The organism is Streptosporangium sp. NPDC001681 (assembly GCF_040298085.1).
Classification (GTDB): domain Bacteria; phylum Actinomycetota; class Actinomycetes; order Streptosporangiales; family Streptosporangiaceae; genus Streptosporangium.
Genome location: NZ_JBEOZN010000038.1, coordinates 1 through 57,374, shown reverse-complemented (window position 1 = coordinate 57,374; position 57,374 = coordinate 1). Strand labels below are relative to the sequence as shown.

General features: G+C 69.5%; 53 protein-coding genes (1 of these 53 running past the window's edge). 46 read left to right on the top strand and 7 right to left on the bottom strand.

Features of this window, described 5'->3' with window-relative positions; all coding sequences use genetic code 11:
- From ABT130_RS19190 to ABT130_RS19120, 15 genes are all read left to right on the top strand, one after another.
- Positions 1–872: the 3' portion of a phosphatidylinositol mannoside acyltransferase gene (locus ABT130_RS19190; protein WP_350956974.1), read on the top strand. It extends 43 nt beyond the left edge of the window; 872 of the gene's 915 nt are visible here — the last part of the coding sequence; its start codon lies beyond the left edge, outside the window; it ends in the stop codon at positions 870–872.
- The gene (locus ABT130_RS19185) at positions 869–2,038 is read left to right on the top strand and encodes a glycosyltransferase family 4 protein (RefSeq protein WP_350927262.1); all 1,170 of its coding nucleotides are present in this window, start codon (positions 869–871) and stop codon (positions 2,036–2,038) included. The genes ABT130_RS19190 and ABT130_RS19185 overlap by 4 nt, the downstream gene beginning before the upstream one ends.
- Positions 2,035–2,574 (top strand): LemA family protein, encoded by a 540-nt coding sequence (locus ABT130_RS19180; protein ID WP_350927264.1) that lies wholly within the window; start codon positions 2,035–2,037, stop codon positions 2,572–2,574. The genes ABT130_RS19185 and ABT130_RS19180 overlap by 4 nt, the downstream gene beginning before the upstream one ends.
- 97 nt (positions 2,575–2,671) lie before the next feature.
- Positions 2,672–3,682 (top strand): DUF3048 domain-containing protein, encoded by a 1,011-nt coding sequence (locus tag ABT130_RS19175; RefSeq protein ID WP_350956972.1) that lies wholly within the window; start codon positions 2,672–2,674, stop codon positions 3,680–3,682.
- A 148-nt stretch (positions 3,683–3,830) separates the two neighbouring features.
- The gene (gene pdxS, locus ABT130_RS19170; RefSeq protein ID WP_030919964.1) at positions 3,831–4,745 is read left to right on the top strand and encodes a pyridoxal 5'-phosphate synthase lyase subunit PdxS; all 915 of its coding nucleotides are present in this window, start codon (positions 3,831–3,833) and stop codon (positions 4,743–4,745) included.
- Between the two features lie 170 nt (positions 4,746–4,915).
- Positions 4,916–5,506, top strand: a complete 591-nt coding sequence (gene pdxT / locus ABT130_RS19165) for a pyridoxal 5'-phosphate synthase glutaminase subunit PdxT (protein WP_350927268.1) — start codon at positions 4,916–4,918, stop codon at positions 5,504–5,506.
- Positions 5,507–5,509: 3 nt separating this feature from the next.
- Positions 5,510–6,262, top strand: a complete 753-nt coding sequence (locus tag ABT130_RS19160; RefSeq protein WP_326638806.1) for a YebC/PmpR family DNA-binding transcriptional regulator — start codon at positions 5,510–5,512, stop codon at positions 6,260–6,262.
- A 189-nt stretch (positions 6,263–6,451) separates the two neighbouring features.
- A complete protein-coding gene (gene ruvC, locus ABT130_RS19155; RefSeq protein ID WP_350927351.1) occupies positions 6,452–7,039 on the top strand; it encodes a crossover junction endodeoxyribonuclease RuvC in 588 nt (195 codons plus the stop codon).
- Positions 7,036–7,656, top strand: coding sequence for a Holliday junction branch migration protein RuvA (ruvA, locus tag ABT130_RS19150; protein ID WP_350927270.1), 621 nt, complete (start codon positions 7,036–7,038; stop codon positions 7,654–7,656). Before ruvC ends, ruvA begins: the two co-directional genes overlap by 4 nt.
- 73 nt (positions 7,657–7,729) lie before the next feature.
- Positions 7,730–8,788 (top strand): Holliday junction branch migration DNA helicase RuvB, encoded by a 1,059-nt coding sequence (ruvB, locus tag ABT130_RS19145; protein WP_350956970.1) that lies wholly within the window; start codon positions 7,730–7,732, stop codon positions 8,786–8,788.
- A gap of 226 nt (positions 8,789–9,014) precedes the next feature.
- Positions 9,015–9,377, top strand: a complete 363-nt coding sequence (gene yajC, locus ABT130_RS19140; RefSeq protein ID WP_350956968.1) for a preprotein translocase subunit YajC — start codon at positions 9,015–9,017, stop codon at positions 9,375–9,377.
- 79 nt (positions 9,378–9,456) lie between these two features.
- Entirely contained in the window at positions 9,457–11,205 is a 1,749-nt protein-coding gene (secD, locus tag ABT130_RS19135) for a protein translocase subunit SecD (RefSeq protein WP_350956966.1), read from the top strand.
- Positions 11,205–12,278 (top strand): protein translocase subunit SecF, encoded by a 1,074-nt coding sequence (secF, locus tag ABT130_RS19130; RefSeq protein WP_350956964.1) that lies wholly within the window; start codon positions 11,205–11,207, stop codon positions 12,276–12,278. Before secD ends, secF begins: the two co-directional genes overlap by 1 nt.
- A 79-nt stretch (positions 12,279–12,357) precedes the next feature.
- Complete coding sequence (locus ABT130_RS19125; protein WP_350927280.1) at positions 12,358–12,876, top strand: adenine phosphoribosyltransferase; 519 nt, start codon at positions 12,358–12,360, stop codon at positions 12,874–12,876.
- A 237-nt stretch (positions 12,877–13,113) separates the two neighbouring features.
- Positions 13,114–15,309: a RelA/SpoT family protein gene (locus ABT130_RS19120; RefSeq protein ID WP_350927282.1), complete on the top strand. Its 2,196-nt coding sequence runs from the start codon at positions 13,114–13,116 to the stop codon at positions 15,307–15,309.
- A 143-nt stretch (positions 15,310–15,452) separates the two neighbouring features.
- On the opposite strand, the gene ABT130_RS19115 is transcribed toward ABT130_RS19120, so the two are convergent.
- A complete protein-coding gene (locus ABT130_RS19115; RefSeq protein WP_350927284.1) occupies positions 15,453–16,682 on the bottom strand; it encodes a DUF349 domain-containing protein in 1,230 nt (409 codons plus the stop codon).
- A gap of 59 nt (positions 16,683–16,741) precedes the next feature.
- Entirely contained in the window at positions 16,742–17,608 is an 867-nt protein-coding gene (locus ABT130_RS19110; RefSeq protein ID WP_350956962.1) for a peptidylprolyl isomerase, read from the bottom strand.
- A gap of 147 nt (positions 17,609–17,755) precedes the next feature.
- Here ABT130_RS19110 and ABT130_RS19105 point away from each other — a divergent pair, with 147 nt between their 5' ends.
- The 3 genes from ABT130_RS19105 to aspS are packed head-to-tail and all read left to right on the top strand — an operon-like array spanning position 17,756 to position 21,486.
- Entirely contained in the window at positions 17,756–18,484 is a 729-nt protein-coding gene (locus ABT130_RS19105) for an MBL fold metallo-hydrolase (protein ID WP_350927288.1), read from the top strand.
- A 3-nt stretch (positions 18,485–18,487) separates the two neighbouring features.
- Entirely contained in the window at positions 18,488–19,753 is a 1,266-nt protein-coding gene (gene hisS, locus ABT130_RS19100; protein WP_350956960.1) for a histidine--tRNA ligase, read from the top strand.
- Positions 19,750–21,486: an aspartate--tRNA ligase gene (aspS, locus tag ABT130_RS19095; RefSeq protein WP_350927292.1), complete on the top strand. Its 1,737-nt coding sequence runs from the start codon at positions 19,750–19,752 to the stop codon at positions 21,484–21,486. Before hisS ends, aspS begins: the two co-directional genes overlap by 4 nt.
- Before the next feature lie 306 nt (positions 21,487–21,792).
- On the opposite strand, the gene ABT130_RS19090 is transcribed toward aspS, so the two are convergent.
- On the bottom strand, positions 21,793–22,683 hold the full coding sequence (locus tag ABT130_RS19090; protein WP_350956958.1) for a peptidylprolyl isomerase: 891 nt from the start codon (positions 22,681–22,683) through the stop codon (positions 21,793–21,795).
- Positions 22,684–22,884: 201 nt separating this feature from the next.
- Between ABT130_RS19090 and ABT130_RS19085 the strand changes: the two genes are divergently transcribed.
- Positions 22,885–23,346 (top strand): DUF2231 domain-containing protein, encoded by a 462-nt coding sequence (locus ABT130_RS19085; RefSeq protein ID WP_350927296.1) that lies wholly within the window; start codon positions 22,885–22,887, stop codon positions 23,344–23,346.
- A gap of 31 nt (positions 23,347–23,377) precedes the next feature.
- Entirely contained in the window at positions 23,378–24,691 is a 1,314-nt protein-coding gene (locus ABT130_RS19080) for a replication-associated recombination protein A (protein WP_350927298.1), read from the top strand.
- Positions 24,692–24,984: 293 nt separating this feature from the next.
- Here ABT130_RS19080 and ABT130_RS19070 read toward each other — a convergent pair whose 3' ends face one another.
- Positions 24,985–26,061 (bottom strand): RNA-guided endonuclease InsQ/TnpB family protein, encoded by a 1,077-nt coding sequence (locus ABT130_RS19070; RefSeq protein WP_350956956.1) that lies wholly within the window; start codon positions 26,059–26,061, stop codon positions 24,985–24,987.
- A 178-nt stretch (positions 26,062–26,239) separates the two neighbouring features.
- On the opposite strand from ABT130_RS19070, the gene ABT130_RS19065 reads away from it, so the two are divergent.
- The 16 genes from ABT130_RS19065 (at position 26,240) to ABT130_RS18990 (ending at position 42,050) form a co-directional block, all read left to right on the top strand.
- A complete protein-coding gene (locus ABT130_RS19065) occupies positions 26,240–27,211 on the top strand; it encodes a hypothetical protein (RefSeq protein WP_350956954.1) in 972 nt (323 codons plus the stop codon).
- A 131-nt stretch (positions 27,212–27,342) separates the two neighbouring features.
- Positions 27,343–27,789 carry a DUF948 domain-containing protein gene (locus ABT130_RS19060; RefSeq protein WP_350927306.1) on the top strand — a complete coding sequence of 149 codons (447 nt, stop codon included), beginning with the start codon at positions 27,343–27,345 and terminating at the stop codon, positions 27,787–27,789.
- Positions 27,786–28,040, top strand: coding sequence for a hypothetical protein (locus ABT130_RS19055; protein WP_350927308.1), 255 nt, complete (start codon positions 27,786–27,788; stop codon positions 28,038–28,040). The genes ABT130_RS19060 and ABT130_RS19055 overlap by 4 nt, the downstream gene beginning before the upstream one ends.
- 1 nt (position 28,041) lies before the next feature.
- Positions 28,042–30,714, top strand: a complete 2,673-nt coding sequence (gene alaS, locus ABT130_RS19050; RefSeq protein WP_350956952.1) for an alanine--tRNA ligase — start codon at positions 28,042–28,044, stop codon at positions 30,712–30,714.
- A 52-nt stretch (positions 30,715–30,766) separates the two neighbouring features.
- A complete protein-coding gene (gene ruvX / locus ABT130_RS19045) occupies positions 30,767–31,240 on the top strand; it encodes a Holliday junction resolvase RuvX (protein WP_350927353.1) in 474 nt (157 codons plus the stop codon).
- A complete protein-coding gene (gene mltG, locus ABT130_RS19040; RefSeq protein WP_350956951.1) occupies positions 31,237–32,070 on the top strand; it encodes an endolytic transglycosylase MltG in 834 nt (277 codons plus the stop codon). Before ruvX ends, mltG (ABT130_RS19040) begins: the two co-directional genes overlap by 4 nt.
- Positions 32,071–32,233: 163 nt before the next feature.
- Positions 32,234–33,409, top strand: a complete 1,176-nt coding sequence (gene mltG, locus ABT130_RS19035) for an endolytic transglycosylase MltG (protein WP_350927314.1) — start codon at positions 32,234–32,236, stop codon at positions 33,407–33,409.
- Positions 33,403–34,230: a shikimate dehydrogenase gene (locus ABT130_RS19030; RefSeq protein WP_350927316.1), complete on the top strand. Its 828-nt coding sequence runs from the start codon at positions 33,403–33,405 to the stop codon at positions 34,228–34,230. The genes mltG (ABT130_RS19035) and ABT130_RS19030 overlap by 7 nt, the downstream gene beginning before the upstream one ends.
- A gap of 347 nt (positions 34,231–34,577) precedes the next feature.
- Entirely contained in the window at positions 34,578–35,195 is a 618-nt protein-coding gene (gene infC / locus ABT130_RS19025; protein WP_451935649.1) for a translation initiation factor IF-3, read from the top strand.
- 130 nt (positions 35,196–35,325) lie between these two features.
- The gene (rpmI, locus tag ABT130_RS19020) at positions 35,326–35,520 is read left to right on the top strand and encodes a 50S ribosomal protein L35 (protein WP_030920046.1); all 195 of its coding nucleotides are present in this window, start codon (positions 35,326–35,328) and stop codon (positions 35,518–35,520) included.
- Between the two features lie 24 nt (positions 35,521–35,544).
- On the top strand, positions 35,545–35,928 hold the full coding sequence (gene rplT, locus ABT130_RS19015) for a 50S ribosomal protein L20 (RefSeq protein ID WP_012892552.1): 384 nt from the start codon (positions 35,545–35,547) through the stop codon (positions 35,926–35,928).
- 72 nt (positions 35,929–36,000) lie between these two features.
- The gene (locus tag ABT130_RS19010) at positions 36,001–36,816 is read left to right on the top strand and encodes a TrmH family RNA methyltransferase (protein WP_350927321.1); all 816 of its coding nucleotides are present in this window, start codon (positions 36,001–36,003) and stop codon (positions 36,814–36,816) included.
- A 77-nt stretch (positions 36,817–36,893) separates the two neighbouring features.
- Positions 36,894–37,976, top strand: coding sequence for a sensor histidine kinase (locus ABT130_RS19005; protein ID WP_350927323.1), 1,083 nt, complete (start codon positions 36,894–36,896; stop codon positions 37,974–37,976).
- 121 nt (positions 37,977–38,097) lie between these two features.
- Positions 38,098–39,147 (top strand): phenylalanine--tRNA ligase subunit alpha, encoded by a 1,050-nt coding sequence (gene pheS, locus ABT130_RS19000; RefSeq protein WP_350956993.1) that lies wholly within the window; start codon positions 38,098–38,100, stop codon positions 39,145–39,147.
- A complete protein-coding gene (pheT, locus tag ABT130_RS18995; protein WP_350956949.1) occupies positions 39,147–41,675 on the top strand; it encodes a phenylalanine--tRNA ligase subunit beta in 2,529 nt (842 codons plus the stop codon). The genes pheS and pheT overlap by 1 nt, the downstream gene beginning before the upstream one ends.
- A 129-nt stretch (positions 41,676–41,804) precedes the next feature.
- Positions 41,805–42,050, top strand: coding sequence for a hypothetical protein (locus ABT130_RS18990; RefSeq protein ID WP_350956947.1), 246 nt, complete (start codon positions 41,805–41,807; stop codon positions 42,048–42,050).
- 50 nt (positions 42,051–42,100) lie between these two features.
- Here the strand turns inward: ABT130_RS18990 and ABT130_RS18985 are convergent, their stop codons facing one another.
- The 3 genes from ABT130_RS18985 to ABT130_RS18975 all read right to left on the bottom strand — a co-directional run bounded on the left by ABT130_RS18985 (position 42,101) and on the right by ABT130_RS18975 (position 45,811).
- Positions 42,101–42,679, bottom strand: a complete 579-nt coding sequence (locus ABT130_RS18985) for a Uma2 family endonuclease (protein ID WP_350956991.1) — start codon at positions 42,677–42,679, stop codon at positions 42,101–42,103.
- A gap of 78 nt (positions 42,680–42,757) precedes the next feature.
- A complete protein-coding gene (locus ABT130_RS18980; protein ID WP_350956945.1) occupies positions 42,758–44,068 on the bottom strand; it encodes an MFS transporter in 1,311 nt (436 codons plus the stop codon).
- A gap of 81 nt (positions 44,069–44,149) precedes the next feature.
- Positions 44,150–45,811, bottom strand: a complete 1,662-nt coding sequence (locus ABT130_RS18975; protein ID WP_350956943.1) for a class I adenylate-forming enzyme family protein — start codon at positions 45,809–45,811, stop codon at positions 44,150–44,152.
- A gap of 271 nt (positions 45,812–46,082) precedes the next feature.
- Between ABT130_RS18975 and argC the strand changes: the two genes are divergently transcribed.
- The 10 genes from argC (at position 46,083) to tyrS (ending at position 56,641) form a co-directional block, all read left to right on the top strand.
- On the top strand, positions 46,083–47,105 hold the full coding sequence (gene argC, locus ABT130_RS18970; protein WP_350956941.1) for an N-acetyl-gamma-glutamyl-phosphate reductase: 1,023 nt from the start codon (positions 46,083–46,085) through the stop codon (positions 47,103–47,105).
- Entirely contained in the window at positions 47,102–48,256 is a 1,155-nt protein-coding gene (gene argJ, locus ABT130_RS18965) for a bifunctional glutamate N-acetyltransferase/amino-acid acetyltransferase ArgJ (protein ID WP_350927335.1), read from the top strand. Before argC ends, argJ begins: the two co-directional genes overlap by 4 nt.
- Entirely contained in the window at positions 48,253–49,182 is a 930-nt protein-coding gene (gene argB, locus ABT130_RS18960) for an acetylglutamate kinase (RefSeq protein ID WP_350927339.1), read from the top strand. The genes argJ and argB overlap by 4 nt, the downstream gene beginning before the upstream one ends.
- Before the next feature lie 56 nt (positions 49,183–49,238).
- A complete protein-coding gene (locus ABT130_RS18955) occupies positions 49,239–50,390 on the top strand; it encodes an acetylornithine transaminase (protein WP_350956989.1) in 1,152 nt (383 codons plus the stop codon).
- Entirely contained in the window at positions 50,380–51,360 is a 981-nt protein-coding gene (gene argF, locus ABT130_RS18950; protein WP_350956939.1) for an ornithine carbamoyltransferase, read from the top strand. The genes ABT130_RS18955 and argF overlap by 11 nt, the downstream gene beginning before the upstream one ends.
- Positions 51,361–51,368: 8 nt before the next feature.
- Positions 51,369–51,896, top strand: coding sequence for an arginine repressor (locus ABT130_RS18945; RefSeq protein ID WP_350927361.1), 528 nt, complete (start codon positions 51,369–51,371; stop codon positions 51,894–51,896).
- A gap of 36 nt (positions 51,897–51,932) precedes the next feature.
- The gene (locus tag ABT130_RS18940) at positions 51,933–53,132 is read left to right on the top strand and encodes an argininosuccinate synthase (RefSeq protein ID WP_350956937.1); all 1,200 of its coding nucleotides are present in this window, start codon (positions 51,933–51,935) and stop codon (positions 53,130–53,132) included.
- A 41-nt stretch (positions 53,133–53,173) separates the two neighbouring features.
- Positions 53,174–54,592 (top strand): argininosuccinate lyase, encoded by a 1,419-nt coding sequence (gene argH / locus ABT130_RS18935; RefSeq protein WP_350927345.1) that lies wholly within the window; start codon positions 53,174–53,176, stop codon positions 54,590–54,592.
- Positions 54,592–55,242 carry a DNA-3-methyladenine glycosylase gene (locus ABT130_RS18930; protein ID WP_350956935.1) on the top strand — a complete coding sequence of 217 codons (651 nt, stop codon included), beginning with the start codon at positions 54,592–54,594 and terminating at the stop codon, positions 55,240–55,242. The genes argH and ABT130_RS18930 overlap by 1 nt, the downstream gene beginning before the upstream one ends.
- Before the next feature lie 130 nt (positions 55,243–55,372).
- The gene (gene tyrS / locus ABT130_RS18925; RefSeq protein ID WP_350956933.1) at positions 55,373–56,641 is read left to right on the top strand and encodes a tyrosine--tRNA ligase; all 1,269 of its coding nucleotides are present in this window, start codon (positions 55,373–55,375) and stop codon (positions 56,639–56,641) included.
- The last annotated feature ends 733 nt before the right edge of the window (positions 56,642–57,374 follow it).

Below are 57,374 nucleotides of genomic sequence, written 5' to 3'. Positions count from 1 at the left end.
CGTTCGGCGCCGGATGGACGATCGTGCCCCGCCTGCCCGAGCGGCTCACCGCCTGGGCCTTTCGCGCCGCCGCCGACCGGCTGTGGAGGCACCGGGGAAAGTCGGTGCTCAGGCTGGAGGCCAACCTCGCCAGGGTCAAGGGCACCTCGCCGGGCGACCCGGCGATCCGGGAGCTCAGCCGCGACGGCATGCGCTCCTACTTCCGCTACTTCCACGAGGTTTTCCGGCTGCCCTCGATCCCCGTCGCCGAACTCGTCTCCCGGATGCAGGTGATCGGGGCGGAGCCCGTCTACGACAACCTCACCGCGGGGCGCGGCGTGGTCCTCGCCCTGCCGCACATGGGCAACTGGGACCAGGCGGGCGCCTGGTTCGCCGGGACGGGACATCCCTTCACCACGGTCGCCGAGCGGCTCAAACCCGAGTCGCTGTTCCATCGCTACACCGCCTTCCGCGAGGGGCTGGGCATGGAGGTGCTGCCGCTCACCGGTGGTGACGGTCACACCTTCGGTACCCTGGCGCAGCGCCTGCGCGCCGGGCTCCCGGTCGCCCTGCCCGCCGAACGCGACCTGACCGCGAACGGTGTCGAGGTGCAGTTCTTCGGCTCGGCCACGCGGATGCCCGCCGGCCCCGGCCTGCTGGCCGTGCACACCGGGGCCGCCCTCATCCCGACGATCCCCTACTTCCAGGGGACCGGCTGGGGCCTGCAGTTCCACGAGGAGATCGCGGTCCCGGCCGAGGGCACCAGGAAGGAGAAGGTGGCCGTCGTCACGCAGAGCCTCGCGGGCGTCTTCGAGAAGGGCATCGCCGAGCACCCCGAGGACTGGCACATGCTCCAGCGCCTCTGGCTCGAGGACCTGGAGCCCAGGGGATGAGGATCGGCATCGTCTGCCCCTACACCTGGGACGTGCCGGGCGGAGTCCAGGTGCACATCCGCGATCTCGCGGAGGCGCTCATGGAGGAGGGCCACCACGTCTCGGTGATCGCCCCCGCCGCGGACAACGCCCCGCTGCCCCCGTACGTGACCTCGGCGGGCCGCGCGATTCCGGTGCCCTTCAACGGGTCGGTGGCCAGGCTGTCGTTCGGGTTCCTGTCGGCGAACCGGGTGCGCCGCTGGGTGCGCGAGGGCGCCTTCGACGTGCTGCACGTGCACGAACCGGCCATCCCCTCGCTGGGACTGCTCGCCTGCTGGGTGGCCAGGGGGCCGATCGTGGCCACCTTCCACGCCTCGTACGGTAACTCCCGGTCCTTCTCGGTCACGGCCTCGGTGCTGATGAGCGCGCTGGAGAAGATCACCGGCCGGATCGCCGTGTCCGACGCGGCCAGGAAGACCCTGGTCGAGTTCATGGGCGGCGACGCCGTGCTCATCCCCAACGGGGTGACGGTCGGCCGCTACGCCGAGGGCGAGCCGCTGCCCGGCTGGGACGAGGGCGAGGTGATCGGCTTTCTCGGCAGGATGGACGAGCCGCGCAAGGGCCTGCCGGTGCTGCTGGAGGCGTTCGTCCTGCTGGCCGCCGAGCGGCCGGCGCTGCGCCTGCTCCTGGCCGGGCCGGGTGACGCCGCCGAGGTGCTGGAGCGCGTCCCGGCCGCCCTCCACGACCGGATCGGCCTGCTCGGCATGGTCAGCGAGGAGGACAAGGTGCGTGCCTACCACACGGTCGACGTCTTCTGCGCGCCCAACCTGGGGGGTGAGAGCTTCGGCATCGTGCTGACCGAGGCGATGTCGGCCGGCGCGGCGATCCTGGCGAGCGACATCCCGGCCTTCCGCAAGGTGCTCGACGACGGCCAGGCGGGAGCGCTGTTCGAGACGGGCGACGCCACCTCGCTCGCCCGCCGGGCCGCCGAGCTGCTCGACGACCCCGTGCGCCGGGCCAAGCTGTCGCAGGAGGCCCGCGCCGCCGTGCGGAAGTACGACTGGTCGACGGTCGCCCGTGACGTCCTGCGGGTCTACGAGACGGTGGCGAGTACGGCCGGGGTCGAGGAGGACGCCGAGGGCACGGTGGCGAGCAGGGCCTGGGCCGAGGGGAACGACACGCTGTGACGACCACGCTGATCCTGGTGGTGGGCGCGATCGTGGTGCTCTGCGCCGTCTACATCTCCTGGCGGGCGGGCAGGCTCGACCGGCTGCACATCCGGCTGGAGCTGGCCCGTGAGTCCCTGGACGCCGCCCTGGTGCGGCGGACCGCCGTCAGCCTGGAGCTGGCCGCCTCCCGGCTGCTGGACCCGGCGACGAGCCTGGTGCTGGCCGCGGCCGCCCACGAGGCCCGTACGGCGGGTCCCGAGGAGCGTGAGCACGCCGAGAGCGACCTGTCGCGCACCCTGCGAGCCGTCGTCGACCAGGAGCGCTTCCGTGACCGGCTGGCCGACACTCCGGCAGGTTCCGACCTGCTGGAGGAGTTGGGGGCCGCGGTGGCCAAGGTCCTCTACTCCCGCCGGTTCTACAACAACGCGGTGGGCGTGACCCGCGCGGCGCAACGCCGCTGGCTGGCCCGCACGCTGCGGCTGGCCGGGTACACCGAGTATCCGGGCTTCTTCGAGATCGACGATGCGCCGCCGAAGGCCCTGGCCGCCGAATAAGCCGCACATAAACTGGAGTAACTGACAAGTCGGACACCGGTAGGCTCTTGGCGGTTCGTGGCCGAGTGGCTAAGTGGCTGACTTGAGGAGATGAATCGTGCGGGTTTCTCGGATGATCGCCGTCACGCTGGCGGGAGTCGCGGTTCTCGCGCCGGTCGCGGCCTGTTCCTCCGACAAGCCCGCGTCGGCGGGCAATCCGGTGGCCGGTGAGCCGAGCGCGGAGCCGACCCCCACGCCCGAGCCGACGCACCCCTTCACCGGCCTGCCGGGCGCGGCCCGCAGGCCGGTGCTCGCGGCGAAGATCGAGAACACCTCGGCGGGCAAGCCGCAGCTCGGCCTCAAAAGCGCGGACATCGTCTACATCGAGCAGGTCGAGGCGGGCCTGACCCGGCTGATGGCGATCTTCTCCTCGAAGATCCCGGCCAAGATCGGCCCGGTCCGCAGCGCCCGCATCTCCGACCTGCACATCGTCCCGCAGTTCGGCAGGCCCGCCTTCGCCTACTCGGGCGCGCAGACCAAGATGCTCCCCTTCATCGCCGAGGCGCCGCTGTTCGACGTCTCCGACAGCCGGGCGCCGGGCGCCTACTTCCGCCAGGAAGGACGCTTCGCCCCCTACAACCTGTTCGCCAACACCAGGCAGCTGCTGAGCGAGGCGCCCAAGGCGAGCAGGGCCAAGGACATCGGATTCACCTTCGGCGACGCCCCCGAGGGCGGCGTGCCGCGGAAGGCGTACAGCGTGAAGTACCCGGCGGCCCGTTTCACCTTCGCCTGGTCGCCGGCGGCGGGCAAGTGGCTGATCTGGCAGGACGGCAAGAAGGACATGGCGGCCGAGGGCGGCCAGCTCGGCGCGCCCACGATCGTCGTGCAGTACACCAAGACGGAGCGCTCGGAGTTTCACGACAAGAACCAGAGCTACACGCCGCTGGTGCACAGCACGGGCAAGGGCAGGGCGATCGTGCTCCGCGACGGGCAGGCGTTCAAGGCCCGCTGGTCACGGGAGACGGAGAAGGACGGCACCGTCTTCACCACGGAGGCGGGGGAGCCGATGAACTTCGCCCCCGGTCAGGTCTGGATCGCACTGGCCTCCGCCAAACCCGTCATTCCCTGACGCGCAAGTCCTACATCATGTTCAAGAGGATCTTCTAAGAACGACAAGACGGCGTGTAGGGGGCATCCTGCCCAGCGCCTACGATGGAAGCGTAGTGGCCGTCCAGCGCGGGCGGCCCGTGATCCGCAGCCGTCGTGAGGTAGAGACCGTGTCCAGCAGCACGCCCGAAGTCAGCGATACCACCGTCACCGGAACCGCCCGGGTCAAGCGCGGCATGGCAGAGATGCTCAAGGGCGGCGTCATCATGGACGTCGTCAACGCCGAGCAGGCCAAGATCGCCGAAGACGCCGGTGCCGTGGCCGTCATGGCCCTCGAACGGGTACCCGCCGACATCCGCGCCCAGGGCGGCGTCTCCAGGATGAGCGACCCCGACATGATCGACGGCATCATCGCCGCCGTCTCGATCCCGGTCATGGCCAAGGCCCGCATCGGCCACTTCGTCGAGGCTCGGGTGCTCCAGTCGCTTGGCGTCGACTACATCGACGAGTCCGAGGTGCTCACCCCGGCCGACTACGCCAACCACATCGACAAGTGGCAGTTCACGGTGCCCTTCGTCTGTGGCGCGACCAACCTGGGCGAGGCGCTGCGCCGCATCACCGAGGGCGCGGCGATGATCCGTTCCAAGGGCGAGGCGGGCACCGGCGACGTCTCCAACGCCACCACCCACATGCGCAAGATCAGGGGCGAGATCAAGCGCCTGACCTCGCTGCCCGCTGACGAGCTCTATGTCGCGGCCAAGGAGCTCCAGGCGCCGTACGAGCTGGTCGCCGAGGTCGCCAAGACCGGCAAGCTGCCGGTGGTGCTGTTCACCGCCGGTGGCATCGCCACCCCGGCCGACGCCGCGATGATGATGCAGCTCGGCGCCGAGGGTGTGTTCGTCGGCTCGGGCATCTTCAAGTCCGGCAACCCCGCCGAGCGCGCCGCCGCGATCGTCAAGGCCACCACCTTCCACGACGACCCCGACGTCATCGCGAAGGTCTCCCGCGGCCTGGGCGAGGCCATGGTCGGCATCAACGTCGACGACATCCCGGCCCCGCACCGGCTGGCCGAGCGCGGCTGGTAGCGGAACTCAGGGAAACCGGCGGAGAGGCGGCCTCCTTGAGGGAGGCCGCCTCTTCGGCGCTAGAAGGGCCCTCCAGGAAGGTCCAGGGCTGGTTATGAACCAGTTTGGGGTGATCCGTGGGGTGGCCATACCCTGAAAGGGACGTTTCTTTTCCAGGGGAAGGACCATCGGTGACCATCGTCCCGACGATCGGCGTGTTCGCGCTCCAAGGCGACGTGCGCGAGCACGTGCGCTCGCTGGAGGCGGTGGGTGCCAGAGCGGTCGCCGTACGGCGCCCCCACGAACTGGAGGCGGTCGACGGCCTCGTCATCCCGGGCGGCGAGTCCACCACGATGTGGAAGCTCGCCGAGACCTTTGAGCTGCTCGAACCGCTCCGGATGCGGATCAAGGCAGGGATGCCCGCCTATGGCTCCTGCGCCGGCATGATCATGCTGGCGGACCGGATCGAGGGCGGCGTCGAGGGCCAGCAGACGATCGGCGGCATCGACATGGTCGTTCGGCGCAACGCCTTCGGCCGCCAGGTCGACTCCTTCGAGGCCGACATCGACTTCGCCGGCCGCGGTGCCATGCGGGCGGTCTTCATCCGCGCACCCTGGGTGGAATCCGTGGGTTCGGGGGTCGAAGTGCTGGCGTTGGCCGAACCTGGAGATAGGATCGTCGCGGTCCGTCAAGGACCGCTGCTCGCCACATCCTTCCACCCGGAGATTACCGGGGATGTTGGTGTGCATTCATATTTCGCTGAGATGGTGAGGGAGCTCTAGGGGATGTCCGGCCACTCCAAATGGGCGACGACGAAGCACAAGAAGGCGGCGCTTGATTCCAAGCGCGGCAAGCTGTTCGCCAAGCTCATCAAGAACATCGAGGTCGCGGCACGGACGGGCGGCCCCGATCCGGACGGCAACCCGACGCTGTACGACGCCATCACCAAGGCGCGCAAGAGCTCGGTTCCGATCGACAACATCGAGCGCGCCCGCAAGCGCGGCGGCGGCCTGGAGGCCGGCGGCGCCGACTGGCAGACCATCATGTACGAGGGCTACGCCCCCGGCGGCGTCGCGGTGCTGATCGAGTGCCTCACCGACAACCGCAACCGGGCGGCTTCCGAGGTCCGTGTCGCGCTGACCCGCAACGGTGGCTCGCTGGCCGACCCGGGCTCGGTGTCCTACATGTTCAACCGCAAGGGCGTCGTGCTCGTCCCCAAGGGCGAGCTGGGTGAGGACGACGTGCTGACCGCGGTCCTCGACGCGGGCGCCGAGGAGGTCAACGACCTGGGCGACCAGTTCGAGGTCGTCTCCGAGGCCACCGACCTCGTCCCGGTCCGCAAGGCCCTGCAGGAGGCCGGGATCGACTACGACTCGGCCGAGTCCGGCTTCATGCCGACGATGAACGTCCCGCTCGACGAGGACGGCGCCCGCAAGGTCTTCAGGCTGATCGACGCCCTTGAGGACAGTGACGACGTGCAGAACGTCTGGGCCAACTTCGACGTCTCCGACGAGGTCATGGAGAAGCTCGACGCGTGATCTCGCGCTTCGGCGTCCCCGCCGCGGAACCCCGGGCGGTGACCGCCTTCACCGTGCCCCGCGTGCTCGACCGCCGTTGACACTTCCCGCGAGCCCCGCGAGGGCCGTGCGCGACGTGCTCTCAGGCGGTAGAGTCTGGCACCGAACAGGTGTTCGGCGAGCGGAGGCGTGCCGGTGCGGTTGCCCGAACTGCGGGTCATGGGGGTCGATCCCGGGCTTACCCGATGCGGGCTCGGCGCCGTCGAGGGGAGGCCGGGCGCGCCGCTGAGCCTGGTCAAGGTCGGAGTGGTCCGCACCCCCGCCGACGACGAGATCGGCGCCCGGCTGGTGGCGATCGAGACCGGCATAGAGCAGTGGCTCGACGAGCTCGAACCCGACGCGGTGGCCGTGGAGCGGGTCTTCGCCCAGCACAACCTCAGGACCGTGATGGGCACCGCGCAGGCCTCCGCCGTGGCGATCCTGTGCGCCTCCCGCAGGGGGCTGCCGGTCGCCCTGCACACGCCGTCCGAGGTCAAGGCGGCGATCACCGGCAGCGGCACGGCCGACAAGCAGCAGGTCGGCACGATGGTGACCCGGCTGCTGCGACTGGACGCCATGCCCAAGCCCGCCGACGCCGCCGACGCGCTCGCCCTCGCGATCTGCCACGTGTGGCGGGGCGGAGCCCAGAGCAGGCTGGCCGAGGCCGCCGCGAAGGCCGCGAGCGGCCCCGGCACGAGCGCGGCGGCCTACTTCCGCGGCCGGGGCAGGGCCGGATACCCGAGAGGAACCACGAAGTGATCGCCTCGGTACGAGGACAGGTGACCGCGATCGCCCCCGACGGGGCGGTCGTCGAGGTGGGCGGGGTGGGAGTGCTCGTGCACTGCACGCCGGGCACGCTGGCGACGCTCAGAACGGGTGAGGAAGCCCGGCTGGCCACCTCGCTGGTGGTCCGCGAGGAGTCTCTGACGCTGTTCGGCTTCGCCACCGACGACGAGCGCGGGATCTTCGAGATGCTGCAGACGGCCAGCGGGGTCGGCCCCAAGGTCGCACTGGCGATGCTGGCCGTGCACACCCCCAACGCGCTCAGGATGGCCGTGGCCACCGCCGACGTCAAGGCGCTGACCAGGGTCCCCGGGGTGGGTCCGAAGGGCGCCCAGCGGATCATCGTCGACCTCAAGGGCAAGCTCGGCACGCCTGAGGAGGCGGTCAACGCCGCGCTCAACGGCCGCGCCGCCGTGCCCGCCTGGCGCGATCAGGTCCACTCCGGCCTGGTCGGCCTGGGCTACTCGGTACGGGACGCGGACGAGGCGGTCGCCGCCGTCGCGCCCCGGGCCGACGCCGAACTGGCCGAGGGCCGCACCCCGCAGGTGGCGGCGCTGCTCAAGGCGGCACTCGGCGCGCTGAGCACGCGATGAGAGGTGCGACGGGGAGGAGGCGGCGGGGAGAGCGCAGGCGCCTCCGCCGTACGGTGAGCAGAGGTGGGGCGGCGTGAGTTTCGAACGGGATCTGGTGTCGCCGGACGCCGAGGGCGACGAGAGGAACATCGAGGCGGCGCTGCGGCCCAAGCGGCTGGAGGAGTTCATCGGGCAGGCACGGGTGCGCGAGCAGCTGTCCCTGGTGCTGCAGAGCGCGCTGCGGCGCAACCGGCCGCCGGACCACGTGCTGATGAGCGGCGGTCCCGGGCTGGGCAAGACGACCCTCTCCATGATCATCGCGACCGAGCTCTCCGTGCCGCTCCGGATCACCTCGGGGCCCGCGCTCGAGCGGGCCGGTGACCTCGCGGCGATCCTGTCGACCCTCTCGGAGGGCGAGGTGCTGTTCATCGACGAGATCCACCGCATGGCCAGGCCCGCCGAGGAGATGCTCTACCTCGCGATGGAGGACTTCCGCGTCGACATCGTGGTGGGCAAGGGGCCGGGGGCGACCGCGATCCCGCTGGAGATCGCCCCGTTCACCCTGGTCGGGGCCACCACCAGGGCCGGCATGCTCCCCGCGCCGCTGCGTGACCGCTTCGGCTTCGTCGCGCACATGGACTTCTACGGGGTCGCCGAGCTGGAGCAGGTGCTGCACCGCTCCTCGCGCCTGCTGGGCGTGACGCTGCCCGGCGACGCCGCCACCGAGATCGCCGGCCGCTCGCGGGGCACGCCCCGCATCGCCAACCGCCTGCTGCGCAGGGTCCGCGACTTCGCCGAGGTGCGCGCGGAAGGCGTCATCACCAGGGACGTCGCCTCCGCCGCGCTCAACCTCTACGAGGTCGACGCCGAAGGGCTCGACAGGCTCGACCGGGCGGTGCTCGGAGCGCTGCTGCGCAAGTTCGGCGGCGGCCCGGTGGGGCTGTCGACGCTGGCGGTCGCGGTGGGGGAGGAGCCGGAGACGGTCGAGGTGGTCGCCGAGCCGTTCCTGGTGCGGCAGGGTCTGCTGGCCCGCACCCCCCGTGGCCGGGTCGCGACCGCCGCGGCCTGGACCCATCTGGGGCTGGTGCCCCCGCCGGACGCCTTCGGCGCCTCGTTCCTCGTCGATCTTGGGGATGATGCTGAGCAAATCTAGCGTTGTGCATCGGTAGGGGAGACGTACAAGCTTGATCACAGATGGATGACAACTGTATCGAAATGGGAACTTCCCTGCGTGCCGGATCGTGACTTCGTTGCCGCGCTTCTAACAACTCGCCTAAACTCCGAGCCTTGGCTGGCTGTGTAGGCTGACGTGCTGAGCGGCGTGGTCGTATATGACGTCCGGTTTCACGCCGGTCATTCTCAAGAGAGGGAGCGGCCCTGTGGGCGGCAACTATTCAAGCCTGATCATGATCGCTCTCATGGTCGTGGTCTTCTACTTCCTGCTGATCCGACCGCAGCGCAAGCGGCAGCAGGAGCAGGTCAAGATGCAGAACAGCCTTACGCCGGGCACCGGTGTCATGACCACGACGGGTCTTTTCGGGACCGTGGTGGCCATCGACGCCGACGACGTGATCCTGGAGATCGCCCCCGGTGTGGAGACTCGCTGGGTGAAGGCGGCGATTGGCCGCGTCCTGGTTCCCGTCGACGATGCGGAGGAGGATGTCAAGGCCGTCGACCACGACGTCGCGGAGACCGCCGAGCAGCAGAGCGAAGAGCGCGACTCGGCGAGCAAGAAACTGTGAGTAGGTTCACCACCAATCCCCTATAACCGAAAGTCGACCAGTGGCCCGACCGACCAGCGGCCAGAGCAGACCGGGGCGCATGCTCCTGGTGCTTCTGGCGATCATTCTCGCCATGGGAGGGGTGATGCTCCTCAACAAGGCGTACACCCCGGAATATGGCCTCGACCTCGCCGGCGGCACGACAGTGACGCTGCAGCCCATCACCCCGAACGGAAGCGCTCCCTCCCAGGAGAGTCTCGATCTGGCGGTGAACATCATCCGCGAGCGGGTGAACGGCAGCGGCATCTCCGACGCCGAGGTCGCCAAGTCCGGTGACAACATCGTCATCTCCGTCCCCGGAGTTGGCCAGGAGGAAGTCGTCAAGCTGGTCGGCACCACTGCGGAACTGCGGTTCCGCCAGGTGCTGGCGATCGGGGCCGGATCGCCTCCGCCCCCCGGGGAGCTGGCCACCCAGCCGCCGACGCCGTCCCCCTCGCCCACCACCTCCGGGGGCAAGGGAACCAGGGCGCCCAAGCCCACCGAGTCCGCGGTGCCGAAGCCGGCCGCGACAGCCGCCCCCGACACGAGCACCTCGCCCGCCGGGCGAGCCCTGTCGTCGGGGCTGCTCAAACCAAGCCCAGGAGCAAGCTCCGAGTCCTCTACGGAGCCTGCTCAACCCGGCGACCAGTCTTCCAAGCCGGGTGACGGCACCGCCGCGCCGACGGCCCCGCCGGCGGCGGCCGAGGACCCCATGGCGGGCGTCGACCCCACCGGGATCGACCCGGCGGCCCTCAAGGAGTTCCAGACGCTCGACTGCGCCAAGCAGACGAACCGAGGGGCACAGGACGCGCCGGACAAGCAGTACGTGGGCTGCAGCACCGACGGCAGCACCAAGTTCATCCTCGACAAGGCGGCCGTGACCGGCACCTCGATCGACAGCGCGTCCTCAGGCGTCGACCAGACCACCGGCGAGTGGCTCGTCCAGCTCTCCTTCAAGGGCCAGGGCCCCGACCAGTGGTCGAAGGTCACCACCACCGCCTTCAACTCGCAGGCCCCCCGCAACCAGATCGCCATGGTCCTCGACGGCATGGTCATCTCCGCGCCGGTCATCCAGGAGCCGATCACCGGCGGCCGTGCGCAGATCTCCGGCAACTTCACCCAGGTGAGCGCCGACGAGCTGGCCAACCAGCTCAAGTACGGCGCGCTCCCGCTGAAGTTCGAGAAGAGCTCCATCGACGAGGTCTCCTCCACCCTGGGCGCCGACCAGCTGCGCGGCGGCCTCATCGCGGGCGCGATCGGCCTGCTGCTGGTCGTGATCTACTCGATGCTCTACTACCGGGGCCTGGGCGTCGTCTCGGTGCTGAGCCTCCTGGTGGCGACGGTTCTGACCTACCAGTCGGTGGTGCTGCTCGGCGCGTTCGCCGGCTTCCGCCTCTCGCTGCCGCACATCATCGGCCTGATCGTCTCGATCGGTATCACCGCCGACTCGTTCATCGTCTACTTCGAGCGCATCCGTGACGAGATGAAGGAAGGCCGCCGCTCGCTGCGCACGGCGATCGAGGTCGCCTGGGTCCGGGCCCGGCGGACGATCCTCATCGCGGACGCCGTCATGTTCATCGCCGCCGTGGTGCTGTACTTCCTGGCGGTCGGCGGTGTGGCCGGGTTCGCCTTCGCGATGGGCCTGACCACGCTCATCGACATCGCGGTGGTGTTCATGTTCACCAAGCCGTTCGTCGCGATGCTGGCGAGGCTGAAGTTCTTCGCCAAGGGTCACAAGCTCTCCGGCCTCGACGCCGAACGCATGAGCGAGACCGCCACCGCTCCCAAGACCGCTCCGCAGGAGGCCTGATGTCCGGCATCGCGCGCCGGCTGTACCGGGGCGAGGTCAACGTCGACTTCGTCGGCCGCAGGAAGCTCTGGTACAGCCTCTCCGTAATCCTGCTGGCGATCTCCATCGCCGGTCTGGTCTTCAACGGCCTCAACCTGGGCGTGGAGTTCAAGGGCGGGTCCGTCTTCTCCTTCAAGGCCCCGGCGTCCGTCAACATCGAGCAGGTGCGCGGCACGTTCACCGAAGCCGGTGTGCACCAGGTCATCGCGCAGACGACCCAGAACGGCTGGCGGGTCACCACGGAGAGCCTCCCGGCCGAGCAGGTCACCGCGGTCCAGAAGGCGGTGGCGGGCGAGTTCAAGCTGCCGCAGAACGAGGTCAACCTGCAGGTGATCGGTGCCTCCTGGGGCGGCCAGGTGGCCAACAAGGCCATCATCGGACTGATCGTCTTCATGCTGGCGATCATCCTGTACCTGACGATGGCCTTCGAGTGGAAGATGGCGCTGTCGGCCGTCGTGGCACTGTTGCACGACCTGGTGATCACCGCCGGTGTCTACGCCTGGTCCGGCTTCGAGGTCACCCCGGCGACCCTGCTGGGCTTCCTGACGATCCTCGGATACTCGCTGTACGACGCCGTCGTCGTCTTCGACATGATCAAGGAGGTCACCGCCAAGCTCGGCACGACCTCCAAGATGACCTACACCGAGGCCGCCAACAACGCGCTGAACCACACGCTGATCCGGTCGCTGAACACCACCCTGGTGGCGATCCTGCCGGTCGCGGCGATCCTCTTCATCGGCACCACGCTGTTCGGCGCCGGTACCCTGAAGGACCTGTCGCTGGCCCTGTTCGTCGGCATGATCGTCGGAACCTACTCCTCGCTGTGCGTCGCGACGCCACTGCTGGTCACGCTGAAGGAGCGCGAGCCGCGCTACCAGGCGATCGCCCGCAGGCTCGCCGCCCACGGGGGTGGCTCCGGGGGCAGGACGACGCGCCAGCCGGTCACCGCCGGAGCGTCCAACGGGGCCGCCAACGGGGCCACCACCGTGGCCAACGGGGCCGCGGCCGGTGGCGACAAACGCAAGAAGAAGTAAGCTCCGAGCAGTTCGCGCCTCCGCTCCCTGCCCAGGGGGCGGAGGCGTTTTCCTTCCCCCTTTCCAAGGAGTGCCGACCATGACCGAGCTGAGCAGGCTGATCCTCGACCGCATCCGGGACGTGCCCGACTACCCGCAGCCCGGGGTGATGTTCAAGGACATCACCCCGCTGCTCGCCGACCCGGTGGCGTTCGGCGCGGTGACCAAGGCGCTCGCCGGGCTGTACGAGGTGGACAAGATCGTTGGAATCGAGGCGCGGGGGTTCATCCTGGCCGCCCCGGTCGCCTGCGAGGCGGGCGCGGGCTTCGTCCCGGTACGGAAGAAAGGCAAACTGCCCTCTGAGACGCTTGAGGCGTCCTACGATCTGGAGTACGGCTCCGCCATCATCGAGGTTCACCGGGACGCCTTCATCCCCGGAGAGCGCGTCCTCATCGTCGACGACGTGCTCGCCACGGGGGGGACGGCGCGCGCGGCGGTGGAGCTGGTCCGCGAGGCGGGTGCCGAGGTCGTCGGCCTCGCCGTGCTCATGGAGCTGGCCTTCCTCAAGGGTCGCGAGCGCCTGACCGACGTCGAGTTGCACTCCCTCGTCGTCGTTTGATCGACCCCGCGGACAAAAGCACACAACCCCGTCTGGATACACTGAGGGATCTGGACTCGAACGTGAGGAGTCTGAGTGCCCCGTGATGTGGTCGTCCCCGACACGACCGCCAACGGTGGCGGTCCCGAGATGGCCGTCCCAGCAGGCGACGCCGGTTCCGTCATGTCCGGAGCCGTCGAGGAGAAGCCGGCGGTAAGGCGAAGGCTCGCACGTTTTGGGGGGCAATGGGGTGGCGGCATGAATCCGGTTCTGGAGCCGCTGTTCCGCACGGTCCGCGCTACCCATCCGAAGGCGGATCTGCGGCTCATCGAGCGCGCCTACGACGTGGCGGCCTATCACCACCGCGACCAGAAGCGCAAAAGCGGTGACCCGTACATCACCCACCCGCTGGCGGTGGCGACGATCCTGGCCGAGCTCGGCACCGACGACGAGACGCTGTGCGCCGCGCTGCTGCACGACACCGTCGAGGACACCGCCTACGGCCTGGACGAGCTGCGCTCGGACTTCGGCGACAACATCGCACTGCTGGTCGACGGCGTCACCAAGCTCGACAAGGTCAAGTTCGGCGCCGCGGCCGAGGCCGAGACCGTACGCAAGATGGTCGTGGCGATGTCCCGGGACATCCGGGTGCTGGTGATCAAGCTCGCCGACCGGCTGCACAACATGCGTACCATGCGCTACCTGCCCGAGCACAAGCGGCACCAGAAGTCCCGCGAGACGCTGGAGATCTTCGCGCCGCTCGCCCACCGGCTGGGCATGAACACCATCAAGTGGGAGCTGGAGGACCTCGCGTTCGCCATGCTCTACCCCAAGCGCTACGACGAGATCGCCCGGATGGTCTCGGAACGGGCCCCGCGCAGGGACCTGTTCCTGCAGGAGGTCATCGAGAAGGTCTCCGGCGACCTGCGTGACGCCAAGATCCGCGCGGCCGTCAAGGGCCGCCCCAAGCACTACTACTCCGTCTACCAGAAGATGATCGCCAGGGACGTCGCCTTCGACGACATCTACGACCTGGTCGGCATCCGGGTGCTGGTCGACACGGTCCGCGACTGCTACGCGGCACTCGGAACGATTCACGCGCGATGGAACCCGGTGCCCGGCCGGTTCAAGGACTACATCGCGATGCCCAAGTTCAACATGTACCAGTCGCTGCACACCACGGTCATCGGCCCGGAGGGCAAGCCGGTGGAGCTGCAGATCCGCACCCACGGGATGCACCACAGGGCCGAGTACGGCGTGGCGGCGCACTGGAAGTACAAGGAGGACATGACCACCTCCGGTCCTCCGGGGGCGAAGCTGAAGCCCGCCAGCGACATGGCGTGGCTGCGCCAGCTCCTCGACTGGCAGAAGGAGACCGCCGACCCGGGGGAGTTCCTGGAGTCGCTCAGGTTCGACCTGTCGGTCTCGGAGGTCTACGTCTTCACGCCCCGGGGTCAGGTCATCGCGCTGCCCGAGAACGCGACGCCCGTCGACTTCGCCTACGCCGTGCACACCGAGGTGGGGCACCGTTGTATCGGAGCCAGGGTCAACGGCCGCCTGGTGCCCCTGGAGTCGCGACTGGGCAACGGCGACACGGTGGAGATCTTCACCTCCAAGTCGCCCGACGCGGGCCCCTCGCGTGACTGGCTGAAGTTCGTCAAGTCGGGACGGGCCCGTAACAAGATCCGGCAGTGGTTCTCCAAGGAGCGCCGCGAGACCGCGATCGAGGCGGGCAAGGAGGCGATCGGCCGCGCCATGCGCAAGCAGGGCCTGCCGCTGCAGCGCCTGATGTCCGGAGAGTCCCTTCTGGCCCTCGCCAGGGATCTGCGCTACCCGGACGTCTCCGCGCTCTACGCGGCCGTGGGAGAGGGCCACATCGCCGCGCAGGCGGTCGTGCAGAAGCTCGTGACGTCCATCGGAGGAGTGGACGGCGCGGAAGAGGACATCGCCGAGGCCTCAGTGCCGACCAAGCTGCGCGGCCGTCCCCGGGGCAGTGGCGGTGCCGGAGTGGTCGTCGCGGGTGACTCCGACGTCTGGGTCCGTCTGTCGCGATGCTGCACTCCCGTGCCCGGCGATGAGATCGTCGGTTTCGTCACCCGCGGGCATGGTGTGTCGGTGCACCGCACCAACTGTCCCAACATGGATCAGCTCAAGTCCGAGCCCGACCGCCTGGTCGAGGTCGCCTGGTCCGCCGCGGACGACTCGGTGTTCCTGGTCGCGCTGCAGGTCGAGGCGCTCGATCGGCCGCGCCTGCTCTCCGACGTGACCCGCACGCTCTCCGACCAGCACGTCAACATCCTGTCGGCGTCGGTGACGACGTCCAGGGACAGGGTGGCGATCAGCAAGTTCACCTTCGAGATGGGCGACCCCAAGCATCTGGGGCACGTCCTGAAGGCCGTCCGCAACATCCAGGGCGTCTACGACGTCTACCGGGTCAGCGGCGCCGGTTCCTGAGCGTCGGGCGCCCTCGGAATCTCCGAGCAGGGGAGGCCGACGCCCCATCGCGAACGCCAGGGCCGCGGAGGACGCTCCCCGGTCGGGGAGCCCTCCGCGGCCCTGTCGGTCCTTCAGATCGCGTCAGCCGCTGGCGAAAGGGGTCAGGAGAACTCGGCGAGCGTGCGCTCGGCCTCCTCCAGCCAGGAACGGCGGGCGGCCAGGGCCTCCTCGGTGTCCTTGACGTCCTTGTCCCTGCCCGCGTCCCTGGCCTTGGCCAGGCGGCCCTCCAACTGCGCGATCGACTTGCGCAGCTGGTCGACCGTGTTCTGGGCGCGGGCGCGTGCCTCGGGGTTGGAGCGCTTCCACTCCGCCTCCTCGGCCTTGCGGACCGCGTCGTCGATCTTGCGCAGGCCACCCTCCAGCCGGTCGCGCTGCTCGCGCGGGACCGGGCCCGCGGCCTCCCAGCGCTCCAGGACGCCGCGCAGGGCGCTCCTGGCCGCACGGGCGTCGGTGACCGGGAGGATCTTCTCGGCCTCGGTCAGGAGTTGCTCCTTGACCTCGGCGTTGGCCGCCAGTGAGGCGTCGCGCTCGGCGAAGACGGCCGAACGCGCCTGGAAGAACTGGTCCTGGGCGCCCTTGAAACGGCCCCAGAGCTCGTCCTCGACCTCCCGGGAGGCCCGGCCTGCGGACTTCCACTCCTGCATCAGCTCGCGGTAGGCCGACGCGGTGGAACCCCAGTCGGTGGACGAGGCCAGCGCCTCGGCCTCGGCCACGATGCGCTCCTTGGCGGAGCGCACGCCCTCGCGCTGCTCGTCCAGCCCCGCGAAATAGGCCTTGCGCCGCTTGGCGAAGGCCGTGCGGGCCGCCGACAGGCGCTTCCACAACGCCGCCTCGGTCACCCGGTCGATGCGCTCGGCGGCCTTCCACTCCTCGATCAGCTGGCGCAGCCGCTCGCCACCGGTCTTCCAGTGGGTGGTGTCGTCGGCGATGCGCTCGGCCTCGGCGACGATCCGCTCCTTGACGCCCTTGGCCTCGGCCCTGGCCACGTCGCGAGCGGCCTTGACCTCCTCCCGGCGCTGGGCGACCAGCTCCGTGAGGGTGTTGAGGCGGTTCAGCAGCGCGTCGAGGTCGCCGACCGCGTGCGCGTCGGTGATCGCCTCACGGAGCTTGACGATGGTCGCCTCCGCCTGGGCGGGCGGCAGATCGGTGCCGCGGACCCGCTGTTCGAGCAGGGTGACCTGCCCGGCCAGCTCGTCGAACTTGCGATGGAAGTAGGCGAGTGCCTCTTCCGGTTCGCCGGCCTGCCAGGACCCGACGGCCCGTTCTCCCTCAGCCGTACGTACGTAGACGGTGCCGTCGTCGTCTACCCGGCCCCACGGGTCGGTGCTCACCGTGTCCTCCCGCACTTTCATCAGCCTTTCGGGACTTACCGCCCCTTGTATGTATTACGTCAGCTCTTGCTGGACATTGTCACGTCTTTGATTTCGAGGGTTTCCTTCGGTGCCCCGGTGCCGTCAGGTCCCGGAGTGATGACGCCCGCCTTGTTCACCTTGTCGAGGATCTCCAGGCCCTTGGTGACCGTACCGAAGGGTGTGTAGTCCGGTGTCAGTGGGGCGTCGCCGTACACGAGGAAGAACTGGCTGCCGTTGGTGTCGGGGCCGCTGTTGGCCATGGCCACGACGCCGCGTGTGTACTTGGCGCCCTCCAGGTTCTCGTTGACGAAGCGGTAGCCCGGGCCACCCTGACCGTCGGTGGGGTTCTTGCCGTCGGCCTTGGCCAGCGGGTCGCCGCACTGCAGCATCGGGAACTGGTCGGAGCCCAGCCGGTGACACTTGGAGCCGTCAAAGTACTTCTTCTGCGCCAGGAAGGCGAAGGAGTTGACGGTGCACGGCGTCTTGTCGGCCGACACCTTGATGACGATGTCGCCCTGGTTGGTCTTCAGGGTCATCATCGTGGGAGTCTTGTCGACCTTCGCCGGAGGCAGGCCCACGTCCTTGGTCGTGCCGCCTTCCGAGGCGACGTAGCCGCAGGTGCCGCTGGCCGCGTCGAAGGCCGTCGGCTGCGCGCCGGCGTCCGCGGAGGCCGTCTCCGAAGGGTTCCCCGAGGGTGCCGGATCGGCGGTCGCCGTCGTGTCGGAACCCCCGAACACGTTGGTCGCGACGATCACACCCGCCACGGCCAGCACACCGACCACACTGGTGCCGATGAGTGCGATGCGCTTGGCCCTGGCGACCTTGGCCTCACGTTCGATGCGCCGCTTCGTCTGCCGCTCGTAGTGCTCGCGCGCCAACTGCTTCTGGCGCTCCCTGCCGCTCACCGCTTCGCCCTCCCGAGTGCCGAGTCGTACTTAATGAGGTGGGCGAATCGTATCGGCCAATGGGTAATGGTTCGCAGCCCGCCGACCCGCACCGGTACCCTTCGGTTACATTCCCATCCGCATTCTTGACGAGATCAGCTGAGGCAGATGCTCATCGCCGGCTTTCCCGCAGGGTCCTTCCAGACCAACTGTTACGTCGTCGCTCCCGCCGCGGGCGAGGAGTGCGTGGTCGTCGATCCCGGCCAGAACGCCGTCGGCGACCTCGATGACCTGCTGCGCGAGCACAGGCTCAAACCGGTCGCGGTGCTGGTCACCCACGGGCACCTCGACCACATGTGGTCGGTCGCCCCGGTCTGCGGCGCGCGTGACGTCCCCGCGTGGATCCATCCCGAAGACCGCGCGCTGCTGTCCGATCCCGGCAAGGGGATGTCGCTGTCCGCGAAACAGCAACTGTTCGGGGGACTGACCTTCACCGAGCCGGACGACGTGCGCGAGCTCGCGGACGGCGAGGTGCTGCGGCTGGCGGGCCTGGAGCTCACCGTCGACCACGCCCCCGGCCATACCAGGGGGTCGGTGACCTTCAGGTTGCCCAGCACCGAGGAGATCCCCGACGTGCTGTTCTCGGGCGATCTGCTCTTCGCCGGCTCCATCGGCCGCACAGATCTTCCAGGCGGCGACTACCCGACCATCCTGCGCAGCCTGGCGGCCAAGTGCCTGCCGCTGCCGGCGGACACGGTGGTGCTGCCCGGCCACGGACCACAGACCACGATCGGCCAAGAGCGTGCCACCAATCCGTATCTCGCGGAGGCGGAGCAGGCCGCGGGCGCAGGCCCCGCAGGTCTCGGGCACGACCGCGGCCCCGGCAGGGGACTTTAGACAATGACTTTGCAGGCGCCCAAGGGCACCTTCGACTGGCTCCCACCGCGTTCGGAGCGGGCGCTCGCCGTACGCGAGGCGCTGACCGCCCCCGCCCGCCGGGCGGGTTACGGCTACATCGAGACGCCGGTCTTCGAGGACACCGCGCTGTTCGTGCGCGGCGTCGGTGAGTCGACGGACATCGTCTCCAAGGAGATGTACACCTTCGAGGACAAGGGCGGGCGCTCCATCACGCTGCGCCCGGAGGGCACCGCCTCGGTGGTGCGCGCGGTCCTCCAGCACGGCCTGCACAACGGGCAGCTTCCGGTGAAGCTCTGGTACTCGGGCAGCCAGTTCCGCTACGAGCGGGCGCAGAAGGGCCGCTACCGCCACTTCTGGCAGGTCGGCGCCGAGGCGCTGGGCTCCGAGGACCCGGCGCTCGACGCCGAGCTGATCCTGCTGGCCGTCGACGGCTACGCCGCGCTGGGGCTCACCGGGGTCCGGCTGCTGATCAACACGCTGGGTGACAGGGAGTGCCGCCCCGTCTACCGGGCCGCGCTCCAGGACTTCCTGCGCGGCCTCGACCTCGACGAGCCCACCCGGCAGCGGATCGAGATCAACCCGCTGCGCGTGCTCGACGACAAGCGCCCCGAGGTGCAGGAGCGGCTGGCCGGCGCGCCGCTGATCGTCGACCACCTGTGCGGGGCGTGCAAGGCCTATCACGAGGAGGTCCGCTCGCTGCTGACCGCCTCCGGCGTGGCCTACACCGACGACCCCCGGCTGGTCCGCGGCCTCGACTACTACACGCGGACCACGTTCGAGTTCGTCCACGACGGGCTCGGCTCCCAGTCCGCGGTCGGCGGCGGGGGCCGCTACGACGGGCTGAGCGAGATGCTCGGCGGTCCCGCCCTGCCCAGCGTCGGCTGGGCGCTCGGCGTCGACCGCACGGTCCTGGCCATGGAGGCCGAGGGCCTGTTCGCGGGCGACGGCGAACAGGCGCGCGTACAGGTGTACGGTGTGCCGCTGGGTGAGGAGGCGCGCCGCCGGATGTTCCTTCTTGTCACCGAGTTGCGCCGGGCGGGCCTGGCCGCCGACATGTCGTTCGGCGGCAAGGGTGTCAAGGGCGCCATGAAGGGCGCCGACCGCTCGGGGGCGAGCCACGCGGTGATCCTCGGCGAGCGTGATATCGCCGCGGGGACCGCGCAGGTCAAGGACCTGGTCAGCGGAGAGCAGACCGCCGTACCACTCGCTGAGATCGTCACGACGTTGAAGGAGAGACTGGACAAATGATCCGCACGCACGAAGCGGGATCACTGCGCGAGGAGCACGCCGGGCAGCAGGTGACGCTCGCCGGATGGGTGGGGCGACGCCGCGACCACGGCGGCGTGGTCTTCATCGACCTGCGTGACGCCTCCGGCTCCGCCCAGGTGGTCTTCCGCGAGGAGGACGACGCCCACGGCCTGCGCGCCGAATACTGCGTCAAGGTCGTCGGGCAGGTGCGGGTCCGCCCCGAGGGCAACGAGAACCCCGACCTGCCGACCGGTGCGATCGAGGTCGTCGCCTCCGAGGTCGAGGTGCTCAGCGAGTCCGCCCCGCTGCCGTTCCCCATTGAAGGCGCGGCCGGCATCTCGGAGGAGGCCAGGCTCAAGTACCGCTACCTCGACATCCGCCGCCATCAGGTCGCGCACGCCATGCGCACCCGTTCCAAGGCCACCTACCTCGCCCACGAGGTGATGAACGAGCACGGGTTCGTCTACGTCGAGACTCCGACGCTGACCCGTTCGACCCCCGAGGGCGCCCGCGACTTCCTCGTCCCGGTCCGGCTCCAGCCGGGCAGCTGGTACGCCCTGCCCCAGTCGCCCCAGCTGTTCAAGCAGCTTCTCCAGGTCGCCGGGCTTGAGCGCTACTACCAGCTCGCCAAGTGCTACCGCGACGAGGACCTGCGCGCCGACCGGCAGCCGGAGTTCACCCAGATCGACGTCGAGATGTCCTTCGTGGACCAGGACGACGTCATCGCCCTGGGCGAGGTGCTGATCGGGCGCATCTGGAAGGAGACGGTCGGCTACGACCTGCCGGTGCCGCTGCCCCGGATGACCTACCGCGACGCCATGGCCCGCTACGGCTCCGACAAGCCCGACCTGCGCTTCGGCCAGGAACTCGTCGAGATGACGGAGTTCTTCGCCGACACCACCTTCCGCGTGTTCCAGGCGCCGTACGTGGGCGCGGTGGTCATGCCGGGCGGTGCCTCGCAGACCCGCAAGGAGCTGGACGGCTGGCAGGAGTGGGCCAGGTCGCGCGGCGCCAAGGGCCTGGCCTACGTGCTCGTCGGGGAGGACGGCACGCTCGGCGGGCCCGTCGCCAAGAACCTGTCGGAGACCGAGGCGGCCGGCCTGGCCGCCAAGGTGGGGGCCGAGCCCGGTGACGCGATCTTCTTCGCGGCCGGTGCGGCCTCCGCCTCCCGCGACCTGCTCGGCGCGGCCCGGCTGGAGATCGGCCGTCGCTGCGACCTGATCGACGAGTCGGTGTGGAACTTCCTGTGGATCGTCGACGCCCCCATGTTCGAGGAGGACGGCGAGGGCGGCTGGACCGCGGTGCACCACCCCTTCACCGGTCCCAAGCCCGAGTGGGCGGACAACTTCCAGGACCACCCCGGCGAGGCCCTGGCCTACGCCTACGACATGGTCTGCAACGGTATGGAGATCGGTGGCGGCTCGATCCGGATCCACCGTGCCGAGATGCAGCAGCGCGTCTTCGACGTGCTCGGCATCTCCAAGGAGGAGGCGGAGAACAAGTTCGGCTTCCTGCTGGAGGCGTTCAAGTACGGCCCGCCGCCGCACGGCGGCATCGCCTACGGCTGGGACCGGATCTGCATGCTCCTGGCGAGAGGTGACTCCATCCGCGACGTCATCGCCTTCCCGAAGACGGCCTCGGGCTTCGACCCGCTGACCGGCGCGCCCACCCCGATCACGGCGGAGCAGCGCAAGGAGGCCGGCGTCGACAGCAGGCCCAAGGCCGACGCCTGATCCGAGGTCCGCACCAGGAGTGACCGAGGGCCCCCGGACGACGTTCCGGGGGCCCTCGGCGCGCCTGGGGCACGTGGCCCCGGTGGTGCTCTCCGCGGGCCTGTCGGGCATCCTGCGCGGCCGGGCGGAGGGGACCGGGCCTTCCCCGACGGAGCGGGCCCCACGTCCCTTACCCGGCCGCTCCGGCGTCCCGGCTCCCGGGCGGGCGGCCTCGCCCCGAGTCGTACGGGGGTGATACCGCAAGACGCCCCGGCGGTCGGATGACCACCGGGGCGTCTCGCGGGCGGCGGGCCGCCGCGGATCCGGCTAGGAGAGCCGTACGGTCTTGATGATCACCGGGATCTTGGGAGCGTTGGAGCCGCCGTCGCCGGTGATGTCGTCGGGGTTGGTGATCCAGCCGCCCTTGTAGATCTTTTCGAGGATCTCCATGCCCTGGGAGACGACGCCGAAGGGGGTGTAGGCCTTCTCCACCTGGTCGGTCTCGTCGGCCAGCGAGATCCAGAACTGGCTGCCGTTCTGGTTGACGGCGTCGACCGCCTGGGCCACCGCGACCGTGCCCTTGGTGTACGGGATCCCGCCGAGGTTCTCGCTGTCGTAGACGTAGCCCGAGCTGCCCTGACCGTCGGTGGGGTTCTTGCCGTCGGCCTTGGCCTGCGGGTCACCGCACTGCAGCAGGCCCAGGCCGGAGTTCTCCGGGGTGGCCAGGCGGTGGCACTTGGTGTTGTCGAAGAAGTGCTTCCTGGCCAGGAAGGCGAAGGAGTTGACCGTGCAGGGAGCCTGCGCGGTCGCCAGGTCGATCACGACGTCACCGTGGTTGGTGGTGATCGTCATGGTCTTCAACTTCAGGTTGGGCTTGGCCGGCGGCCTGCCCACGTTCTTCATCGGGCTGCCGCTGGTGTCCTTGCGGTAGGAACAGGTCACGGGGGCCGGGGGGGCCGTGCTGCTCGGCTCGGGCGTCGCGACGGCGTCCTCGGACGGTGTGCTGCTCGCATCGGGCGTCGCGGCGGCCTGGACATTCTTGCCGTCACCGCCGAGGAGCCTCACCCCGGCGAACAGGCCTCCCGCGACGACGACCACCGCGATGACCGCTCCGATGACGGCGTTCCGCTTCGACGTGCTCTTCTGCTGCTCAGCACGTTTCGCCTGCCGCTCCTTGTGCTCCCGAGCCAACTGGCTCTGGCGGTCCTCGGCGCTCACCGCTATGTCCTCCAGGATTACTGTTACATGACTACGGACTGGCGGAAAGCGTACCGGCCCTAAGGTGTGCTGCACGTAAGTGGCGGAATTCACCGGATGGGGACAGAGGGGAAAGACCGGGATCTCTTCACACTCTCCATAACCCGTTCATGGTGGGATCCGTACTTGCTGATGACGAGCCACGCACCACCGGAGCGCTCCATGTTCGACGAGATCCTCGGTCTGCCCCTCCACCCCCTGGTCGTCCACGCCGCCGTGGTCCTGACCCCGCTCCTGGCGGTGCTCGCCGCCGTGTACGCGCTGCTGCCCCGTACCCGGCCCGTGCTCACCTGGGCGGTGGTCGGGCTCGCCCCGATCGTGCCGGTGAGCGTCTTCGTGGCACGGGAGAGCGGGGAGTCGCTGGAGGAGGGCCGTTTCGCCTCCGCGGGCGGGCAGGTCGGTGAACGCATAGCCGAGCACGCGAGCTTCAGCATCCCCCTGCTGCTCGTCACCCTCGCCCTCGGGGTGATGTCGCTGGCTCTCGTCCACGTCTCGCGCGGTGACCGGTTCGGCCGTCGGGCGGGGCTGGCCGTCTCGGCGCTGACCGTGGTCCTGGCCGCCGTCGCGCTCTACTACGTGGTGCGGGCCGGGCACAGCGGGGCCGTCACCGTCTGGGCGAACTGAGGCGTAGCCGGGCAGCGGTACTGTCTCAGGAGTGGACAGCCTGTTCGATTCGGCGGCGGAGGAGGCCCATCGCGGCCAGGAGCCCCTGGCGGTGCGGATGCGCCCCAGGAGCCTGGACGAGGTGATCGGCCAGCGGCACCTGCTGGGCTCCGGTACGCCGCTGCGCCGCCTCGTCGAGGCTGAGGCGCCGATGTCGCTCTTCCTCTGGGGCCCGCCGGGCACCGGCAAGACCACCCTCGCCTACGTGGTGGCGGGTGTCACCAAACGCCGCTTCGTGGAGGTCTCCGCGGTGTCGGCGGGTGTCAAGGAGGTCCGTGCGGCCATCGAGCAGGCCCGGCGAGAGCTGGGCATGTCCGGTCGCCAGACCGTCCTGTTCGTCGACGAGGTGCACCGTTTCAACAAGGCGCAGCAGGACGCCCTGCTGCCCGCCGTGGAGAACCGCTGGGTCACCTTCATCGGCGCCACCACGGAGAACCCCTTCTTCTCCGTCATCTCGCCCCTGCTGTCGCGCTCGCTGCTGCTGACCCTGGAGTCGCTGTCGGAAGACGACATCCGGGTGGTGCTGGAGCGCGCCGTCGCCGACCCGCGTGGTCTGGAGGGAAGGGTGCGCCTGGCGCCCGAGGCCGCCGAGCATCTGGTGCGGCTGGCCGGCGGCGACGCCCGCAGGTCGCTCACCTACCTGGAGGCCGCCGCGCTGATCGCCGCCGACGGTGAGGTCACCGTCGAGGTGGTGGAGCGGGCGGTGGACAAGGCGGCCGTGCGCTACGACCGTCAAGGCGACCAGCACTACGACGTGATCAGCGGTTTCATCAAGAGCATGCGGGGCTCCGACGCCGACGCCGCGCTGCACTACCTCGCCCGGATGGTCGAGGCGGGTGAGGACCCTCGGTTCATCGCCCGCAGGATCGTCATCTTCGCCTCCGAGGACGTCGGCATGGCCGATCCCACCTGCCTGCAGGTCGCGGTGGCCGCGGCCCAGGCGGTGGAGTTCATCGGCCTGCCGGAGGGGCGGCTCAACCTGGCCCAGGCGGTCATCCACTGCGCGCTGGCCCCCAAGTCCAACGCGGTGATCAATGCCATCGGCGCGGCCGCCGAGGACGTGCGGCGCGGCAACATCGGCCATGTCCCCGACCATCTGCGTGACGCCCACTACCCGGGAGCCAAGAAGCTCGGCCACGGCAAGGGCTACAAGTACCCCCACGACTTCGAGCATGGCCTGGTCCGTCAGGAGTACGCGCCCGAGGAGCTCAGGGACCGGCGCTACTACCGGCCCACCCGGCACGGCGCCGAGGCGGGCTTCGCCGACCGCTGGTCCAGGATCCGCACCTTCCTGCGCGGAGAGTGACCCGCCGTACCGCTCGCCCGGCCCCCAGCACGCCGCCACGTACGATCTCGCGGGTCGTCCCGCTCCCACTGCCCGGCTCAGGCCCGAGGGCTCACCCCGCCGGGCGGCCCCGCTCCGCGAGCGGGGCGCGCCGGCGCGGGAAGCGCATGGTCAGCAGCCTGGCGCGTGGGGCGACCCGTCCGGCCAGGTTGAACAGGGCCTCGGTGCGCGAGCGGTCGGCGTCGAGATGGGTCAGCTTCTCGGCCCCGAGGGGGCCGAGCTTGCAGCTCCTTGCCGTCGATGGATTCGACGGTTCAGGCCGCGTCGTCGGCAGCGTGACGCACTGCCCGGCGACCGATGTTGATCGCCGCGAAGTAGTCCGCCGGGCCAGCGAGCCCGCACGAAACACACCGGAACCCATCCCGGGTAGGACGGTTCCGTTTGTCGATGTGACCGCAGCCTGGGCAGGTACGGGAGGTGTTGCGCGGGTCCACCAGCCGTACGACCACCCCGGCCAGGGCGGCCTTGTACGCCACGAACGTGCGCAGTTGATGAAAACCCCAGGAGTTCAGGTCGGCACGCTGAGCCTTACGAACCGTGACCCGGTCCCGAATGCCTTGAAGGTCTTCCAGGGCGATCCCGGCGCGGGTGTCTTTGGCCTTGCCGACCAGTTGTTTGGAGATGACGTGGTTGACGTCGCGGGCAAACCGCGACTCCTTACGGCGGCGCCTCTTCAGCAGCCGCTTGGCGGATTTCGTGCCCTTGGCCTGGAGGCGGGCCCGTAGGCGGGCGTTACGCCGCCGCACCGCCCGTACCCCCTTGCCGCTGTAGGACTCACCCGTGGAGTCGGTGGCGAGGTTGACGATGCCCAGATCCACCCCCAGCCACTCCCTCGGCTCCTCCCCCGAGGGTGGAGCGGGCACCTCGACGACCACGGAGAGGAAGAACACGCCGTCGCGATAGACGAGATCCGCCTGCCCCCGCAGGGTCGCTCCTGCACTGTTCAGCCACCGCCCCCGGTAGAGAACGGGCACGACGACCCGGCCGCTCAAGGTGAGGAGACTGATCGAATCTGGGCCTTTCCAGGTGAGGATGCGCGGGTCGTAGGCGACCGCCCCCAGCTGGCGGAAGACCGGCTTGATGGTCTTGTCGCGCTTGTAGGCCTGGCAGGCCTTGGCGATGGAGCGGACGGCCATTTGCGCCGACAGCCCGAACTCCTGGCGCAGGTCGGCGTAGACGAGCTTCTGCAGTACGAGCTTGTTCGCGGTGCGGTGGGCAAAAGCGATCTCGGCTGCCCTAGTGGCGGCGGCGTTGCACGCGCGCATCGTCGCCAGCAGCGCCCGCCCCTGTTCAGGTGAGGGCGCGAGTTTCAGCATCTCCGTCACCAGCACGCACCGAGTCTGTCACTCACCGCTACCGGACGGCACCGTTTTCCGCGTTTCCTCCCCGCCGCGAACGACGGGGCTTCCACGCTGCAATTCCGGTGAACAGGTTGACGCCCAGGTAGAAGGTGATCGCCGCGTAGGCCAGGTCGCGGAGCGACATCGGCCTCTGGGCTTTCCTTCCCCGGTGCGCGCCGAGGGATCGGGGCTGAGGGGCGGTGACCAGCGGGAGATCACCTTCACCCCGCGCCGCTCCCTGGGTATCGGCACCCTCCCGGAAGCGCGCTCGATGACTCTCCGGGGCAAGGAGCGATCCCCAGGGGTTGTGCGAGACCTCAGGCTGCCCACCCGCTCCCTGCTGCAGGTGGTTCTCGCGGGCGGTCTCGGAGTGGTCCTGCCCGTCGCGCTGACCGAGGTCTGGCGGCAACCGGGCTGGGTGCTCGGCCTCCTTGTCCAGGCGCTCGCCGTGCCGCTGCTGCTCGGCGTGGCCGCGGTACGCGAGTTCGCGATCTTCGGAGGCGGCACGCCGCTGCCGTACGACCCGCCCAGAAAGCTGGTGACCGGCGGCCCCTACGGATATGTGCGAAACCCGATGCAGGTCTCGATGGCCGGGACCTGTCTCGTCCTCGGCCTCCTCGACCCGCGGTTCCTCGCCGCGGTGCCGGTCGTCCTCGCCTACGGCGCCGGTCTGGCGGCCTGGCACGAGGGGGAGCAGCTCACCGGCCGTTTCGGCGAGGAGTGGGCGGCCTACCGGCGGGCCGTCCGTCCATGGGTGCCGCGCCTGCGGCCCGTCATGCCGCCGGCCTCGGTGTACGTGTCAGGCGGCTGCGTCGCGTGCTCGGCAGTGGGGAGATGGATCGTCCGCAGGCGGCCCGCGGGGCTGCGGGTGCTGGCCGCCGAGGAGCACCCCTCGGGGCCGCGCCGGATCAGCTACGAGCGCGCGGACGGGCGGGTTTTCCAGGGCGTGGCCGCGATGGCGTACGTCCTCACCCATATCCACCTCGGCTGGGCGCTGGCCGGCTGGGCCCTCATGCTCCCCGGGGTCGACCGGTTCGCGCAGCTGTGCGTGGACGCCTTCGGGTACGGCCCGCGGACCGTGCGCTCCCCGTACGGTACGGAGGGCGGGCCGGGCGCGGCCGCGGGCGCGGAGGCACCGTGAACCCCGTGCGGTCCGAAGAGCGCCAGGGTCCTTCGGAGGCGGGCCTTCCCCGAAAGGACCGGCCGGCCCCGAAGGCGTGGTCCGGTCGCGCGCGGTAAGTGAGGATGAGTGATATCGGGCACGATAGGGTTTTGCCAATCCACCCGACCATGGCCGGGGTCACCTATGAGGGGACGGGTCCGCACATGCTTACCGCAGGAGAGGTCGCGGGGCTGATCGTCGCGATGGCCTGGGCGATCCTGGTCTGTTTCATGGCCGTCGTCATGGTCAGGCTGGCCCGCCTGCTCACCGAGACCACCAAGATGGTCTCCCAGCTGGGCGACCGCGTCGTGCCGCTGCTGGAGGACGTGTCGGCCGCCGTCGGCGAGACCAACCGTCAGCTGGTCGCCATCGAGGCGATCACCAGGGACGTCAAGCAGGTCAGCGGGCACGTGGCCAAGGTCAGCGACGTCACCCAGAACCTGGTCACCGGGCCGCTGATCAAGGTCGCGGCCCTCACCCACGGTGTCCGCCGGGCCGTGGGTGCCCGCAGGCGCGCCAGGCCCGCCGCGCAGGCGCTGGAAAGGCGGCGGAGATGATCCGCAGGCTGTTCTACATGGGCCTGGGCGCGTTCGGCGCGCTGTGGGTCATGCGTAAGCTTCAGGCACTGCACCCGAACCATCTGGCCCGCCGGGCCGTTCGGAACGCGGGCGGGGTCCTGGAGCAGGCGCGGGATCTCGCGGAGGACGCCCTGCGGGGCGCGGCCGAGCGGGAAACCGAGTTGCGATCCAGGTTCGGGCTCGACACTGTGGAAAACCCCTATCACTCCAACGTAAAGGATGGCCGCTGACATGGAGTCGGCAGAGATCGCCCGCCGCTTCCTGCGCTTCTTCGAGGAGCGTGGGCACACCGTTGTGCCCTCGGCCAGCCTCATCGCCGAGGACCCGACACTGCTTCTGGTCAACGCGGGCATGGTGCCCTTCAAGCCCTACTTCCTGGGCCAGCAGAAGCCGCCCTACAAGCGGGCCACCAGCGCGCAGAAGGTCGTCAGGACCCTCGACATCGACGAGGTCGGCAAGACGACCAGGCACGCCAGCTTCTTCCAGATGCTCGGAAACTTCTCCTTCGGCGACTACTTCAAGGAGCAGGCGATCCCGTTCGCCTGGGAGCTGCTGACCAAGCCCGAGTCCGAGGGTGGGTTCGGCTTCCCCGAGGACCGCCTCTGGGTCACCGTCTACCTCGACGACGACGAGGCCGCCGACATCTGGCACAGGAAGGCCGGAGTGCCGCTGGAGCGCATCCAGCGCCGTGACCTGGCGGACAACTACTGGCACATGGGCGTGCCGGGTCCTGGCGGGCCGTGCAGCGAGATCTACTACGACCGCGGTGCCGAGTACGGGCGCGAGGGCGGCCCGATCGTCGACGAGAACCGCTACCTCGAGGTGTGGAACAACGTCTTCATGCAGTTCCAGCTCGGTGCGGTCCGCAGCAAGGTGGACTTCGACATCGTCGGCGAGCTGCCGGCCAAGAGCGTCGACACGGGCATGGGCCTGGAGCGCATGGCGGCGATCCTGCAGGGCGTCGACAACATCTACGAGATCGACACCACGTACAAGATCCTTGACCGGGCCGCGGAGCTCACCAAGACGCGTTACGGCCGCGACGAGCGCGCCGACGTCTCGCTGCGGGTCATCGCCGACCACGTCAGGACCGGCGTGATGCTCGTGGCCGACGGGGTGCTGCCCTCCAACGAGGGCCGGGGATACGTGCTCCGCCGCATCCTGCGCCGTGCCATCCGTAACCTGCGCCTGCTCGGCGCGGGCGAGGAGCGCTACATGCACGAGCTCACCGCGGTGACCATCGATGTCATGGGCCGGCAGTACGCGGAGCTCAAGGCCGACGCCCCGCAGATCCACGGCGTCATCGACGCGGAGGAGGGGTCCTTCCTCGGCACCCTCCGCACCGGCACCGCGATCTTCGACGTGGCGGCCGAGGAGACCAAGCGCAAGGGGCGGGGCACGCTCGCGGCCGACCAGGCCTTCCAGCTCCACGACACCTACGGCTTCCCGATCGACCTGACCCTGGAGATGGCCTCCGAGCAGGGGCTGCAGGTCGACGAGGAGGGCTTCCGCCGGCTGATGAAGGAGCAGCGCGACCGGGCCAAGGCCGACGCCGCCTCCAAGAAGACCGGCAACGCCGACATCTCGGTCTTCGGCCAGCTCCTGGAGAAGGCCGGCAAGGTCGAGTTCCTCGGCTACGACCACGTGACGGCCGAGGCCGAGGTCGCCGGCCTCCTCGTCGACGGCGCCTCCGTCGCCGCGGCGGGCGCGGGTACGACGGTCGAGGTCGTGCTGAGCCGCACCCCGTTCTACGCCGAGGGCGGTGGCCAGCTCTCCGACCAGGGCCTCATCCGCACCGGCGGGGCCGAGGTGGAGATCGTGGACGTGCAGTCCCCGGTCGCCGGCCTCGTCGTGCACCGGGGCAAGGTCCGTACCGGGGAGATCCGGGTGGGCGAGACGGCCCAGGCCGAGATCGACGTCGAGCGGCGCCGGGCCATCTCCCGCAGCCACACCGCCACCCACCTGGTGCACCGGGGCTTCCGCAACGCGCTGGGCGAGACCGCGGCGCAGGCCGGTTCCGAGAACTCGCCGGGCCGCTTCCGCTTCGACTTCACCGCCGCGGGCGCCGTGTCGCCCAGCGTGTTGCGCGATGTCGAGGATGAGGTCAACGCGGTCCTGATCAACGACCTGCGGGTCAACGCCTTCCACACCTCCCAGGCCGAGGCCCGCGCGATGGGCGCGCTGGCCCTGTTCGGTGAGAAGTACGGCGACACCGTCCGCATCGTCGAGGTCGGTGAGTACTCCCGTGAGCTCTGCGGTGGCACCCACGTCGCCAGCTCCGGGCAGCTGGGCCTGGTCAAGGTGCTGGGTGAGGCCTCGATCGGTGCGGGGGTGCGCCGCGTGGAGGCCCTGGTCGGCCTCGACGCGTTCCGCTTCCTGGCCAGGGAGAGCGTGCTCGTCGCCCAGTTGTCGGAGCAGCTCAAGGCGCGCAGGGAAGAGCTCCCCGAACGCGTCGAGGGCATCGTCACCCGGTTGCGCTCCGCGGAGAAGGAACTGGCCACGTTGCGCTCGGCCCAGGCGCTCGCCGGTGCGGGGGAGATGGCGGGAAACGCCCGTGATCTGCATGGAGTCTCCGTTGTGACGCACCGTGCGCCTGATGGAACATCTCCTGATGATCTGCGTAAACTCGCACTCGACGTGCGCGGCCGGTTCCCGAGCGACCGCGCTGCGGTCGTCGTCGTCGCCGGTGTCCCCAATGACCGGCCGGTCGTCGTGGCCGCGGTCAACGAGGTGGGACGCGATCGTGGCCTGAAGGCCGGCCGTCTGGTCGGCGTCGCCGCGAAGGCACTCGGAGGTGGCGGTGGCGGTAAGGATGACGTCGCTCAGGGAGGCGGTGTGCGTCCCGAGGCGATCGACGAGGCGCTCGCGGCCGTCGACCAGGCGATCACACAGACGCTCACCTGATGGGGAACGACACTCTCGAGCCGCGGCCGGTACGAGGGTGGAGACAGAGATGATGAGAAACGGCATTCGGCTGGGCGTCGATGCCGGCTCGGTCCGTATCGGCGTGGCCAGAAGCGATCCCTCGGGGTTGCTGGCCACGCCGGTGGAGACCGTCCGGCGTGGCAGGGGCGACCTCGACCGGCTCGCGGAGATCGCGGCCGAGTACGAGGTCGTCGAGGTGGTGGTCGGCCTGCCGACCTCGCTCTCCGGGCGCGAGGGGCAGGCGGCGGCCGTCGCCCGTGACTTCGCGAACCGGATCGCACTCCGGTTGGCGCCCGTCCCGGTGCGGATGTTCGACGAGCGGTTGACCACCGTCACCGCCCAGCAGGGACTGCGGGCCAGCGGGGTGAAGGCGAAGAACCAGCGCGGTGTGGTGGACCAGGCTGCCGCCGTCGTGCTGCTCCAGGCGGCGCTGGACGCCGAACGCGCCACCGGCAGGCCTCCCGGCAGCCCTGTCGCGCCACCGGGCGGCGGGACCGTTCGGTGAGCCGTCCGCGGCCGATATGGCTGTTGGTGGCCGGGGCGACGGTGCTCGCCGCCGTCGCCGGGACGGCGGCCGGGCTCGTCGTGGTCCGCCCCTATCTCATGCCCGCCGACTTCGAGGGGCCGGGGTCCGGCACGGTCGTCGAGATCTCCGAGGGGGCGAGTGCCGGTGCGATCGGGCCGGCGCCGGCCGACGCCGGAGTGGTGGCAAGTGCCAGGGCGTTCGTCAGGGCGTTCGTCAGGACGGCGGAGGAGCAGGCCAGGACGGGCAGCCTGCACCCCGGCCACTTCAGGCTCCGCTTCCCCGCCACCTACGAGATCGAGCCCGGCACGACCGCTCAGGACGTGCCGGTCGCGATGGTGGAACGTTACAAACAGGCCGCCGAGCAACTCGACCTCAAGGAGCGGGCCGCCAGGAAGCGGTTGACCCCCCTGGAGGCTGTCACGATGGCGAGCATCGTCCAGGCGGAGGGTGGGCGGGACCCGGACTATCCGAAGATCGCTAGAGTGATCTACAACCGGATCAGGGCAGGAACGCCACTTCAACTGGACACCACGGTGCTGTACGCGCAGGGGCGCAGGACCCTGGAGGTGTCCGAGAAGGACACCGAGGTGAGGTCTCCGTACAACATCTATCGCAGACCTGGCCTGCCCCCCGGACCCATCGCGAACCCCGGGGAGAAGGCGTTGATCGCGGCACTTCGGCCAGATCAAGGTGATTGGTTCTGGTTTGTAACCACAGATCCGGAGCATAGAATCACGAAATTCACTGACAAAGAGAGTGAGTTTGTGAGATACCGGGAAGAGCTGAACAGATACCTCGGGAAGCGTTGATGCCCGGCGGAACACCCCCCGTTCCGCCGCATGCGGCGCCCCGTACCCGCGAACCAGACGATCACTTCCGGAACACCGGAAGGTCTGGCCGGGTGCTTTCCTTCGGTTTGGCACACCCGCTTGACGCCAGGCCGTCCCTAGCGGGAGATTGGCCAGCGCCTCTATGAACGATCTCGATATGGACTTCCTGGTCGGCTCCGACGACGAAGGTCGGCCGGGCCGAAGATCTCGCGCGTCCTCAGGACGCGACTCCGGTGGCCGGCGTGGCCGGCGCAGGAAGCGCCGTCGTAACCGGGGCGGCTTCCTCGCCCCCATGCTCGCGGTCATCGTGCTGTTCGGCGGCATCGGTGCCGCCGGCTTCTACGGCTACACCTGGGTCCGCGACGTGATGACCCCGGACGACTACACCGGACCCGGGTCCGGCGAGGTCGTCGTGGAGATCAAGGACGGCCAGAACGCCTCCGACGTCGCCCAGACCCTGGAGGAGCAGGGCGTGGTGAAGAGCGTCAAAGCCTTCGTCAACGCCGTTGCCCAGGCGGGCAAGAGCTCCTCCCTGCAGCCTGGCGAATACAGCATGCGCAAGCAGATGGCGGCCGCGGAGGCCGTCAAGCTTCTCGATCCGGCGAAGCGGCTGCTGGAGAGGGTCACCCTCAAGGAGGGGCTGCGCCTGAGCGACACCCTCAAGCAACTCGCCGAGAAGACCGGCAAGCCGCTCAGGGAGTTCCAGCAGGCGGCCAAGAACAGCCGGAAGCTCGGCCTGCCGTCCTACGCCAGGGGCAGGCTGGAGGGCTACGCCTTCCCGGCCACCTACGACATCAGGCCCAAGATGACGCCCTCCGACATCCTGGTCGCGCTGGTCGAGCGCTTCACCCAGACGGCGGAGAAGGACGACCTGCAGGGTAAGGCCAAGGAACTCGGGCACACTCCGCACGAGATCATGACGATCGCCAGCATCGTCCAGGCCGAGTCCGGTACCAAAGAGGACATGGGCAAGGTGGCCCGGGTCATCTACAACCGGCTCGACGGCAATCCCCGCCGCAAGCTGGAGATGGACAGCACGGTGATGTACGGGCTGAACAAGTACGGCATCGAGTCCTCCCACAAGGATCTTGAGAGTTCCTCGCCCTACAACACCTACAGGTTCGAGGGCCTGCCTCCCGGACCGATCGCCAACCCGGGAGACGACGCCATCCAGGCGGCGCTCAACCCCACCAAGGGGGACTGGGTCTGGTTCGTGACCACCTGCCCGGCGCGGCAGATCACCAAGTTCGCCTCGACGGAGACGGACTTCTTCGCGCTCAAGGCCGAGTACGAGAGAAACAAGGGGAACGGATGCTGAGAGCGGCGGTCCTGGGGTCGCCGATCGCCCACTCGCTCTCCCCGTACCTGCACCGCGCCGCCTACGAGGGCATGGGCCTGCACGACTGGCGCTACGAGGCGATCGAGTGCGACGAGGCCGGGCTCCCCGGCCTCCTCGACGGGCTGGACGCCGACTGGGCGGGGCTCTCGCTCACCATGCCGCTCAAGCGGGCCGTGCTGCCGCTGCTCGACACCGTCTCGGAGCTCGCACTCCAGGTGGGTGGGGCCAACACGGTGATCCTGCGCGACGGCGCCCGGCACGGGGACAACACCGACGTGTACGGCATCGTCCGGGCGCTCGCGGAGGCGGGCGTGGCCCCGCCCGCCTCCGCGACCGTCCTCGGCGGGGGCGCGACGGCCTCCTCCGCGCTGGCCGCCCTGCGTGAGCTGGGTCTGGGCGAGGCGACCCTCGTGGTCCGTGACCCGTCCAGGGCGGCGGAGACCGTCGAGACGGCCGAGCGGCTGGACATGAGCCTGACGGTGCAGACCTTCGACAAGCTCGACACCGCGCTGGGGGTCGACCTGGTCGTCTCGACCCTGCCCTCCGGCGCGGCCGACGGTTTCACCGAGTCGCTGGCGGACGTGCCGGCGCTCTTCGACGTGGTCTACGCACCCTGGCCCACTCGACCGGCGGCGGCGGTGGCCGAGCGGGGCGGGACTGTCGTCGGAGGTTTCCCGATGCTCCTGCACCAGGCCGTCCGGCAGGTCGAGATGATGACCGGCCGCGCGGACGTGCCGGTGGAGGCGATGCGCGAGGCGGGGAAGAGCGAGATCGTCAGGCGTGCCGCCTCGACGGAATGATTCTGGGTGAGCATGTCGTTGTGGTAGAGTGACTAATCGATCGGTCCGGCGTTCCTGCTGGACGCGCAAGCGGAGGTCATCCTCCCACCTCGTCGGCCGCAAGGCTGACAGGTCAGGATCACACCGGGTAGGTTTCCGGCGAGCTTAACGGCATAAAGCCTTCGAGTTCATGTGGCCCCGCATGCGTGACGTGCGGGGCATCTTGCGTTCGACGCGCCTTTATCGGGTGCGTGTTCTGCGACTTCCCGGCACGATCGAGCATGTTGCGACCTTTCGTAAGAAAGGTCGCGGATCGCAACCTAGGAGGCCCCATCAGCGCCGAGCCCCGCATCAATGACCGCATTCGCGTGCCCGAGGTCCGCCTCGTGGGCCCGAACGGCGAACAGGTGGGCATCGTCTCCATCGGCGATGCTTTGAAGCTGGCTCAAGAAGCCGACCTCGACCTGGTCGAGGTCGCGGCGACGGCTCGCCCGCCAGTGTGCAAGCTCATGGACTACGGCAAGTTCAAGTACGAGTCCGCGATGAAGGCACGCGAGGCGCGCCGTAACCAGGCGTACACCATCATCAAGGAGATCAAGCTCCGGCCGAAGATCGACCCGCACGACTACGAGACCAAGAAGGGTCACGTGGTGCGGTTCCTCAAGGCCGGCGACAAGGTCAAGGTCACCATCATGTTCCGTGGTCGGGAGCAGTCCCGGCCCGAGCTGGGCTTCCGGCTCCTGCAGCGACTGGCGGAGGACGTGACGGAGCTCGGCTTCGTCGAGTCCCAGCCCAAGCAGGACGGCCGAAACATGATCATGGTGATCGGCCCGCACAAGAAGAAGGCTGAGGCCAAGGCCGAGAAGGCGGCGGCCAAGGCGCGGCATGACGAGAACCCCTCGGGGGACAGGTCGCCGGCCGGCGGCGAGACGCACGTCAACGACGAGGTGTCCGTCAACGGAGCGGTGGCTGCCCCGCAGGAGTAACTCGCATAGCCTGGATCGTCAGGTAGTCGCGATATCACGTCGAGACCGGGTCCGGTCTCGTAGTCAGGCATGCCCTTGACTTGGGTTACCGGCCCGGGACATCGGCACGATCGAGGGAGAGACGGCTGAGATGCCGAAGATGAAGACGCACAGCGGTGCGAAGAAGCGGTTCAGGCTCACGGGTTCCGGCAAGCTTGTGCGCCGCCGCGCCAACCGTGCGCACTACAACGAGCACAAGCCGTCCACCTTGACGCGTCGTCTCAAGCCCGAGGTCGTGCTCTCCGACGCCGACTCCAAGAAGATCAAGAAGCTGCTCGCTAAGTAACCGCCCCCGGGGAGATAGATACACATGGCACGCGTGAAGCGGGCGATCAACGCCAAGAAGAAGCGCAAGGTCGTTCTCGAGCGGGCGAAGGGCTATCGGGGTCAGCGTTCCAGGCTGTACCGCAAGGCCAAGGAGCAGATGCTCCACTCGATGACGTACGCCTACCGCGACCGCAAGGACCGCAAGGGCACCTTCCGCCGTCTCTGGATCCAGCGCATCAACGCCGCTGCCCGCCAGAACGGCATCACCTACAACAGGCTCATCCAGGGCCTGCGGCTCGCCTCCATCGAGGTCGACCGCAAGATCCTCGCTGACCTCGCGGTCAACGACGCCGCCACGTTCGCGACGCTGGTCGAGGCCGCCAAGAAGGCGCTCCCGGCCGACGTGAACGCGCCGGTCGCCGGCTGAGCGAGACACTGACGACCATGCGGTCCGCAGCGGTGACGCTGCGGACCGCATTCGCATTCTTGGGGGACGGGCATGGCCGGGTCTGAGCTGACCAATATCAAGTCACCGCGGGTCAAGGCCGCGCGGAGGCTGACCAAGCGGGCTTTCAGGGACCGCGACCGCTCCTTCTTGGCAGAGGGGCCACAGGCGGTCCGTGAGGCGCTGGCGCTGGACGGCGTCGTGGTGGAGCTGTTCGCCACCGCCGAGGCCGAGTTGCGCCACGCCGACGTCATCGCCGCCGCCACCGCCGCGGGGGTGCCCCTATTCCGGGCCAGTGGCGAGGTCATGGCCGAGCTGGCCCAGACCGTCACCCCCCAGGGACTGCTGGCCGTGTGCCGCTTCGTGCACGTGCCCCTGAACGACTCCGTCACCTCCGACGCCAGGCTGGTGGCCGTGCTCGCCCACGTTCGCGACCCCGGCAACGCGGGCACGGTGCTGCGCACCGCCGACGCCGCGGGTGCCGACTCGGTGGTCTTCACCGACGCCTCGGTCGATCCCTACAACGGCAAGTGCGTGCGGGCCAGCGCGGGCAGCCTGTTCCATCTCCCGGTCACCACGGGTGTCCATGTGACCCGGGTCGTGGAGCACCTGAAGGGTTCCGGGCTGCGGGTGCTCGCCGCCGACGGCGCGGGCAAGCAGACCCTGGACGACATGGACCTGTCCGGCCCGACGGCCTGGATCTTCGGCAACGAGGCCTGGGGGCTTCCCGAGGAGATTTTGGAGTTGGCCGACGACGTCGTCCGGGTTCCGATCTACGGGCGGGCCGAGAGCCTGAACCTCGCGACCGCCGCCGCGGTCTGTCTGTACGCATCTGCCCGGTCTCAGCGCACCGGTCCCGGCGCCAGGTGACGCCCCCCGCCTCGAGGCTGCCGTACGACGCGGGAAACCCGCTATTGTCGGCCATGTAGCGTCGAGGAGGCGGGGTCGTGCACGGCGAACACACCGGCGAGCGGAGCACCGATCCCGCTTCTGTGATCGACGTCGACGAGCTTCCCGACGGCCTCGTGGTGACCGATGGGGACGGCCACGTGCTGACCGTCAACCGGGCCGCGGCCCGGTTGACCGGGGTCACCCGCGAACAGGCCGCGGGGCGGCATCTGCGCGACGTGTTCTCCTTTCACGACCACGACGGGCGCGACTGGTGGAAGTGGCTCGACACCTACGGCGGGTTGCGCACCCGCACCCGCCAGCCCGAGCTGCCGCTGCGCACCCTCGGTGGCCAGGAGATGCTGGTGGCCGCCCGGCTGGTGCGAGAGCCACTGCGGGGCGGCGAGGTGGTCCGGGTGGTCATCACGCTGCGTGACACCGGAGCCCGTGCCCGCCTGGAGCGCAGCCGCGCCGACCTGGTCTCCACGGTCGCCCACGAGCTGCGCTCCCCGCTGACCAGTGTCAAGGGGTTCACCGCGACCCTGCTGGCCAAGTGGACCCGTTTCACCGACGACCAGAAGCTGGTCATGCTGGAGACGGTCAACGCCGACGCCGACCGGGTGACCAGGCTGATCACCGAGCTGCTCGACGTCTCGCGTATCGAGTCGGGGCGGCTGGAGATCCATCGCCAGGTGGTCGACATCCCGGCCAGGATCTCCAAGGTCATCGCGGGGCGGGTGGCGGCGGGTGAGCCGGACGACCGCTTCCTGCTCCAGGTGCGCGGTGAGCTGCCCGAGACCTGGCTCGACCAGGACAAGATCGATCAGGTGCTTGCCAACCTGGTGGAAAACGCGGTGCGGCACGGGCGCGGTACGGTGACAATAGTCGTCGAACCGAGCGAATGGGGAGTGACCGTGTCCGTCCGTGACCAGGGAGAGGGCATCCCGCCCGAGCTGGTCACGCGCGTCTTCCGGCAGTTCTGGCGGGGCAACGCCCGCCGCCGCGGCGGCACCGGGCTCGGCCTGTTCATCGTCAAGGGGCTGATCGAGGCTCACGGTGGCACCATCTCCGTGCAGCGCGGACCCGAGGGCGGCGCCGAGTTTCGATTTATGGTGCCCACCGGCACCCCTGACTTCGCCTGAGCGTGAATGCCAGCCCGGTGGGCTTACCCGACTAGACTCGTGGCCGCTCAAGCCCTGGATTCGGAGCTCTCTCTTGTCAAACTACGACCCGGTCGAGGTGACCCCGCTGCACGCCGACGAGATGGCGCGCATGCAGGCCGACGCGATCGACGCCGTCAAGGCGGCGCGCGACCTCGAAGAACTCAAGCAGGTGCGCCTCGCGCACGCCGGTGACCGCTCACCGATCGCCCTGGCCAACCGCGAGATCGGCGCCCTGCCCCCGGCGGCCCGCGCCGAGGCGGGCAAGCGTATCGGCGGCGCCCGCAAAGCCGTCGCCGACGCTCTCGCCGAACGGCAGGCGCAGTTGGAGGCCGAGCGCGACGAGCGGGTCCTCGTCGAGGAGACCGTCGACGTCACGCTGCCCTCTGGCCGCGCCTCCCGAGGTGCCAGGCATCCGCTGACCACCCTCCAGGAGCGCATAGCCGACGCCTTCGTCGCGATGGGCTACGAGGTGGCGGAGGGCCCCGAGCTGGAGGGGGAGTGGTTCAACTTCGACGCGTTGAACATCTCCGCCGACCACCCGGCGCGCTCGGAGCACGACACCTTCTTCGTGGAGTCCGTCGACTCGGGCAAGGTGCTGCGCACCCAGACCTCTCCCGTCCAGATCCGGGCGCTGCTCAGCAGGGAGCTTCCGATCTACGTGATCTCGCCGGGCAAGGTGTTCCGCACCGACGAGCTTGACGCCACCCACACCCCGGTCTTCCACCAGGTCGAGGGGCTGGCGATCGACGAGGGCCTGACCATGGCCCATCTCAAGGGCACCCTCGACCGGTTCGCCGAGGTCATGTTCGGTGAGGGCATCACCACCCGGTTCCGGCCCAACTACTTCCCGTTCACCGAGCCCTCGGCCGAGATGGACCTGAAGTGCTTCGTCTGCCGCGGTGCCTCCGCGGTGCCGGGAAACCCGTCCTGCCGCACCTGTAAGTCGGAGGGCTGGATCGAGTGGGGCGGCTGCGGCATGGTCAACCCGCGGGTGCTCATCGCCTGCGGCGTCGACCCCGCCCGCTACAGCGGCTTCGCCTTCGGCATGGGCGTCGAACGCACCCTGATGTTCCGCCACAACGCCGAGGACATGCGCGACATGGTCGAGGGAGACGTCCGCTTCACGCTCCCCTTCGGAATGGAGGTCTGATGAAGGTCTCGCTTTCATGGCTGCGGGAGTACGTCGATCTCCCCGCCGTCACGGCGCACGAGATCGCCGAGAAGCTCACCGCGGCCGGGCTCAAGCTGGAGTCCGTCATCTCCTACGGCCACGACATCAAGAACGTCGTGGTGGGCGAGGTGCTCTCCATCGAGACCCTGGAGGGTTTCAAGAAGCCCATCCGCCACTGCCAGGTCGAGGTGGGGGAGGCCGCGCCTCGCGAGATCGTCTGCGGTGCGACCAACTTCGAGGCCGGCGACCGTGTCCCGGTCGCGCTGCCCGGCGCCGTGCTGCCCGGCGGGTTCGAGATCGCCTCCCGCAAGACCTACGGACGCCTGTCGGACGGCATGATCTGCTCGGAGGCGGAGCTCGGGGTGGCCGAGTCCTCCCCGGGCATCCTGGTGCTGCCCGGGGACACTCCGATCGGCGCCGACGTGGTCGAGCTGCTCGGCCTGCGCGACGACGTGATCGAGCTTGAGATCACCCCGGACATCGGCTACGCGCTCTCCATCCGGGGTGTGGCCCGCGAGGCCGCCGCAGCCTTCGACTCGGCGTTCCTCGACCCGGCGGACGTCTCCCCGCCCGTCGCGTCAGGTCCCGCCTACCCGGCCTCGATCGCCGACCCGTCGGCCTGTGACCGCTTCGTGCTCCGCGAGATCCGCGGGTTCGACCCGTCGGCGAGCAGCCCGCTGTGGATGCGCGCACGGCTCACCCGCGCCGGTATGCGCCCGGTCTCGCTGGCCGTCGACGTCACCAACTACGTCATGCTGGAGCTCGGCCAGCCGCTGCACGCCTTCGACGCCGCCAGGCTGACCGGTGAGATCGTGGTGCGCAGGGCCAAGCCCGGCGAGACGCTGGAGACACTCGACCACGTGGTCCGCAAGCTCCACCCGGACGACATCCTGATCACCGACGGGTCGGGTGTGATCTCGATGGCCGGCACCATGGGCGGCCTGCACACCGAGATCTCCGGCGCCTCCACCGACATCGTGATCGAGGCCGCCCACTTCTCCACCAGTGGCATCGCGCGCATGTCGCGCCGGCACAACCTGGTCAGCGAGGCATCCAAGCGCTTCGAGCGGGGCGTCGACCGGGAGCTTCCGCTGTACGCCTCCTGGCGTGCGGCTCAGCTTCTGGCCGAGCTGGGCGGCGGCACGATCCAGCCGGGCGTCACCCACGCCGAGGTGGAGGTCGAGCCGGCCCGGGTCGCCATCCCGAGCGGCTACCCCGGCAGGGTCGCGGGCACCGTCTACGACCGGGAGACGGTGATCCGCCGCCTGGAGCAGGTCGGCTGCGCGGTCGAGAGCTCCGCCACCGAGACCGGCGGCACCGCCGCCGACGGGATCGCCGCGAAGCTCGCGGTCACCGGCGACGACATGCTGGTGGTCACCCCACCCTCGTGGCGGCCTGACCTGACCGACCCGAACGACCTCGCCGAGGAGGTCATCCGGCTGGAGGGCTACGAGAACCTGCCCTCGATCCTGCCCGCCGCCCCCGCGGGTGCCGGTCTCACCGAGAGCCAGCGCCTGCGCCGCCGGGTCGGCCGCTCACTGGCCGCCGCCGGCTACGTCGAGATCCTCTCCTACCCGTTCAGCGGGGAGCGCGACTTCGACAACCTGCAACTGCCCGCCGACGACGCGCGCCGTCTGGCCGTACGGCTGGCCAATCCGCTCAGCGAGGACGAGCCGCTGATGCGGACCACCCTGCTGCCCGGCCTGCTCAAGACGCTGGTCCGCAACGTGGGCCGGGGTTTCGGCGATGTGGCGCTGTTCGAGACGGGCCTGGTCTACCGGCCCTCGCCGGACGCGCCCGCCGTCGCCCCCGTGCTGGGCGTCGACCGCAGGCCGAGCCCGGAGGAGCTGGCCTCGATCGAGTCCGCGCTGCCGGCCCAGCCGCTGCGGGTCGGGGTCGTGCTGGCCGGGGAGTTCGAGCCGTCCGGCTGGTGGGGCAAGGGCAGGGGAGCCGACTGGGCGGACGCCGTCGAGGCGGCCCGGGTGGTGGCCGCCGAGGCCGGCGTCACCCTCGACGTCCGCGCGGACCGGCACGAGCCCTGGCACCCGGGCCGCTGTGCCGCGCTGTACGCCGGTGACGTGCTCGTCGGCCACGCCGGCGAGCTGCATCCGCGCGTGGTCGAGGCGTACGGCCTGCCTCCGCGCACCTGCGCGATGGAGCTGGAGCTGACCCGGCTGGAGCAGTCGCCGGTCGGCCGGCCGCAGGCGCCGGCGATCTCCGGCTACCCGGTCGCGAGTCAGGACGTCGCGCTCATCGTCGACGCGGCGATCCCGGTGGCCCCGGTGGAGGCGGCGCTGCGCGAGGGCGCGGGCGAGCTGCTGGAGTCGATCCGGCTGTTCGACGTCTACGCCGGTGCCCAGGTGGGCGAGGGCAGGAAGTCTCTCGCCTACTCCCTGCGCTTCCGGGCGGCCGACAGGACGCTCACGGTGGAGGAGACCACCGCGGCCCGTGACGCGGCCGTGGCCCTGGCCGCCGAGCGCACCGGGGCGCGGTTGCGCGGCGCCTGACCGGCGACTGAGGGGCTCGGGACACATCCCGAGCCCCTTTCATCGCTCCGGACCGGGATTCCCGCCGGTCCGGAACCTTCATTCCGCCCCATGGCCCGGCCACGGGCGGATCTTCCCTCGGGAGGGACGATGAGGCATCTGCTGGTGTTCGCCGAGCGCGACGCCGCCGAGGAGGTCGCCGAGATCGTGGCCGAGGAGTTTCCGATGATCGGCGTGCCTGCCGTGGTCAGGGAGACCCTCGCGGGTGAGGACGACGCCGAGGACGCACAATGGCTCGTGGTGGTCGAGGACCCCGCCGAGACCCTCACGCCGGAGGGCCTGGCCCGCCTGGACACCCTGCTCGAGGATCGCGACGGCTGGCGCGAGACCGGGTGACGGTCGGCCAGGTGCCGCGTCACGAGGGGCGTGGGCTCCGACCGGAGGACTCAGAGTTTGTCGATCTCGGTCAGCTCGATGTCGATGTCGAAGGGGGCCGAGATCTTGAGCCGGTCGTGGTGGATGCCGGTGAGAACATAGGACCGGGCGACTGGGTCGAGTTCGTAGACGTAGACCGCCGACCTTCCCGACTGGTTCTCGACCAGCCAGAAGTGCGCGATGCCCGCCTCGGCGTACAGCGTCGGTTTGCGGTCGCGGTCGCGCCGCTCGGAGTCCGGCGAGACGACCTCCACGGCCAGCACGACGTCCTCCGCCCGGTAGAAGGTCTGTTCCGGGCTGTGCTCGGCGGAGGCGTGAATGACGCTCATATCGGGCTCGGGCCGCTGCTGCCTGCCCAGCACGACGCTCATCTCCCGGCGCGCGCGGAGATCTTCCGGCATGGTTCGACGGAGGCCAGCCTCCAGGAGCCACATGGTACGTGTGTGAAAGGAAGCCTGAGGACTCACGAAGACCAGGCTTCCATCGATTAACTCTGTGTGCGCGGGCAATTGCGGAATGCGATCGAGATCCTCGGCGGTGAATCCCCCCGGCGGAGGGAACACCCAGTCGGGCAGCGAGGACTCCGTCATCTCGGGGCTCCGTACGTCGACCGTCATGACCTCACAGTAGCAACAGGATTCCACTCTGTGAGGGTGGTTGCGGGTGCCTTATCCCTGGACGGGAGCGACCTCCTCGCGGCGGGCGCGCTCCCTGAGCGCGTGCTCGTCGGTGCGGGCGTCGTAGTCGCGGAACCTCGGCAGCAGCGCGGCCATCGCGGCCACCGCGCCGACGCACAGCAGGCCGCCCGCGCCCAGGGAGAAGCGGGTCCCGCCGAGCTGGGCCATCAGGCCGGCCCTGGCGTTGCCCAGCATCGGGCCGCTGGTGTAGGAGAGCAGCTCGATGCCCGCCAGGCGGCCGCGGAACTCGTCGGGGATGGTCTGGTTCCAGATGGTCGAGCGGAAGACGCCGCTGATCATGTCGGCGGCCCCGGCCACGGCCAGGAAGGCGAAGATGCCCCAGACGCTGGGCATGAGCGCCGCCAGCGCCACCGCCACGCCCCACACGGCCGCCGCGACGATCACGCCGAGGCCGTGGCGGTGCACGTGCCTGGTCCAGCCGGAGGTGACCGAGGCGATCAGCGAGCCGACGGCCGAGGCGGAGAAGAAGAGCCCCAGAGCCTCGGGTACGCCCAGCTCGTCGGCCAGGAACGGGTACAGCGCGGTGGAGAAGGCGAAGATCATCGCGGCGACGTCGACCAGGTAGGTGCCCATCAGGTCGGGGCGGCCCACGGCGTAGCGGACCCCGTCGACCAGTGACCTGATCGAGGCCGCGGGGGCGTTCTCCCGATGCGGCTGGGCCCGCACCATCTGCAGCAGGACCAGGGAGAGCAGGAAGGTCACCACGTTGACGCCGTACGCGACGGCGACGCCGAACCAGGCCGCGATCAGGCCGCTGAGGCCCGGGGCGACGATGGCGCCCAGGTTCCACCGGAAAGCGCTGAGCGCGGCGGCCGCGGTCAGCTGGTCGTGCCTGACCACGCGGGGCAGCAGCGACTCCAGGCTGGGCCGTTGCAGGCTGCCCAGCCCGGCCGAGAGCGCGCCGACCACGTACAGCACCCAGACCTGCGGCTTGGGCAGCAGTGCGTTGACGGTCAGGATCAGGACCGTGAGGCAGAGTCCCACCTCGGTGTAAAGGATGATCTTGCGCCGGTCCAGCGCGTCGGCGATCGCCCCGCCCCAGAGCCCGCACACCACCATCGGGACGAACTCGGCCACGCTGACCAGGCCTACCGCCAGGTAGGAGCCGGTCAGTTCCTTCATCTGCAGCGGGACCGCGACCAGGGTCAGGAAGGTGCCGAACATCGTGACGACGCCGGAGCCGAAGAGCAACCGGAAGTCACGGGAGTCGCGGAGCGGGCTGAGGTCCATCGTCAGGCGACGGAGCAGGGCTCTGATGGACCGGTCAGCGTTTTCTGGCACGAACAGGTAGTTTCGGCGATGACCTGCGCGGAGGGCAACTCATTTTCCGGCAGGTCACCGCCGGGTCGAGCGCGGCGGGCCTTAGGAGCCCAGGACCTCCCTGCGCAGGTGGGTTTTGAGGATCTTGCCGCCGGGGTTGCGGGGAAGTTCCGTGTCACGCACCCAGAACCTGACCGGGACCTTGAAGGGGGCGATCCGCTCGCGCAGGAAGGCCCGCAGCTCCTCGGCGGTCGCCGGGGACGACAGCCGCACCACCGCGCCGACCTCCTCGCCCAGCTCGTCATGGGGGATGCCGATCACCGCGGCGTCGTCGACCGCCGGGTGCTCGAACAGGGCGGCCTCGACCTCGGCGCAGTAGACGTTCTCGCCGCCGCGGATGACCATGTCCTTGGCCCGGTCCACGATGAACACGAACCCCTCGGAGTCCACCCTGGCCAGGTCACCGGTGTGCAGCCAGCCGCCGACGAAGGTCTCGGCGGTGGCCTCGGGACGGTTCCAGTAGCCCAGGATGACGTTCGGCCCGCGCAGACAGAGCTCGCCGACCGCGCCGACCGGCAGCTCGTCGCCGAGCGGATCGGCGATCTTCACCTCGACCACCGCCATCGGCAGGCCGATGCTGTCGGGTTTGGCCAGATAGTCGGTGCCGGCGTTGCTGATGGCGAGCGCGGTGGTCTCGGTCATGCCGTACCCGTTGGAGGGGGCGCGGCTGGGCAGTTGCTCGGTGATGCGCTCCAGCAGTTTCGGCGGGGCGGGGGCACCGCCGTACCCGAGGGCGTTGAGGCTGGAGATGTCGTGCTTGTCCAGGTCGGGGTGGGACAGGAGCTGCCATACGTTGGTGGGCACACCGGTGAGCCCCGTGATCTTCTCGCGCTCGATCAGCTCCAGCGCGCGGCCCGCGTCCCACTTGTACATCAGCACCAGACCGCTCCCGCTGAACATGGTGGTGGTCATCACCGCGAAGCAGCCGGTGACGTGGAAGAGCGGAACGGTGAGCAGGGTGACGCGGCGCTGCCCCGCCGTCTCGCCCGGGTCCACGCCCGCCCTGACCATGCTGCGGTACATGCCGTAGGCGACGGTCATGGGCGACTGCCCGGCGTTGCGATGGCTGCCGAGCGCGCCCTTGGGGCGGCCCGTGGTGCCGGAGGTGTAGAAGATCGTTGCCGGATCCTCGGGGGAGAGGTCGACCGGCGGCAGCGTCACGTCCGCCGCCACCTCGCCCATCACCTCCTCGAACGCGCGGGCGCCCTCGGGTACCTCGCCGCGGGTCACGATCAGTGCCGGGGGCAGGCCGGTGAGCCCGGCCGCCCGCTCGCCGTCGGCGATCAGCACCTTGGCGCCGGAGTCCGACAGGCCGTACTCCAGTTCCTGCGGGGTCCACCAGGCGTTGAGTGGAACGGCTATCGCCCCGATGGCCAGCGCGGCCGAGAAGGCGATCACCCATTCGGGGTAGTTGCGCATGGCGATGGCGACCCGGTCGCCCTTGGCCACGCCGTACTCGTCCACCAGACGCCGTGCGAGCGTGGCCGCCCGCCTGAAGTGCTCCTCGTAGGTGATGTGCTCGTCCTCGTACATCAGGAAGATCTTGTCGCCGTGAAACCGGCTCGTCTCGAGGAGCGCCCGGAAGTCGCGGGGGGCGTGTTTCCAGGTTTTGACGGTCCCGCCGTGGCCGGGGACCTCGTCCATCTCGAAAAGCTGTCCGGGACCGGTGAGCTGGGCCTGGACCTGGTCATGGGTGACAGTCATGCGTTCGCACTCCCGAAGGGTGGAAGGACCGGAGATCGCCACGATACTGACCGGTAGGTATGCGCAACAATGCCGAAACGCAACTGATTGCCTCGTCCCCGCAATGGAGAGCCGAAAAGCATGATTTTTGCGACTTTTCCGCTGCTCTGGGGCATTCCGTAGGCCGGTAACCCCCGCATAACCGGCTTGCATGACAATCCCTGGAGATGCATAATCTCTCTAGCAAGAGCATGAGTGAGTGTGTATGAACATGCAGAGATCAGGGGGGCCGATGAGAGCGGCGATCGCGGGTGCCAGCGGCTACGCCGGAGGTGAGCTCCTGCGCCTGCTGCTGTCCCACCCCGGCATCGAGATCGGCGCGCTGACCGCGGCCTCAAGCGCCGGCACGGCGCTCGGCGCCCACCAGCCACACCTGACCCCGCTGGCCGATTGGATCCTGCTGGAGACCACCCCAGAGACCCTCGGCGGCCACGACCTCGTCTTCCTCGCCCTGCCGCACGGCCAGTCGGCCGCCGTCGCCGAGCAACTCGGTGACGGCACCCTCGTCGTCGACTGCGGCGCCGACTTCCGGCTCACCGACCCCGCCGCCTGGGAGCACTTCTACGGCGGAACCCACGCCGGCACCTGGCCGTACGGGTTGCCCGAGCTGCCGGGCCGGCGCGAGGAGCTGCGCGCGACCTCCAGGATCGCCGTGCCCGGGTGCTACCCGACGGCGGTCACCCTGGCGATGTTCCCCGCCTTCGCCGCCGGCCTCGTCGGGCCCGACGTGGTGGTGGTAGCCGCCAGCGGCACCAGCGGAGCGGGCCGGGCGCCCAAGCCGAACCTCCTGGGCAGCGAGGTGATGGGCTCGGCCAGCGCGTACGGCGTCGGCGGCGTCCACCGGCACACCCCGGAGATGGAACAGAACCTCTCCCCGTTGGCGGGTGAGCCGGTCACCGTCTCCTTCACCCCCGTGCTGGCGCCGATGAGCCGCGGCATCCTCGCCACCTGCAGCGCGCCCGCCAGAGCGGGCCTCACCCCGGCGGTCCTGCGCGAGGCGTACGAGGTCGCCACCAAGGACGAGCCGTTCCTGCGGCTGCTCCCCGAGGGCCAGTGGCCCGCGACCTCGATGACTCTCGGAGCCAACACCGCCGCCCTCCAGGTCGTCCTGGACGAGCGTGCGGGCCGCGTCGTCGCCGTCGTCGCCATCGACAACCTGACCAAGGGAACGGCGGGCGGGGCCATCCAGAGTGCCAACCTCGCCCTCGGCCTGCCGGAAGAGCTAGGCCTTCCTCTCAATGGAGTCGCCCCATGAGCGTGACCGCCCCCCTCGGCTTCCGGGCGGCGGGTGTCGCCGCCGGAATCAAGTCCGGTGCCGCCCGCGACCTGGCACTGATCGTCAACGACGGCCCCTCCCGCGCCGCGGCGGGAGTCTTCACGGCCAACCGGGTGAAGGCCGCACCCGTCCTGTGGTCCGCGCAGGTGCTGTCCGGGGGCCGGGTCCACGCGGTGGTCCTCAACTCCGGCGGTGCCAACGCCTGCACCGGGCCGCTGGGTTTCCAGGACACCCATGCCACCGCGGAGAAGGTCGCCGAGGCGCTGGGAGACTCGGCCGGCGAGATCGCGGTCTGCTCCACCGGTCTGATCGGTGAGCGCCTGCCGATGGAACCGCTGCTGGCGGGGGTCGATCTCGCGGTCTCACAGCTCGCCAGGGACGGCGGGCTGGCCGCCGCCGACGCCATCCGCACCACCGACACCGTCTCGAAGATCTCCTTCAGGAAGGGCGCCGGCGGCTACATGGTCGGCGGCATGGCCAAGGGCGCGGGCATGCTCGCCCCGGGCCTCGCCACCATGCTCTCGGTGATCACCACCGACGCCGACCTGCCCGCCGAGCAGCTCGACGAGGTGCTCCGCAAGGTGACGCGGGTCACCTTCGACCGGCTCGACGCCGACGGTTGCATGTCCACCAACGACACGGTGCTGCTGCTGGCCAGCGGCGCCTCCGGTATCACTCCCGACCTCGCCGAGTTCGAGCAGGTCCTCCTCGCGGTCTGCGCCGACCTCGCCCGCCAGCTGCTGCTGGACGCAGAGGGCGCCTCCAAGGCGATCGCCATCGAGGTCGTCGGCGCCGTCTCCGAGGAGGACGCGGTCACCGTCGGCCGTACCGTCTCCCGGTCGAATCTCCTCAAGTGCGCCATCCACGGAGAGGACCCCAACTGGGGCCGGGTGCTGTCGGCCGTCGGCACCACCGACGCCGTCTTCGAGGCCGACCGGCTCAACGTGGCCATCAACGGCATCTGGATCTGCCGGGGCGGTGCCGCGGGCGACGACCGCTCCAAGGTCGACCTCACCCCGCGCGATGTGACGATCACCATCGACCTGTCGGCGGGCCCGCACTCGGCGACGATCCACACCACCGACCTCACCGCCGAGTACGTCCACGAGAACTCGGCGTACTCCTCATGAGGCGGACCGAGGCCCTGGCGAAGGCCACCACGCTGATCGAGGCGCTGCCCTGGCTCGCCAGCTTCCACGGTGCGACCGTCGTCATCAAGTACGGCGGCAACGCGATGACCGAGGAGCACCTGCGCGAGAAGTTCGCCGCCGATGTCGTCTTCCTGCGCTACGCCGGGCTCAGGCCGGTGATCGTGCACGGGGGAGGCCCGCAGATCAACGCCCACCTCGACCTGCTCGGCATCGAGTCCACCTTCACCGCCGGGCTCAGGGTCACCACCCCCGAGGCCATGCGGGTCGTCAGGATGGTCCTCGTCGGCCAGGTCAACCGCGACGTGGTCGGTCTGATCAACAGGCACGGGCCGTTCGCCATCGGCATGTCCGGCGAGGACGCCCACCTGTTCACCGCCGTGCGCAAGCACGCCGTCGTCGACGGCGCCAGCGTCGACATCGGCCAGGTCGGCGACATCGTCAACGTCGAGGCCGGAGCCGTGCGGGCGCTGCTGGAGGACGGGCGGATCCCGGTGATCTCATCGGTCGCGCGCAGTGAGGACGGCACCGTCTACAACGTCAACGCCGACACCGCCGCCGCCGCGCTCGCCGTGGCGCTCCAGGCGTCCAAGCTGATCGTCCTGACCGATGTCGAGGGCCTGTACCGTGACTGGAGCCCCGACGCCGTTGACAACGAGGTCATCGACGAGCTGTCCGCCACAGAGCTGGAGAAGCTCCTGCCGACCCTGTCCAGCGGCATGATCCCCAAGATGGAGGCGTGCCTGACCGCCGTCCAGGGGGGCGTGCCGCAGGCCCACGTACTCGACGGCAGGGTGCCGCACTCGGTGCTGCTGGAGATCTTCACGGACAAGGGCATAGGAACCATGGTGCTGCCGGACGCCCCCGCGGCGACGGCCACCGCCCAGCTGAAGGGGAACGACACGTGAGCCCGCAGGAAAGTCCCGCCACAGAGGCGCTCAGCACGCGCTTCGAGGCCGCCTTCATGGCCAACTACGGGGTGCCCCCGGTGGCACTGGCCCGAGGCGAGGGCACGAGGGTCTGGGACGTCGACGGCCGCGAGTACCTCGACCTGATCGGCGGCATCGCGGTCAGCTCGCTCGGCCACGCCCACCCGGCGCTGGTGGAGGCCGTCTCCAGGCAGGTCGCCACCCTCGCCCACACCAGCAACCTCTTCCTGCACGAGCCCGAGGTACTGCTCGCCGAGCGCCTGCTCAGCCTGCTCGGCGCCCCCGCCAAGGTGTTCTTCAGCAACTCCGGCACCGAGGCCAACGAGGCCGCGCTGAAGCTCGCCATCAAGTACGGCAAGTCGAACGGCCGCACCTACTTCGTGGCCGCCGAGAACGCCTTCCACGGCCGGACCCTCGGCGCGCTCGCCCTGACCGGCAAACCCTCCATCCGTGATCAGTTCGGGCCCTTCCCGATTGATGTTCGTTTCGTGCCGTACGGTGACGCCGACGCGCTCAAGAGCGCGGTGACCGGCGAGTGCGCCGCGGTCTTCCTCGAACCCACCCAGGGGGAGGCGGGGGTCGTGCCCCCGCCCGAGGGCTACTTCACGGCGGCCAGGGAGATCTGCGACGCCACAGGCGCGCTGCTGGTCGCGGACGAGATCCAGTCGGCGATCGGCCGCACCGGGCACTGGTTCGCCCACCAGCACGAAGGCATCCTGCCCGACGTGCTCACCCTGGCCAAGGGCCTCGGCGGAGGCATGCCGATCGGCGCCTGTGTCGGCTTCGGCGCGGCGGCCACGGTTTTCGCCCAGGGCGACCACGGGTCCACCTTCGGCGGCAACCCCGTCTCGACCGCCGCGGCGCTCGCCGTGCTCGACACGATCGACACCGACGGCCTGCTGGAGCACGTGCGTACCGTCGGGGCCGAACTCGCCGACGGCATCGCCGCGATCGACCACCCGCTGCTCGCCGGTGTCCGGGGCAGGGGCCTGTGGCTGGCCGTTCTGCTGACCGACGACCGCTCCGCCCACTTCCAGACCGCCGCGCGGCGAGCCGGTTTCCTGGTCAACGCCCTCCAGCCCCACGCGGTGCGGCTCGCACCCCCGCTGGTGATCACCTCCGCTCAGGTCGCCGCCTTCGTGGCCGCGCTCCCAGCGATCCTCGACGAGGCCGCCGATGCCCAGTAACCTCTCCGCGCAGGCGCCCGTCAGGCACTTCCTGAAGGACGACGACCTCTCGTCCGCCGAGCAGGCCCAGGTGCTCGACCTGGCCGAGGCCATGAAGAAGGACCGTTACGGCTACCGCCCCTTCGAGGGCCCGCAAACCGTCGCCGTCCTCTTCGACAAGCCGTCCACCCGCACCCGGGTCTCCTTCGCCGTCGGCATCGGCGAGCTCGGCGGCCTTCCCCTGATCGTCGACGCAGGCTCCTCCCAGATGGGCCGGGGTGAGTCGATCGAGGACACCGCCCGGGTCCTGGAGCGTCAGGTGAGCGCCATCGTGTGGCGTACCTCGGGCCAGGACAGGGTCGAGGCCATGGCCTCGGCCTCCTCGGTGCCGGTGGTCAACGCCCTCACCGACGAGTTCCACCCCTGCCAGATCCTCGCGGACCTGCAGACCGTCAAGGAGCACTTCGGCAGGACCGCCGGACTCACCCTGGCCTACTTCGGGGACGGCGCCAACAACATGGCCCACTCCTACCTGCTCGGCGGCGCCGTCGCCGGCATGCACGTGCGGGTCGCCGCCCCCGCCGGATACCTGCCGGACCCGAAGATTCTCCAGCGGGCCGCCAAGGTCGCCGAGGAGACCGGAGGATCGGTCACCGTGCTCACCGACCCGGCCCAGGCCGCCGCGGGCGCGGATGTCCTCGCCACCGACACCTGGGTCTCCATGGGCCAGGACGGCAAGGAGCAGCGGGTCGCCGACCTCATGCCCTACCAGGTCAACGCCGCGCTGGTGGACCGGGCGGCGCCCGGCGCCATCGTCCTGCACTGCCTGCCCGCCTACCGCGAGCTGGAGATCTCCGCCGAGGTCCTCGACGGCCCGCGGAGCCTGGTGTGGGACCAGGCCGAGAACCGGCTGCACGCCCAGAAGGCCCTGCTGTACTGGCTGATCTCGGTGAGCGGTCCGGACACGCCCGGGGACGGGGTGGTCGCGTGACGATCCCGATGACCAAGGTCGCCCGTCAGGCCAGGATCGCCGACCTGCTGCAGCGGCAGCCCGTCAGATCCCAGCCGGAGCTGGCCAAGCTCCTGCTGGAGAGCGGGGTCGAGGTCACCCAGGCCACCCTCTCCCGGGACCTGGACGAGCTCGGCGCGCTCAAGCTGCGCGCCGAGGACGGCTCCCTGGTCTACGCCCTGCCCGGTGAGGGCGGCGGCCGGATAAGGCTGGCCAGGCTCGGCACCGGCGAGTCCCCGGCCGCCCGGCTCAGCCGGCTCGCCGAGGAACTCCTCGTCTCGGCCGAGGCCTCCGCCAACCTGATCATCGTCCGCACGCCACCGGGCGCCGCACAGTTCCTCGCCTCCGCCATCGACCACGCCGACTGGGAGTCCATTCTCGGCACGGTCGCCGGAGACGACACGATCCTCGTCATCAGCCGTGACCCGGCGGGCGGGGCAGCGGTCGCCGAGGGGCTGCTCAGGCACGCCGACCGACGTATTCAGCCCGCTCAGGCGGGCGAGCCCGGCACCATCTGAGACTTGTGACGAACGAATAACTTGGAGAGATCAATTATGACTGACCGGGTCGTACTCGCCTTCTCCGGGGGCCTCGACACCTCCGTAGCCATCCCCTTCCTCGCCGAGAAGACCGGCGCAGAGGTGATCGCGGTCGCCGTCGACGTCGGCCAGGGCGGCGAGGACATGGAGATCATCCGCAAGCGGGCCATTGACTGCGGCGCCGTGGAGTCCGTCGTCGTGGACGCCCGCGAGGAGTTCGCCGCCGACTTCTGCGTGCCCGCCCTGCAGGCCAACGCCCTCTACATGGACCGCTACCCGCTGGTCTCCGCCCTGTCGCGGCCACTGATCGTCAAGCACCTGGCCGCCGCGGCCAAGGAGTTCGGCGGCACCCACGTCTCGCACGGCTGCACCGGCAAGGGCAACGACCAGGTCCGGTTCGAGGCCGGCCTGGCCGCGCTCTTCCCCGAGCTCAAGGTCATCGCCCCGGCCCGCGACTACGCGTGGACCCGGGACAAGGCGATCGCCTACGCCGAGGAGAAGAACCTGCCGATCGAGACCACCAAGAAGAACCCCTACTCGATCGACCAGAACATCTGGGGCAGGGCCGTCGAGACGGGCTTCCTCGAGGACATCTGGAACGGCCCCATCGAGGACGTCTACTCCTACACCGCCGACCCCGCCCAGCCGCGCGAGGCCGACGAGGTCATCATCAGCTTCGTCAAGGGCGTCCCGGTGGCGCTGGACGGGCGGCACCTGACCCCGTTCCAGGTCATCGCCGAGCTGAACCAGCGCGCGGGCGCCCAGGGCGTCGGCCGCCTCGACATGGTCGAGGACCGGCTCGTCGGTATCAAGTCCCGCGAGGTCTACGAGGCGCCGGGCGCCATCGCTCTGATCACCGCGCACATGGAGCTGGAGAACGTCACGGTCGAACGCGACCTGGCCAGGTTCAAGCGGTCGGTGGACCAGCGCTGGGGCGAGCTCGTCTACGACGGCCTCTGGTTCTCCCCCCTCAAGAAGGCCCTGGACGTCTTCATCGCCGAGGCCCAGGAGCACGTCACCGGCGAGATCCGGATGACCCTGCACGGCGGCCGGGCCACGGTCACGGGCCGGCGCTCGGAGGCGTCGCTGTACGACTTCAACCTCGCCACCTACGACACCGGCGACACCTTCGACCAGTCTCTCGCCAAGGGCTTCGTCGAGCTGTGGAGCCTTCCCTCCAAGATTGCCTCCGCCCGGGACGCCCGGTTGGGCTGAGTGGGCTAAGGTCGCGGATTGAATGGGGAGGGAGAACAACGGTGACTGATGGTGGTAAGCCGATGCGGCTGTGGGGCGGCCGGTTCGAAGGAGGTCCGGCCGACGCGCTGACCAGGCTCTCTGTGAGCGTGCACTTCGACTGGCGGCTGGTGCCGTACGATCTGCTGGCCTCGCGCGCGCACGCCCGGGTGCTGCACCGTGCGAACCTGCTGACCGACGACGAGCTGGCACGCATGCTCGGTGCCCTGGACGACCTGGAGCGAGCCTGCAAGGAGGGCGAGTTCCGGCCGACCGTCGCCGACGAGGACGTGCACACCGCGCTGGAGCGCGGCCTGCTGGAACGTCTCGGCACGCTCGGTGGCAAGCTCAGAGCAGGTCGAAGCCGCAACGACCAGGTTGCCACCGATCTGCGGCTCTACCTCCGCGATCACGTCAGGCACATCGTGTCCCGGCTGGTGGAGCTGGAGACCGCGCTGATGAGCCAGGCCGAGGAGCACGCCGAGACGGCGGCCCCCGGCATGACCCACCTGCAGCACGCCCAGCCGGTCTCATTCGGCCACCAGCTTCTGGCGCACGTGCACGCCTTCGCCCGTGACATCGAGCGGCTGCGCGACTGGGACCGGCGCGCGGCCGTCTCCCCGCTCGGCTCCGGGGCGCTGGCCGGGTCCTCCCTGCCGCTCGACCCGCAGGCCGTGGCCAGGGAACTGGGCTTCGACTCCGCCGCGCCCAACTCGATGGACGCGGTCGCCGACCGCGACTTCGCCGCCGAGTTCCTGTTCGACGCGGCGATGATCGGTGTGCACCTGTCCCGGCTGGGCGAGGAGATCGTCCTGTGGGCCTCGCAGGAGTTCCGCTGGATCGAGATGGACGACGCCTACTCCACCGGCTCGTCGATCATGCCGCAGAAGAAGAACCCCGACGTGGCCGAGCTCGCCCGGGGCAAGAGCGGCCGCCTCATCGGCAACCTGATGTCGCTGCTGACGACGCTCAAGGGCCTGCCGCTGACCTACAACCGGGACCTGCAGGAGGACAAGGAGCCGGTGTTCGACTCCGTCGACAGCCTGCTGCTCGTCCTTCCGGCCATGGCCGGGCTCGTCGCGACCATGCGTGTCAACACCGCCAAGCTGGAGGCCTCGGCCCCGGACGGGTTCGCGCTGGCCACCGACCTGGCCGAGCTGCTGGTCCGCAGGGGCGTCGCCTTCCGCGAGGCCCATGAGGCGGTCGGGCACCTGGTCGTCTGGTGCCAGGTCAACGACAAGGACTTCGGCGAACTCACCGACGACGAACTGGCCAAGGTCTCGCCGCACTTCACGCCTGACTCCCGTGAGGTCCTCTCGGTGCCGGGCGCGCTGGCCGCCCGCAAGGCGCACGGCGGTACGGCGCCGGACCGGGTCCGCGACCAGCTCGTCGCGCTCCGCGAGATCGTCGACGCCCAGGCGGCCTGGGCGATCGGGAACTGATGTCCGCTGAAGAGCACGGCGGGCACTCGCTCGCCGCGCCCGCGCCGCTGGCGCGCGACTTCTTCGACCGGCCCGCCCACGAGATCGCTCCGGATCTGCTGGGACGAGTACTCGTGCACGGGCCGGTCGCGCTGCGTCTCACCGAGGTCGAGGCGTACGGCCTGCCGGGTGAGGATCCCGCGTCGCATACCTACCGGGGCCGGACGCCGCGCAACGCGGTGATGTTCGGCCCACCGGGCCACCTGTACGTCTACTTCACATACGGCATGCATTTCTGCGCCAACCTCACCTGCCTTCCAGAGGGGACGGGGTCCGGAATACTGCTCAGGGCCGGAGAGGTGATCTCCGGTATCGGGACCGCCATGGCCCGCCGGAGAGCGGACAGCGCCCGTGCCGTCCGGGAAGTCGATCTGGCCAGAGGACCGGCTCGTCTGGCCGTGGCGCTCGGTTTCACCCTGGAGCACAACGGACTCGATGTCTGCGCCCCGGGATCGCTCTCCGTGATCGAGGGTGAACCCGTCGTGCCCGCGTCCGTCCGGTCGGGGCCGCGCACCGGGGTCTCGTCGGGGAAGGAGACGCCCTGGCGTTTCTGGATCGACGGCGACCCCACCGTCTCGCCCCATCGCCCACACGTGCCGCGCCGCCGGTAGGCCACCCGTGCGCTCCTCCCCGCTGGTCGACTCGAGCTCGAGGAGGGTTTCGAGTGGCGCGGCGGTGCCGCGATCGGGCAGGGTGTACGAGAGCGCTAAATGTCCCTTCGAGCATTGGAAAGCAAGGATCGTGACCGACATTCTGGATGACCTCGCCTGGCGCGGCCTGATCGCGCAGTCCACCGACATCGACACCCTGCGCGGGGCGATGGCCGAGGGTCCGATCACGGTCTATTGCGGCTTCGACCCGACCGCGCCCTCGCTGCACGTCGGCAACCTGGTCCCGTTGCTGACCCTCACCCGCCTGCAGCGGGCGGGTCACCGGGTCGTCGGCCTGGTGGGCGGCGCGACCGGCCTGATCGGCGACCCCAGCGGTCGGAGCACCGAGCGCTCGCTGAACTCGTCCGAGGTCGTGGCCGAATGGGTGGCGCGGATCCGTGTCCAGCTGGAGAAGTTCCTCGACTTCTCGGAGGAGACGGGCGGGATCCTGGTCAGCAACCTCGACTGGACCGAGGGCATGTCAGCGATCGACTTCCTGCGTGACGTCGGCAAGCACTTCCCGGTCAACCGGATGCTCGCCCGCGAGTCGGTCTCCGCCAGGCTGGGGGGAGAGGGGCTCAGCTACACCGAGTTCAGCTACCAGATCCTGCAGGCCAACGACTACCTGGAGCTGAACCGGCGCTACGGCTGCACGCTCCAGATCGGCGGCAGCGACCAGTGGGGCAACATCACCGCGGGAACCGACCTCATCCGCCGGGTGACCGGCAACCATGTGCACGCCCTCACCGTGCCTTTGATCACCAAGGCGGACGGGACCAAGTTCGGCAAGACCGCCGGCGGTGCGGTCTGGCTCAACCCTGAGATGACCTCGCCGTACGCCTTCTACCAGTTCTGGCTGAACTCGGATGACAGGGACGTGGTGAAGTTCCTCAAGATCTACAGCTTCAGGTCCCGTGAGGAGATCGAGGAACTGGAGAAGGCCGCCGCCGCGCGGCCCGCCGCGCGCGAGGCCCAGCGAGCACTCGCGGAGGAGTTCACCACGCTGCTGCACGGTGCCGACGAGTGCGCCGCGGTGATCGCCGCCTCGGCGGCCCTGTTCGGTCAGGGGTCCCTGGAGGAGTTGCCCGCGCGCACGCTCGGGGAGGCTCTCGCCGAGGTGCCGCGTGCCGAGGTTCCCGCGCTGGGAGCGTCCTTTGTCGACCTGCTCGCCGAGAGTGGCCTGGTCAAGTCGAAGTCCGAGGCGCGTCGCACCGTCAAGGAGGGCGGCGCTTACCTCAACAACACCAAGGTCACCGACGAGGCGTACGTGCCGTCGGCCGATGATCTGCTCCATGGACGCTTCCTGGTGCTCCGCCGTGGCAAGCGTTCGGTCGGTGGCGTCGAGATCGTCGAGGCCTGACCCCGCCCGTGCTGCCGACCTGCTCTTCTGCCAGGTAAAGGCGATGATTACGAGGGATGGACGCCCCGGCTTCGGCTGGGGCGTTCGCCGTCTCACCGCGTAACATTCCGGTAGCAAACGCGCCTGGTTTCCTTAAGCAACCCCTCTGACCTGCGGTTTTACCAAGCGTGGCTGATTTGACGATGTTCCGGGAGGGGCATAATCTTTTCAATGCCCCGGGAGCGAGCCGGACGCCTGAGCTGGCGGACGGGCCCCAGGGACACTCCACTGAACGAACTTGAGAGTTCGGACTCCGCGTAGATCACCGGAAAACCGGTTGCTTCGCTGTGGCCTGGATGACACGGTAGGTTCAGCGGGTTGCTCCGGAAGCGGAGCGAAGAAAACCCTAGTGAGCATGCAGGGTTTGTGACAAATGGCTGAGAGTCGGCAATTTGACACAGTCTTGACAAGCGGTAAGATTTAAGTAAGAGGCAGAGCGCCCCTGGCTCTCCGATCAAGTGCTGGTCGGGACGACGGTGTACGCGTCCGTTTCTTGAGAACTCAACAGTGTGTTAAAAGCCAGTGCATGAAGCACAACCCTGTCCAACCTGCCCTTTCATCGGGGTGGGGGACGGATTCCTTTGGTTGAACATCCATCGGTGAGATGGGTGCTTTCAGCCGGGAGCAACTGTTCAGACATTGTTTGGAGAGTTTGATCCTGGCTCAGGACGAACGCTGGCGGCGTGCTTAACAC

Excerpts from the sequence above, each read along its gene's own strand:
- ABT130_RS18955 (WP_350956989.1), top strand. The coding sequence starts at position 49,239 with ATGGCCAACTACGGGGTGCCCCCGGTGGCACTGGCCCGAGGCGAGGGC.
- ABT130_RS19185 (WP_350927262.1), top strand. The coding sequence starts at position 869 with ATGAGGATCGGCATCGTCTGCCCCTACACCTGGGACGTGCCGGGCGGA.
- ABT130_RS18975 (WP_350956943.1), bottom strand. The coding sequence starts at position 45,811 with ATGACTGTCACCCATGACCAGGTCCAGGCCCAGCTCACCGGTCCCGGA.
- ABT130_RS19160 (WP_326638806.1), top strand. The coding sequence starts at position 5,510 with ATGTCCGGCCACTCCAAATGGGCGACGACGAAGCACAAGAAGGCGGCG.
- aspS (WP_350927292.1), top strand. The coding sequence starts at position 19,750 with ATGATCCGCACGCACGAAGCGGGATCACTGCGCGAGGAGCACGCCGGG.
- ABT130_RS18990 (WP_350956947.1), top strand. The coding sequence starts at position 41,805 with ATGAGGCATCTGCTGGTGTTCGCCGAGCGCGACGCCGCCGAGGAGGTC.
- secD (WP_350956966.1), top strand. The coding sequence starts at position 9,457 with ATGCTCCTGGTGCTTCTGGCGATCATTCTCGCCATGGGAGGGGTGATG.
- rpmI (WP_030920046.1), top strand. The coding sequence starts at position 35,326 with ATGCCGAAGATGAAGACGCACAGCGGTGCGAAGAAGCGGTTCAGGCTC.
- hisS (WP_350956960.1), top strand. The coding sequence starts at position 18,488 with ATGACTTTGCAGGCGCCCAAGGGCACCTTCGACTGGCTCCCACCGCGT.
- ABT130_RS19105 (WP_350927288.1), top strand. The coding sequence starts at position 17,756 with ATGCTCATCGCCGGCTTTCCCGCAGGGTCCTTCCAGACCAACTGTTAC.
- rplT (WP_012892552.1), top strand. The coding sequence starts at position 35,545 with ATGGCACGCGTGAAGCGGGCGATCAACGCCAAGAAGAAGCGCAAGGTC.
- mltG (WP_350927314.1), top strand. The coding sequence starts at position 32,234 with ATGAACGATCTCGATATGGACTTCCTGGTCGGCTCCGACGACGAAGGT.
- ABT130_RS19010 (WP_350927321.1), top strand. The coding sequence starts at position 36,001 with ATGGCCGGGTCTGAGCTGACCAATATCAAGTCACCGCGGGTCAAGGCC.
- ABT130_RS19085 (WP_350927296.1), top strand. The coding sequence starts at position 22,885 with ATGTTCGACGAGATCCTCGGTCTGCCCCTCCACCCCCTGGTCGTCCAC.
- argJ (WP_350927335.1), top strand. The coding sequence starts at position 47,102 with ATGAGCGTGACCGCCCCCCTCGGCTTCCGGGCGGCGGGTGTCGCCGCC.
- secF (WP_350956964.1), top strand. The coding sequence starts at position 11,205 with ATGTCCGGCATCGCGCGCCGGCTGTACCGGGGCGAGGTCAACGTCGAC.
- alaS (WP_350956952.1), top strand. The coding sequence starts at position 28,042 with ATGGAGTCGGCAGAGATCGCCCGCCGCTTCCTGCGCTTCTTCGAGGAG.
- pheT (WP_350956949.1), top strand. The coding sequence starts at position 39,147 with ATGAAGGTCTCGCTTTCATGGCTGCGGGAGTACGTCGATCTCCCCGCC.
- argC (WP_350956941.1), top strand. The coding sequence starts at position 46,083 with ATGAGAGCGGCGATCGCGGGTGCCAGCGGCTACGCCGGAGGTGAGCTC.
- argB (WP_350927339.1), top strand. The coding sequence starts at position 48,253 with ATGAGGCGGACCGAGGCCCTGGCGAAGGCCACCACGCTGATCGAGGCG.
- ABT130_RS19030 (WP_350927316.1), top strand. The coding sequence starts at position 33,403 with ATGCTGAGAGCGGCGGTCCTGGGGTCGCCGATCGCCCACTCGCTCTCC.
- ABT130_RS19125 (WP_350927280.1), top strand. The coding sequence starts at position 12,358 with ATGACCGAGCTGAGCAGGCTGATCCTCGACCGCATCCGGGACGTGCCC.
- ruvX (WP_350927353.1), top strand. The coding sequence starts at position 30,767 with ATGAGAAACGGCATTCGGCTGGGCGTCGATGCCGGCTCGGTCCGTATC.
- argF (WP_350956939.1), top strand. The coding sequence starts at position 50,380 with ATGCCCAGTAACCTCTCCGCGCAGGCGCCCGTCAGGCACTTCCTGAAG.
- ABT130_RS18930 (WP_350956935.1), top strand. The coding sequence starts at position 54,592 with ATGTCCGCTGAAGAGCACGGCGGGCACTCGCTCGCCGCGCCCGCGCCG.
- pheS (WP_350956993.1), top strand. The coding sequence starts at position 38,098 with ATGGCGCGCATGCAGGCCGACGCGATCGACGCCGTCAAGGCGGCGCGC.
- ABT130_RS19120 (WP_350927282.1), top strand. The coding sequence starts at position 13,114 with ATGAATCCGGTTCTGGAGCCGCTGTTCCGCACGGTCCGCGCTACCCAT.
- ABT130_RS18945 (WP_350927361.1), top strand. The coding sequence starts at position 51,369 with ATGACCAAGGTCGCCCGTCAGGCCAGGATCGCCGACCTGCTGCAGCGG.
- ABT130_RS18940 (WP_350956937.1), top strand. The coding sequence starts at position 51,933 with ATGACTGACCGGGTCGTACTCGCCTTCTCCGGGGGCCTCGACACCTCC.
- ABT130_RS19055 (WP_350927308.1), top strand. The coding sequence starts at position 27,786 with ATGATCCGCAGGCTGTTCTACATGGGCCTGGGCGCGTTCGGCGCGCTG.
- ABT130_RS18985 (WP_350956991.1), bottom strand. The coding sequence starts at position 42,679 with ATGACGGAGTCCTCGCTGCCCGACTGGGTGTTCCCTCCGCCGGGGGGA.